At 47.9% G+C, this 57,671-nt stretch carries 54 protein-coding genes (2 of these 54 cut by a window edge); 19 read left to right on the plus strand and 35 right to left on the minus strand.

Translation table 11 applies throughout. The features are described 5' to 3' along the window. The 10 genes from dinB to bolA all read right to left on the minus strand — a co-directional run. Positions 1-164: the start of a DNA polymerase IV gene (gene dinB / locus ACED36_RS06250; protein WP_371732946.1), read on the minus strand. It extends 895 nt beyond the left edge of the window; only the first 164 of its 1,059 coding nucleotides appear in the window; its start codon is at positions 162-164; its stop codon lies beyond the left edge, outside the window. A 159-nt stretch (positions 165-323) separates the two neighbouring features. Then, on the minus strand, positions 324-545 hold the full coding sequence (gene nqrM / locus ACED36_RS06255) for a (Na+)-NQR maturation NqrM (protein ID WP_016959695.1): 222 nt from the start codon (positions 543-545) through the stop codon (positions 324-326). 10 nt (positions 546-555) lie between these two features. After that, positions 556-1,572, minus strand: a complete 1,017-nt coding sequence (locus ACED36_RS06260) for an FAD:protein FMN transferase (RefSeq protein WP_017004687.1) — start codon at positions 1,570-1,572, stop codon at positions 556-558. Between the two features lie 257 nt (positions 1,573-1,829). After that, a complete protein-coding gene (nqrF, locus tag ACED36_RS06265; protein WP_016959697.1) occupies positions 1,830-3,053 on the minus strand; it encodes an NADH:ubiquinone reductase (Na(+)-transporting) subunit F in 1,224 nt (407 codons plus the stop codon). A 31-nt stretch (positions 3,054-3,084) separates the two neighbouring features. Then, on the minus strand, positions 3,085-3,681 hold the full coding sequence (gene nqrE, locus ACED36_RS06270) for an NADH:ubiquinone reductase (Na(+)-transporting) subunit E (protein WP_016959698.1): 597 nt from the start codon (positions 3,679-3,681) through the stop codon (positions 3,085-3,087). 7 nt (positions 3,682-3,688) lie between these two features. Further along, on the minus strand, positions 3,689-4,321 hold the full coding sequence (locus tag ACED36_RS06275; protein WP_016959699.1) for an NADH:ubiquinone reductase (Na(+)-transporting) subunit D: 633 nt from the start codon (positions 4,319-4,321) through the stop codon (positions 3,689-3,691). Next, positions 4,314-5,105 carry a Na(+)-translocating NADH-quinone reductase subunit C gene (locus tag ACED36_RS06280; protein WP_016959700.1) on the minus strand — a complete coding sequence of 264 codons (792 nt, stop codon included), beginning with the start codon at positions 5,103-5,105 and terminating at the stop codon, positions 4,314-4,316. Before ACED36_RS06280 ends, ACED36_RS06275 begins: the two co-directional genes overlap by 8 nt. Next, positions 5,092-6,336: an NADH:ubiquinone reductase (Na(+)-transporting) subunit B gene (locus ACED36_RS06285; RefSeq protein ID WP_371732947.1), complete on the minus strand. Its 1,245-nt coding sequence runs from the start codon at positions 6,334-6,336 to the stop codon at positions 5,092-5,094. Before ACED36_RS06285 ends, ACED36_RS06280 begins: the two co-directional genes overlap by 14 nt. A 3-nt stretch (positions 6,337-6,339) precedes the next feature. After that, on the minus strand, positions 6,340-7,680 hold the full coding sequence (locus ACED36_RS06290) for a Na(+)-translocating NADH-quinone reductase subunit A (protein ID WP_035008722.1): 1,341 nt from the start codon (positions 7,678-7,680) through the stop codon (positions 6,340-6,342). 499 nt (positions 7,681-8,179) lie between these two features. Continuing rightward, entirely contained in the window at positions 8,180-8,503 is a 324-nt protein-coding gene (bolA, locus tag ACED36_RS06295; protein WP_371732948.1) for a transcriptional regulator BolA, read from the minus strand. Positions 8,504-8,629: 126 nt separating this feature from the next. On the opposite strand from bolA, the gene ACED36_RS06300 reads away from it, so the two are divergent. The 8 genes from ACED36_RS06300 (at position 8,630) to ACED36_RS06335 (ending at position 15,370) form a co-directional block, all read left to right on the plus strand. Continuing rightward, complete coding sequence (locus ACED36_RS06300; RefSeq protein WP_371732949.1) at positions 8,630-9,757, plus strand: methyltransferase; 1,128 nt, start codon at positions 8,630-8,632, stop codon at positions 9,755-9,757. A 27-nt stretch (positions 9,758-9,784) separates the two neighbouring features. After that, positions 9,785-10,357 carry a YajG family lipoprotein gene (locus ACED36_RS06305; protein ID WP_017004684.1) on the plus strand — a complete coding sequence of 191 codons (573 nt, stop codon included), beginning with the start codon at positions 9,785-9,787 and terminating at the stop codon, positions 10,355-10,357. Continuing rightward, positions 10,357-10,926 carry a peptidylprolyl isomerase gene (locus tag ACED36_RS06310; RefSeq protein WP_016959706.1) on the plus strand — a complete coding sequence of 190 codons (570 nt, stop codon included), beginning with the start codon at positions 10,357-10,359 and terminating at the stop codon, positions 10,924-10,926. Before ACED36_RS06305 ends, ACED36_RS06310 begins: the two co-directional genes overlap by 1 nt. A gap of 16 nt (positions 10,927-10,942) precedes the next feature. Then, complete coding sequence (locus ACED36_RS06315; protein ID WP_016959707.1) at positions 10,943-11,311, plus strand: hypothetical protein; 369 nt, start codon at positions 10,943-10,945, stop codon at positions 11,309-11,311. A 48-nt stretch (positions 11,312-11,359) separates the two neighbouring features. Further along, a complete protein-coding gene (locus ACED36_RS06320) occupies positions 11,360-12,754 on the plus strand; it encodes an MFS transporter (protein ID WP_016959708.1) in 1,395 nt (464 codons plus the stop codon). A 255-nt stretch (positions 12,755-13,009) separates the two neighbouring features. Next, positions 13,010-13,774 carry an outer membrane protein OmpK gene (locus ACED36_RS06325; RefSeq protein WP_016959709.1) on the plus strand — a complete coding sequence of 255 codons (765 nt, stop codon included), beginning with the start codon at positions 13,010-13,012 and terminating at the stop codon, positions 13,772-13,774. Between the two features lie 119 nt (positions 13,775-13,893). Then, positions 13,894-14,784, plus strand: coding sequence for a 2-dehydropantoate 2-reductase (locus ACED36_RS06330; RefSeq protein ID WP_016959710.1), 891 nt, complete (start codon positions 13,894-13,896; stop codon positions 14,782-14,784). Continuing rightward, positions 14,771-15,370 (plus strand): DJ-1 family glyoxalase III, encoded by a 600-nt coding sequence (locus ACED36_RS06335; protein ID WP_016959711.1) that lies wholly within the window; start codon positions 14,771-14,773, stop codon positions 15,368-15,370. Before ACED36_RS06330 ends, ACED36_RS06335 begins: the two co-directional genes overlap by 14 nt. A 92-nt stretch (positions 15,371-15,462) precedes the next feature. Here the strand turns inward: ACED36_RS06335 and thiI are convergent, their stop codons facing one another. The 3 genes from thiI to pomA form a co-directional block, all read right to left on the minus strand. Next, the gene (gene thiI, locus ACED36_RS06340) at positions 15,463-16,911 is read right to left on the minus strand and encodes a tRNA uracil 4-sulfurtransferase ThiI (protein ID WP_016959712.1); all 1,449 of its coding nucleotides are present in this window, start codon (positions 16,909-16,911) and stop codon (positions 15,463-15,465) included. Positions 16,912-17,040: 129 nt separating this feature from the next. Continuing rightward, on the minus strand, positions 17,041-17,970 hold the full coding sequence (locus ACED36_RS06345) for a flagellar motor protein MotB (RefSeq protein ID WP_016959713.1): 930 nt from the start codon (positions 17,968-17,970) through the stop codon (positions 17,041-17,043). 10 nt (positions 17,971-17,980) lie between these two features. After that, complete coding sequence (pomA, locus tag ACED36_RS06350; RefSeq protein ID WP_016959714.1) at positions 17,981-18,742, minus strand: flagellar motor protein PomA; 762 nt, start codon at positions 18,740-18,742, stop codon at positions 17,981-17,983. A 351-nt stretch (positions 18,743-19,093) separates the two neighbouring features. Between pomA and xseB the strand changes: the two genes are divergently transcribed. The 5 genes from xseB to ACED36_RS06375 all read left to right on the plus strand — a co-directional run bounded on the left by xseB (position 19,094) and on the right by ACED36_RS06375 (position 26,228). Further along, positions 19,094-19,339, plus strand: a complete 246-nt coding sequence (xseB, locus tag ACED36_RS06355) for an exodeoxyribonuclease VII small subunit (RefSeq protein ID WP_016959715.1) — start codon at positions 19,094-19,096, stop codon at positions 19,337-19,339. Then, positions 19,332-20,231: a (2E,6E)-farnesyl diphosphate synthase gene (ispA, locus tag ACED36_RS06360; protein ID WP_016959716.1), complete on the plus strand. Its 900-nt coding sequence runs from the start codon at positions 19,332-19,334 to the stop codon at positions 20,229-20,231. The genes xseB and ispA overlap by 8 nt, the downstream gene beginning before the upstream one ends. A 29-nt stretch (positions 20,232-20,260) precedes the next feature. Next, positions 20,261-22,123 carry a 1-deoxy-D-xylulose-5-phosphate synthase gene (gene dxs, locus ACED36_RS06365; protein WP_029486380.1) on the plus strand — a complete coding sequence of 621 codons (1,863 nt, stop codon included), beginning with the start codon at positions 20,261-20,263 and terminating at the stop codon, positions 22,121-22,123. Between the two features lie 191 nt (positions 22,124-22,314). Beyond that, positions 22,315-23,298 carry a substrate-binding domain-containing protein gene (locus tag ACED36_RS06370; RefSeq protein ID WP_016959718.1) on the plus strand — a complete coding sequence of 328 codons (984 nt, stop codon included), beginning with the start codon at positions 22,315-22,317 and terminating at the stop codon, positions 23,296-23,298. Next, positions 23,295-26,228: an EAL domain-containing protein gene (locus ACED36_RS06375; protein WP_371732950.1), complete on the plus strand. Its 2,934-nt coding sequence runs from the start codon at positions 23,295-23,297 to the stop codon at positions 26,226-26,228. The genes ACED36_RS06370 and ACED36_RS06375 overlap by 4 nt, the downstream gene beginning before the upstream one ends. Positions 26,229-26,300: 72 nt before the next feature. Here the strand turns inward: ACED36_RS06375 and pgpA are convergent, their stop codons facing one another. From pgpA to glyA, 9 genes are all read right to left on the minus strand, one after another. Continuing rightward, the gene (gene pgpA / locus ACED36_RS06380; protein ID WP_016959720.1) at positions 26,301-26,789 is read right to left on the minus strand and encodes a phosphatidylglycerophosphatase A; all 489 of its coding nucleotides are present in this window, start codon (positions 26,787-26,789) and stop codon (positions 26,301-26,303) included. 14 nt (positions 26,790-26,803) lie between these two features. Further along, a complete protein-coding gene (gene thiL, locus ACED36_RS06385; protein ID WP_016959721.1) occupies positions 26,804-27,775 on the minus strand; it encodes a thiamine-phosphate kinase in 972 nt (323 codons plus the stop codon). Between the two features lie 67 nt (positions 27,776-27,842). Then, on the minus strand, positions 27,843-28,316 hold the full coding sequence (gene nusB / locus ACED36_RS06390; RefSeq protein WP_371732996.1) for a transcription antitermination factor NusB: 474 nt from the start codon (positions 28,314-28,316) through the stop codon (positions 27,843-27,845). After that, positions 28,310-28,780 (minus strand): 6,7-dimethyl-8-ribityllumazine synthase, encoded by a 471-nt coding sequence (gene ribE / locus ACED36_RS06395; protein WP_016959723.1) that lies wholly within the window; start codon positions 28,778-28,780, stop codon positions 28,310-28,312. Before ribE ends, nusB begins: the two co-directional genes overlap by 7 nt. 212 nt (positions 28,781-28,992) lie before the next feature. Next, the gene (ribBA, locus tag ACED36_RS06400; RefSeq protein ID WP_016959724.1) at positions 28,993-30,102 is read right to left on the minus strand and encodes a bifunctional 3,4-dihydroxy-2-butanone-4-phosphate synthase/GTP cyclohydrolase II; all 1,110 of its coding nucleotides are present in this window, start codon (positions 30,100-30,102) and stop codon (positions 28,993-28,995) included. Positions 30,103-30,198: 96 nt separating this feature from the next. After that, positions 30,199-30,861, minus strand: a complete 663-nt coding sequence (locus ACED36_RS06405) for a riboflavin synthase (protein ID WP_017005857.1) — start codon at positions 30,859-30,861, stop codon at positions 30,199-30,201. A gap of 8 nt (positions 30,862-30,869) precedes the next feature. Next, positions 30,870-31,982: a bifunctional diaminohydroxyphosphoribosylaminopyrimidine deaminase/5-amino-6-(5-phosphoribosylamino)uracil reductase RibD gene (gene ribD / locus ACED36_RS06410; RefSeq protein ID WP_371732951.1), complete on the minus strand. Its 1,113-nt coding sequence runs from the start codon at positions 31,980-31,982 to the stop codon at positions 30,870-30,872. 8 nt (positions 31,983-31,990) lie between these two features. Beyond that, the gene (gene nrdR, locus ACED36_RS06415; protein ID WP_016959727.1) at positions 31,991-32,440 is read right to left on the minus strand and encodes a transcriptional regulator NrdR; all 450 of its coding nucleotides are present in this window, start codon (positions 32,438-32,440) and stop codon (positions 31,991-31,993) included. A 119-nt stretch (positions 32,441-32,559) separates the two neighbouring features. After that, entirely contained in the window at positions 32,560-33,810 is a 1,251-nt protein-coding gene (gene glyA, locus ACED36_RS06420) for a serine hydroxymethyltransferase (RefSeq protein ID WP_017004674.1), read from the minus strand. 531 nt (positions 33,811-34,341) lie between these two features. Between glyA and ACED36_RS06425 the strand changes: the two genes are divergently transcribed. Then, complete coding sequence (locus ACED36_RS06425) at positions 34,342-34,911, plus strand: YitT family protein (protein ID WP_371732997.1); 570 nt, start codon at positions 34,342-34,344, stop codon at positions 34,909-34,911. A 129-nt stretch (positions 34,912-35,040) separates the two neighbouring features. Here the strand turns inward: ACED36_RS06425 and glnB are convergent, their stop codons facing one another. The 3 genes from glnB to purL all read right to left on the minus strand — a co-directional run bounded on the left by glnB (position 35,041) and on the right by purL (position 39,971). Continuing rightward, positions 35,041-35,379 (minus strand): nitrogen regulatory protein P-II, encoded by a 339-nt coding sequence (gene glnB, locus ACED36_RS06430; RefSeq protein ID WP_016960918.1) that lies wholly within the window; start codon positions 35,377-35,379, stop codon positions 35,041-35,043. A 113-nt stretch (positions 35,380-35,492) separates the two neighbouring features. Then, positions 35,493-35,930 carry a GNAT family N-acetyltransferase gene (locus tag ACED36_RS06435; protein WP_017004673.1) on the minus strand — a complete coding sequence of 146 codons (438 nt, stop codon included), beginning with the start codon at positions 35,928-35,930 and terminating at the stop codon, positions 35,493-35,495. A 132-nt stretch (positions 35,931-36,062) separates the two neighbouring features. Beyond that, on the minus strand, positions 36,063-39,971 hold the full coding sequence (purL, locus tag ACED36_RS06440; protein WP_371732952.1) for a phosphoribosylformylglycinamidine synthase: 3,909 nt from the start codon (positions 39,969-39,971) through the stop codon (positions 36,063-36,065). 370 nt (positions 39,972-40,341) lie between these two features. Here purL and mltF point away from each other — a divergent pair, with 370 nt between their 5' ends. Together mltF and ACED36_RS06450 are read left to right on the plus strand one after the other, a co-directional pair. After that, complete coding sequence (gene mltF, locus ACED36_RS06445) at positions 40,342-41,823, plus strand: membrane-bound lytic murein transglycosylase MltF (protein ID WP_016960915.1); 1,482 nt, start codon at positions 40,342-40,344, stop codon at positions 41,821-41,823. A 109-nt stretch (positions 41,824-41,932) separates the two neighbouring features. Beyond that, on the plus strand, positions 41,933-42,094 hold the full coding sequence (locus tag ACED36_RS06450) for a hypothetical protein (RefSeq protein ID WP_016960914.1): 162 nt from the start codon (positions 41,933-41,935) through the stop codon (positions 42,092-42,094). 16 nt (positions 42,095-42,110) lie between these two features. Here the strand turns inward: ACED36_RS06450 and tadA are convergent, their stop codons facing one another. Both tadA and ACED36_RS06460 read right to left on the minus strand, forming a co-directional pair. Next, entirely contained in the window at positions 42,111-42,632 is a 522-nt protein-coding gene (tadA, locus tag ACED36_RS06455; RefSeq protein WP_017005861.1) for a tRNA adenosine(34) deaminase TadA, read from the minus strand. A gap of 4 nt (positions 42,633-42,636) precedes the next feature. After that, the gene (locus ACED36_RS06460) at positions 42,637-43,569 is read right to left on the minus strand and encodes a LysR family transcriptional regulator (RefSeq protein ID WP_371732953.1); all 933 of its coding nucleotides are present in this window, start codon (positions 43,567-43,569) and stop codon (positions 42,637-42,639) included. A gap of 171 nt (positions 43,570-43,740) precedes the next feature. On the opposite strand from ACED36_RS06460, the gene ACED36_RS06465 reads away from it, so the two are divergent. Next, positions 43,741-44,871, plus strand: a complete 1,131-nt coding sequence (locus ACED36_RS06465) for an S-(hydroxymethyl)glutathione dehydrogenase/class III alcohol dehydrogenase (RefSeq protein ID WP_371732954.1) — start codon at positions 43,741-43,743, stop codon at positions 44,869-44,871. 58 nt (positions 44,872-44,929) lie between these two features. Further along, positions 44,930-45,775, plus strand: a complete 846-nt coding sequence (fghA, locus tag ACED36_RS06470; RefSeq protein WP_016960910.1) for an S-formylglutathione hydrolase — start codon at positions 44,930-44,932, stop codon at positions 45,773-45,775. Between the two features lie 204 nt (positions 45,776-45,979). Here fghA and ACED36_RS06475 read toward each other — a convergent pair whose 3' ends face one another. The 3 genes from ACED36_RS06475 to guaB all read right to left on the minus strand — a co-directional run bounded on the left by ACED36_RS06475 (position 45,980) and on the right by guaB (position 51,023). Then, positions 45,980-47,539, minus strand: a complete 1,560-nt coding sequence (locus tag ACED36_RS06475; RefSeq protein WP_016960909.1) for an AbgT family transporter — start codon at positions 47,537-47,539, stop codon at positions 45,980-45,982. A 375-nt stretch (positions 47,540-47,914) separates the two neighbouring features. Then, positions 47,915-49,492, minus strand: coding sequence for a glutamine-hydrolyzing GMP synthase (gene guaA, locus ACED36_RS06480; RefSeq protein ID WP_371732955.1), 1,578 nt, complete (start codon positions 49,490-49,492; stop codon positions 47,915-47,917). A gap of 64 nt (positions 49,493-49,556) precedes the next feature. Next, positions 49,557-51,023: an IMP dehydrogenase gene (gene guaB / locus ACED36_RS06485; protein ID WP_016960907.1), complete on the minus strand. Its 1,467-nt coding sequence runs from the start codon at positions 51,021-51,023 to the stop codon at positions 49,557-49,559. A 163-nt stretch (positions 51,024-51,186) separates the two neighbouring features. On the opposite strand from guaB, the gene xseA reads away from it, so the two are divergent. Beyond that, a complete protein-coding gene (xseA, locus tag ACED36_RS06490; protein ID WP_371732956.1) occupies positions 51,187-52,515 on the plus strand; it encodes an exodeoxyribonuclease VII large subunit in 1,329 nt (442 codons plus the stop codon). Between the two features lie 29 nt (positions 52,516-52,544). On the opposite strand, the gene ACED36_RS06495 is transcribed toward xseA, so the two are convergent. The 5 genes from ACED36_RS06495 to hisS form a co-directional block, all read right to left on the minus strand. Then, a complete protein-coding gene (locus ACED36_RS06495) occupies positions 52,545-52,781 on the minus strand; it encodes a zinc ribbon domain-containing protein (RefSeq protein WP_371732957.1) in 237 nt (78 codons plus the stop codon). A 754-nt stretch (positions 52,782-53,535) separates the two neighbouring features. Then, the gene (gene der / locus ACED36_RS06500; RefSeq protein ID WP_017004668.1) at positions 53,536-55,032 is read right to left on the minus strand and encodes a ribosome biogenesis GTPase Der; all 1,497 of its coding nucleotides are present in this window, start codon (positions 55,030-55,032) and stop codon (positions 53,536-53,538) included. Between the two features lie 88 nt (positions 55,033-55,120). Further along, positions 55,121-56,281, minus strand: coding sequence for an outer membrane protein assembly factor BamB (bamB, locus tag ACED36_RS06505; protein WP_371732959.1), 1,161 nt, complete (start codon positions 56,279-56,281; stop codon positions 55,121-55,123). A gap of 9 nt (positions 56,282-56,290) precedes the next feature. Further along, entirely contained in the window at positions 56,291-56,896 is a 606-nt protein-coding gene (locus ACED36_RS06510) for a tetratricopeptide repeat protein (protein WP_017005869.1), read from the minus strand. A 13-nt stretch (positions 56,897-56,909) separates the two neighbouring features. Then, positions 56,910-57,671, minus strand: partial view of a histidine--tRNA ligase gene (hisS, locus tag ACED36_RS06515; RefSeq protein WP_017004665.1) — the 3' portion only. 507 nt of this gene lie beyond the right edge of the window; only the last 762 of its 1,269 coding nucleotides appear in the window; the start codon falls outside the window, past its right edge; it ends in the stop codon at positions 56,910-56,912.

Consider the following 57,671-nt stretch of genomic DNA (forward strand, 5'->3'; position numbering starts at 1 on the left):
GAGCGAACACCATATTTTCGTGCAAGGTAATTACAGGTCGATATCACACCTCTGCGCGTTTCTGAGCCGCCAATGGCAAGAGGAATATCCCGCAACTCAGGGCTATCACGCATCTCTACAGCGGCATAGAAACAGTCCATATCGATGTGCACAATTTTTTTCATGGATAGAGAGCCTGACAATCAGATACTGTATGTATACACAGCAACCGATGCGGTTGTCAATCTTCGAAGCAAAGGTGTTAGGGGCTTTGGAGGCAGGGAACTACCGATAAAAAAGGCCAGTCTGTGACTGGCCCTCATGAGTCAGATGATTCAAATAGATCAAATGATTTGATTCTTCTTCCACTCAGCTGCTTTGGCAGCACGCGCTTCGCGCTTTTGCCTTGCATCACAAGGTTCTGGACAGTCACATTCTTTTTCAATGCCAACAGAGCCCAGACCACCACAGCTTCCACTGATGGTTTTGCGTTGAATAATGTAGCCGATCGCCATGCCAGCAATCACTAGCAAGAAAACCGAAAACGTTATCAGATACTCAGACATCTCATTACCCTTAACGTGTTAGATATTGTTTAAATGCGTCCGATGCGATTTCTTTAAATCCATTATCGGTCTTTACAATGAAAAATGCTGGAATATTTTCACTGTTAGCCAGCGCAAGTGCATTTTCTGGCCCCATCACCATAAAGGCAGTGGAGAAGCCATCAGCCGTCATACATGATTTATCCAGCACAGTCACCGACACCAAACGATGATTGATCGGCTTGGCTGTTTTTGGATCAATGGTGTGTGAGTAACGTATGCCATCTTCTTCAAAATAATTGCGATAATCCCCTGACGTCGCAACGGCCATATCACCCGGCGCAATTATTTCTTGGACAGTTTGCTGTTCAGTGCTTGGTTTTTCAATCGCGATACGCCAAGGCACACCTTCGGCATTCACGCCATGAAGTTGAAGTTCACCACCAATCTCAACCAAGTAGTTTTTAATCCCTAACTCCGCCAAATAGTTAGCAACCACATCAACACCAAACCCCTTCGCAATCGACGATAAATCGACATAAAGATCAGGGTTGGTTTTCGTCAGAAAATGACCATCAACCTCGATAAATTCGATGCCGGTCATTGCTCTGCGTTCAGCCACTTGAACATCACTAGGCGCGCGATCAGGTCGTCCCTCAGGACCAAAGCCCCAGAGATTCACTAATGGCCCAACAGTAACATCCAGCGCACCCTCAGACAGCTTATTGAGACGAATGGCTTCAGCGACAACCAATGCGGTATCTGCCGACACAGAAAATGGCTCACTGCCTTTTTGCTGATTAAAGCGACTCAACTCGGAGTCCTTGCGGTACGTCGACATTTGGTCGTTCACCCGCTCCAAGCGAATATCGATCTCGGTCTGAATAACATCATGACTTGGCACGTCACCATCCGACATGTATTTCACCGAATAGTAGGTCCCCATAGTAGAACCTGTTAGATGAACTTGTTTTGGTGCTTGTTCACATCCTGTAAGCACAAGCAGGCTGCTTACAATAAGACCGAGAGACAACAGGAATTTTTTCATTACTTCATCCAGTTGGTTGAAATTAGACACACAGACCATGATTACGATGGGAGATTGAGGTCCGCTTAATACGAATCGCAGTATGTATTTGCGGTGAGATAGCAACGTATCTCAGTCGCAGAGACAGCCAATTGATGAGACGCGAAAATATCTACTGAGATTGGTATCTGTGTATTCATATCGATGTGTTCGTATCGATGTATATGCAAAATGGCTGACCCTAAGGCCAGCCATTTGTCTTTTCGACTTAGCGGTGTTTAGCCACCGAAATCATCAAGCAGGATGTTTTCGTCTTCAACACCAAGGTCTTTCAGCATGCCGATAACTGCCGCATTCATCATTGGAGGACCACACATGTAGAACTCACAATCTTCTGGGGCGTCGTGATCTTTAAGATAGTTCTCAAACAACACGTTATGGATAAAGCCAGTGTAGCCTTCCCAGTTATCTTCTGGCAGTGGATCAGAAAGCGCACAGTGCCAAACGAAGTTTTCGTTTTCAGCAGCTAGGCCGTCAAAATCTTCTACATAGAACATTTCACGCTTAGAGCGAGCACCGTACCAGAAAGACATCTTACGCGTAGAGTTCAGACGCTTGAGCTGGTCGAAAATGTGAGAACGCATTGGTGCCATACCTGCACCACCGCCCACAAATACCATTTCTGCATCAGTATCTTTCGCGAAGAACTCACCAAACGGTCCTGAAATCGTACACTTATCGCCTTCTTTCAACGACCAAATGTACGAAGACATAATGCCTGGCGCAACAGTTGGGTTGTTAGGTGGCGGCGTAGCAATACGCACGTTTAGCATGATAATGCCAAACTCTTCAGGGTAGTTCGCCATTGAATACGCACGAATGGTTTCTTCGTTAACCTTGGACTCGTAACGGAACAGGTTAAACTTCTCCCAGTCTTCACGATATTCTTTAGGAACATCGTAATCTGCGTACTTAACGTGGTGAGCAGGCGCTTCGATTTGGATGTAACCACCCGCACGGAAAGGCACTGACTCGCCATCTGGAATTTGCAGCTTCAGTTCTTTGATGAAGGTTGCTTTGTTATCGTTAGAGATAACTTCACATTCCCACTTTTTCACACCAAAAATTTCTTCTGGCAGCTCGATGTCCATGTCAGTTTTCATTGCTACCTGACAGGCCAAGCGCTCGCCTTCACGTGCTTCACCTTTGCTGATGTGATCAAGCTCAGTCGGCAGAATGTCACCGCCACCTGATTTGATCTTCACGCGGCACTGACCACAAGAGCCACCGCCACCACAAGCTGAAGAAACGAATACGCCAGCGCCCGCAAGAGCGGTCAGTAGCTTGCCACCTGGCTGTGTGGTAATTGCCAGATTTGAATCGCCATTTACAGAGATGATGATGTCACCTGAAGGTACCAGTTTTGATTTGGCGAACAAGATCACCAGAACCAATACCAGTACGATAAGAGTAAACATCACTACACCAAGAATAATGTCCATTGACTAATCCTTATATCGCGGTTTACCCGACTTACAGTTGAACACCAGAGAAAGACATAAAGCCCAACGCCATCAAACCTACGGTGATAAAGGTAATACCCAAACCACGTAAAGCAGGAGGAACATCAGAATACTTCATTTTTTCACGAATACCTGCCAGCGCAACAATCGCTAGCATCCAGCCGATCCCCGACCCTGCGCCGTATACCACTGATTCTGCGAAATTGTAGTCACGCTGAACCATGAAAGATACACCACCGAAAATCGCACAGTTAACTGTGATAAGCGGAAGGAAGATACCCAGTGCGTTGTAAAGTGGCGGGAAAAAGCGGTCTAGGACCATTTCCAGAATCTGAACCAACGCCGCGATAACACCGATGAAGGTGATAAAGTTCAGGAAGCTCAGATCAATGCCTGGTGCCAACGCGCCGTCTTTCAAAATCAGGTTATAAACCAGATTATTGACAGGAACAGCGATGGTCAGTACGACGATAACTGCGACACCTAGGCCAAACGATGTTTTTACTTTCTTGGAAACAGCCAAGAAAGTACACATACCTAGGAAGAATGACAGCGCCATGTTCTCGATGAAAATCGAACGAACCATAAGGCTAATGTAATGTTCCATTACGTCCTTACTCCTTCGCTTCTACTTGTTCAGGTTTGAACTCACGTATAACCCAGATCATAAAGCCGATCAGGAAGAACGCTGATGGAGCCAGCAACATCATACCGTTTGGCTGATACCAACCGCCTTCTGAAGTCAGAGGCAGAATAGACACACCAAACAATTTGCCAGAACCCAACAGTTCACGGAAGAAACCAACAGTGATCAGTACGAAGCCGTAGCCAAGACCATTACCAATGCCGTCAATAAATGATGGCAGTGGCGCAGACTTCATCGCATACGCTTCTGCACGTCCCATAACGATACAGTTGGTGATGATCAGGCCAACGAATACAGATAGCTGTTTAGAGATATCGTAAACGTACGCTTTCAAGATCTGGTCAACCACGATGACCAGCGATGCAATGATCGCCATCTGCACGATGATACGTACAGAGTTAGGAATGTGGTGACGAATAGCCGAAACAAACAAGTTAGAAAACGCGGTTACAAACGTAACAGCTATCGTCATAACAAATGCAGTTTCTAGCTTGGTGGTCACTGCCAATGCAGAACACACACCTAGAACCTGAAGGGCAATCGGGTTATTGCTAAGTATCGGCGCCCATAGATTCTCTTTCAGTTCTTTAGTATCAGCCATTGTTCAGCTCTCCCTTTTGAACCATCTTCAGGAACGGGCCAAAGCCATTGTTACCGAGCCAGAAGTCAAATGTGTGCTGAACACCGTTTGAAGTCAGTGTTGCACCCGACAATCCATCTACACCATGGATGTCACCCGGTTGTGCGCCACCTTTAACGATGCGAATTGCTGGCTGACCTTTGTCATCAAACAGCACTTTGCCTTCGAATTGTGAACGCCAGCGTGGGTTTTCAACTTCACCACCCAGTCCCGGAGTTTCGCCTTGCTGGTAGTATGTGATACCACCAACGGTGTTACCGTCAGTCTCAACAGCAACAAAAGCGTACATCATTGACCACAGACCATTACCGTGCATAGGAAGGATCACTTCGTCAGTCCCGCCTTGGTCATTCTTAACCAAGTAGACCTTCGCTAAATTAGCGCGACGACCAATCTTCGCCAAATCTTGCTCTGCAGCAAGCTTGACTGATTGAGAAGGATCCGACGCTGCAACGCGTTGGTCATAAGCTTCAGCTTCAGCTTCCGTACCCGTTAGCTCACCCGTTGAAAGATCAACAAGGCGAGGAACGATGAATTTTTCAAAAGCTTGGTTAACTTCGGTCTTGCTCGCTCCAACAGGAATACCAGCAACAGACAGGATGTTACGCTGAACATCGAGTACTGCATTTTCCTGCTGTAGTGGACGCAAAGACACCGCTGCAAAAGAAACCACGACTGAACAAACTAGGCTCAGCGCGACAACTACGGTCAGCGTTTTTTTAATGCTATCGTTATTGCTTGACACGAGCCAGTCTCCGTTTGATGTTACCCTGAACTACCAGGTTGTCGAACAGCGGGGCAAACAGGTTCGCAAACAGGATAGCCAGCATCATACCTTCTGGGTACGCTGGGTTAACCACACGAATCATCACTGCCATCGCACCAATCAGGATGCCATACCACCACTTCGCTTTATTGGTGAAAGACGCTGAAACTGGGTCGGTTGCCATGAACATCATACCGAATGCAAAGCCACCCAAAACCAAGTGCCAGTGCCAAGGCATGCTGAACATTGGGTTGGTGCTAGAGCCTGCAATATTGAATAGCGTTGCCGTTGCAACAAGACCAATCAACGTACCCAGAATGATGCGCCATGATGCAATTCGCATTGCAACAATCATTGCGCCACCAATCAAGATAGCCAGCGTCGATACTTCACCGATAGAACCAGGGATGTTACCGATGAAAGCATCCATCCAAGTGATCGTGCTACCAGAAACGTTGTTCACTAGTGCGCCTTGACCGCCTGCAGCCCATTGGCTAAGCGCCGTTGCACCAGAGAAGCCGTCAGCCGCAGTCCAAACCAAATCACCAGAGATTTGTGCAGGATAAGCGAAGAACAGGAATGCACGGCCAGCAAGAGCAGGGTTCAGGAAGTTACGACCGGTACCGCCAAAGATTTCTTTTGCAACAACAACACCAAAGGTAATACCTATAGCTGCTTGCCACAAAGGAAGTGTAGGCGGAACGATCAACGCAAACAGGATAGAAGTGACAAAGAAACCTTCGTTGACTTCATGCTTACGCACCATACAGAACAACACTTCCCAGAAACCACCGACGATAAATACCGTCGCGTAGATTGGTAGGAAGTAGGTTGCACCAAGCAACATTTTGCTTGCCCAACCTGCATCAGGAGACAGCGACCCCCCTAGCATTTCTGTTAACCAGTAATGCCAGTTACCACCCACAATGGCTGCAAATTGATCAGCGCTGTACATCGAGTTCAGTGCCATAACAGCCTGATTACCCGAGTTGTACATACCGAAGAACATTGCTGGGAATACAGCCAGCCATACCATGATCATAATGCGCTTCAGATCGATGCTGTCACGAACGTGAGCACCGCGCTTTGTCACTAGACCAGGGGTGTAAAAAAGTGTCGCTGCAGCTTCGTAAAGCGCAAACCATTTCTCGTGCTTACCGCCCGGTTCAAAATGCGGTTCGATATCTTCAAGAAATTTTTTCAGGCCCATCGGTTACCCTTCCTTCTCAATTTGATCAAGGCACTCACGTAGCATCGGGCCAAAATCGTATTTGCCAGGGCAAACAAATGTACACAGAGCAAGATCTTCAGGATCCAGTTCAAGTGCACCTAGCTGAGCCATGCTGTCCAGATCGCCTGCACAGATATCTCGTAGCAAAAGTGTTGGCTCGATGTCCAGTGGCATAACACGCTCATAGTTACCAATTGGCACCATTGAACGCTCACTACCATTAGTGGTAGTCGTCATGTTAAACAGCTGACCTTTAAAGAACTGACTCAAATACGCACGCGTAACTGAGAATTTGTTTTTACCTGGAGTGATCCAGCCAAACAGTTCTTTTTCACGGCCTTCGCGCAACGCACTTAATTGTAAGTGGAAACGACCAAGGTAACCGTGAACACCACCAGCTTGTGTTCCACTTAGTACGGAGCCAGAAATGAGACGGATTTCTCCAGGCATCAATTCGCTGTTTGTCAGCTCATTGATTGACGCACCGATTTGCGTACGGATAAGGCGTGGGTTGTTAACCACTGGACCTGCCAAAGCAATCACGCGGTCGGTATACAGCTCACCCTCAAGGAAAAGCTTACCGAACGCAATCACGTCTTGGTAGTTCAGGTGCCAAACCTGCAACTCTGCGCCAACAGGGCGGAGGAAGTGAATGTGAGTACCCACCAGACCAGCTGGGTGAGGGCCATTAAACACTTGCTCTTCAACGTTAGACTGCGAGCTACGTGGCAGGCTAGACTCACCTTTACACACGTAAACTTTGCCGTCTGTCAGACGCGAAAGAACATCCAAGCCTGCTACAAACGCTTCTTGCTGCTCATTAATGATCAGCTCAGGGTTTGCTGCGAGAGGGTTGGTATCCATTGCGGTGACGAACACAGCAGAAGGTTTCGCATCAACCGCAGGGTTTTTGCTAAATGGACGAGTACGAAGCGCAGTCCACAGACCCGACTCCACCAATTGGTCAACAACCATTTGGCGATCAAGACCTGCAATTTCAGAGGCTTCATATTTATTGAAAGTGACTTGCTCGTTGCCTTCGATTTCGATGACAACAGACTGAAGAACACGTTTTGCACCACGGTTAATCTCAACCACAGTACCCGCTGCAGGTGCAGTGAATTTAACGCCAACATTCTTTTTATCTTCAAAAAGAATCTGACCTTTTTTCACTACATCCCCAACACGAGCATGCATCGTTGGACGCATGCCAACGTACTCTTCGCCTAGCAAGGCGACTTTTGTGATGGCTGAGCCATCATTTATCACCTGAGCAGGAGTCCCTGAAATTGGGATATCCAAGCCCTTTTTTATTGTAATCATACGCACTTGCACTACATTAACGGGAAAAATTCTGTTATTGCGCAGTTGATACACGACTTTCTACTGTTTGGCGGGATGATACACATCCCAAGCCTTCGCAACTTCCTCATCACCAATCCGCAACAATTCCGCGGACGGGGTCAGTTTTCAAGCGATGGATTCTATCATCAACCAAAGATGCTATTCCACGGCAATCACCGTGATGCACCCTGAAATTTCAACAACTGAGCAAACTATCGCCAATTGAGAGTGATAAGTATGAGCCGGTGCACAAAATGTCATGCAAACGTAGTGTGTGAAAAGTGTTACAAAATCAACATAACTCACGAAAGCCTGTCTTAATGTTGAATTGATTAATACACTACATTTCTTAACAATCTGCTGACGACCATTGCCATACACTGAATCCAAAGCCGTTATGTTGAACAGCTGGAAATCTTAGTCGAACATATTACTGCGCAGTATTGGGTTGTTTGTTTAACAGCCCATCGCGATATTATTATTTGTTATCGTGTAAAGACCCACCACGACACGGTGGTGAGTTCGGTGAATGCCCATTCAAATCATGCCACTCACTCTCAGTATATGTATGAATTGCCAATGCATGGATATCATTTTTCAACTCATCCGCCAGTGTTTGGTTTACCGCACGATGCCTTGTGATTAAACGCTGCCCTTCAAAGTCACCACTAACAATTGTCACTTTGAAGTGACTTTCTGACCCAACAGGCACATTGTGCATATTACTTTCATTAAGCACTTCTAAAAAGATAGGCGAAAAAGCAGTGTTCAGTTTCTGCTCAATATTTTTTTGAACAATCATACGTCCCTCTTTTACATATTAGCTTTTTTCTGCATTGTCTTTCTTCGATCGCTGCAAGACAATTGCAGTATTCCTGTCATCTGCGACAATATACCTCATTCTCACAAGCGCTTCGCTGATACCCCCATGAAAACCACATTACAAATCGAAGGCATAGCGTTAGAACTGCGTCGCTATCCCCTTCAAAAAAACGAAACATTACAAGCTTGGGATGCTGCCGATGAATATCTCATCGAGCACATCGAAGCGACAGATTTGGAATCCGGTGCACATATTCTGATCATGAATGACGGATTCGGTGCGCTTAGCTGCTGGGCTTCACTGAAAGGTTACCAAGTCACTGCGGTTAATGATTCTTTGTTATCGCAACAAAGTATTCAACATAACCTGAATAAAAACGCGCTTTCTCATGTTCGGTGTTTGTCATCGCTGGATACACTGCCTGACGATGTCGATCTGGTTGTGATGAAGTTGCCAAAGAACAACCGCCTTTTGATTTGGCAGTTGCAGCAAATTGCACAACTTGAACGCGCCCAACTCACCACGATTACGGGCGCGAAAACCAAAGATATTCATACATCTACACTTAAACTTTTCGAAAAACACTTGGGGTCAACCCATACTTCTTTGGCAAAAAAGAAAGCGCGTTTAGTTTTCTGTAACAAAGAGAAGTCGTTGAATATATTGCCCCCAGCAACGACGTCATTTGATGTTCCGGACTACCAATTGTGTCTGGCAAATCATGCCAACGTGTTTTCTTCAGAAAGTTTGGATATTGCCGCCTATTTGATGCTTCAACACATGCCACATGACGAAAGCATCAAACACATTATTGACCTAGGGTGTGGAAACGGTGTTTTGGCGATTCAAGCGGCGAAGCTAAATCCTCAAGCACGCGTGACTGCCGTAGATGAAAGCCACATGGCAATCGCTTCTGCCTCGCTGAATTTAGCCACTCATGGTATTGAGCCGACAAGAACGCATTGCCTCGTCAATAACTGCCTTGATGACTTTGCACCTGAAAGCGCAGATGTCGTGATGTGTAATCCGCCGTTTCATCAACTACAAGCAGTGACGGATCACATTGCATGGCAAATGTTTTGTGACGCTCAGCGAGTTCTTGAACCCAAGGGCAGAATTGTGGTCATTGGTAATAGGCACCTCGGCTATCATACTAAATTGAAACGTCTTTTTGGCAATGCACAAGTCATTGCTTCCAACCGTAAGTTTGTTATTGTCGAAGCTTACAAATAGCCAGACTCTAAAGGGATGCGTTAACTCATGAAAAAACTTCTGCTTGTTTCCGGACTTGTCATCGGCTTGAGCGCCTGCTCTGCACCTCAAGAGCCTCAATTGACTGTCGCACCTCAACCTACAATTTCACCCGTACCCGTTGCTCAAAACAAATCTGTTGCGGTTGAAAGTCGTGATTTACGAACCGCGCAGTTTGTCGCGGTTGTAGATAATGGCCGTAAAAATGTGCAACCCATTCAATCCACATCAAATGTGCGTGTCGTTCTGGAAGATGCACTCACCCGACAGCTAAACTCTCAAGGCTATCGTGTTATTACCGAGGGCAAAGGAAAACTTCGCTTAGATCTGCTCGACGCATTGGTGAAAGTGGAGCACTCAGTGTTCTCACACGACATGATTACCAATGTGCAGATCCAACTGGTTGCAGAAACCGGTGAAAACAAATTTGTTAAGCGCTACACAGGTAAATCAACGTCTGAAGGCGCGACCAGTGCGTCAGTTGAAGATATGGAAATCGCACTTAACAGTCTGCTAGAAGCCGTGTTGCAAGACATTGCTCAAGACAAACAACTGATGACCTTTATGAACGAGAACTTTTAATGCGAGCTTTGTTTAAATCAATCGTTGTTGCGGCAACAATGACGTTGGCACTTCCTACACTGGCTGCCAATCCTATTGTTGATGTAGAAACCAACATGGGCAATTTCAAGCTGGAGCTTTATCCAGATAAAGCGCCCAAGTCCGTTGAGAATTTTTTACGTTATGTCGAAGATGGCAGTTACGTAGATACCCAGTTTCATCGCGTGATAAAGGGGTTTGTGGTTCAAGGTGGCGGCTATGATGCTTCTTTTAATCCGCGCCCGAGCACTTATGGTGAAGTGGTTAACGAATCAAAGAACGGATTGAACAATGACCGCGGCACCATTGCGATGGCGCGTAAATCCACGCCAGATTCAGCCACGCGACAGTTCTATATTAATCTACAAAATAACAGTAACTTGAATGGTTCTACCAACAAGTTTGGTTATACCGTTTTTGGTAAAGTGATCTCAGGTTTCAACGTTATCGAAAACATGGCGAACACGAAAACGGTCACAATCGCTCAAGCTGGCATGCGAGATGTTCCACAGCAACCTATACTAATTGAGAAAATTATCATTACCAATTAGTCGTAGGAATCAGGGAATGCTAAAACTCATTGCAGACAATCCCGAACCTGAAATAAATCAAGCACTCGCCGATGAGCATATTCACACTTATGCCCCGGCGTTTGCCGCTGAAGTCATCCGCTTCATTTTAAGGCAATCGCCTTATGATGAGCTGAAAGATATATGCCGTCAGCAGTTTATTGATTGGTGGAAGCTTTCGATGCCCAGCGGCTCACCAAAAGACAACTATGAATCTGTTTATTGGTACTTGTTGTACTTAATCGAGTCGAGACGAGAAGATGAATTACGTGGTAATCGCTTCGCCAATCGGCGCGTAAAAGAATGTGCTTGTTATTTGATGAACAAGGGAAAATTTCCTGATTACGCGCGTGGCATTCGCCCTTGAAGCACGGTAGCATGACGTTACTTATGTTACTCACAAGGACGTCACTACATGTCCCAAGCACCATCCCCTACTTGGCGAGAAACCGTTCACAGTTACCTTGACCGCCGACTCTTATGGGTTTTTCTTCTTGGCTGTGCAAGTGGCTTTCCTTGGCTTTTAATTGGGTCAAACATGTCGGGTTGGCTCAAGGATGCAGGTCTCACTCGAACAGCGATTGGTTTATTTGGCTCCATCTTTGTGGTTTATGCCATTAACTGGATGTGGGCGCCGCTCATTGACCGAATTAAACTTCCCTATCTTTACAATAAACTAGGTCAGCGTCGCAGTTGGATCGTGCTCATGCAATCGATCATGTTAGTGTGCACCTTATTTATTGCAAACACCGACCCTTCATTCAACTTGTGGCTCACCTCGGTGCTGGCGCTTACCATTGCCCTTGCATCATCGACTCAAGATATCGCCATTGATGCCTTTCGTATCGACAGCTTCAAGGAGCAGGAAAAGTCTAAAATGCCTCAAGCTGCTGCCATGGCCGTCATTGGATGGTGGACAGGCTACAGCCTCCCCGGTTATTTCGCTTTCATCAATGCTGATAGCATTGGTTGGAATGGTGTGTATTACGGGATGGCCGTCTTTATTGGACTATTAATCCTATTTACACTTTTCGTCGGGGAACCCGATTCTGAGCGTGAAGCATTGCAGGCAGAAGCCGAAGCGCGCTATGCAAAACGACTTAAACATGGCGAAAACAGAGTCTTGCTATGGTTGTCAGTCACCCTCGTTGAGCCTTTTGCGGAGTTCTTTCGCCGAAACGGCGTGAAAGTCGCATTAACCCTGCTGTTATTCGTTTTCCTGTTCAAAATTGGAGAAGCATTCCTTGGTCGAATGTCGATCGTTTTTTACAAAGAAGTCGGTTTCAGTAACGAACAAATTGGCCACTATTCCAAACTCATTGGCTGGGGCGCCATGGTGGTGTTCACCTTGATTGGTAGTGCTATCAACGTTCGTTTCGGCGTGGTGAAAGGGCTGCTGATTGGTGGTATTTCCATGGCAGCTAGCAATCTTATGTTTGCGCTCATGGCGCAAGTGGGTCCAAACGAAGATTTATTCCTCGCCACTATCATTGTGGATAACTTCACGAGTGCTTTTGCGACGATTGCATTTGTATCCTTCTTGACCTTCCTAACAGGACGCGCCTTTTCGGCCACACAGTATGCTCTGCTCGCATCGCTAGGCAACTTAGGTCGGACAACCCTGTCATCGTTTAGTGGTGCCACTGTCGATTGGATAGAAGGCTTTGAGTGGCTGCATGACATTACATGGCTCAATCCATGGTCATTCTTCTTTATCCTCACCACGGTCATGGTGTTACCAAGTCTCGCCATGATTATTGGGCTCAGACATCACTTCCAAGCACTTACTGACAAGCAAAACCTCACTTAAATGTGTTTAATCCGCGACGCCTGTCGCGGATTACCCCCCCTCAAACCTGTTGAATCCTTTATCCCTGTCATCTTTTGAAACACTTATCTCTCATGTAATCCATTTCAACGAGATCTAAATCACATTTAGCAAACGATTGCGATTTCATTGCATTTTCTTTTTTGAACTTTCCCATAGAATGGCGCTCGCAACGGCGAGGTCCAACCATTTGGTGTCTTTGCCACTCCAATCCTTACGATGTAAAGAGAGCTAACGATGCGTAAATCTGTAGTAGCACTGAGCGTTCTGGCAGCAGCAGCGGCTGTCCCTGCACAAGCGGAATACCTATTTGGTTTTGGTGGCATGTATGCTGACTACCAAGTTTGGGATCATGGTATTGGTAACGATAACGATAACTTCGGTGGCGACATTTCAGATCGTAACCAAGCTGTAGTCGGTATCGAAGGCGGCGCAGGCTTTACTTGGGGTCAAATCTACGGCTTCTACGACTACGAAGGTGTGGATCGTGGAACAGGTAACCGTGGTGCATCTGCAAAAGGTACTATCCACTACAACCTGACTGACTCAGGTGTAAGCCTTTACGCTCAGATTTACAACACTGACAAAGACGAAGACGGCCGCGGCGGTGCGCTTCACGAACAAAACCGTGTACTAGGTTTAGGTTACACTGGCCTTAACGGTGACGGTTGGGCATTTACGCCATTCATCGGTGTTCACGAAATCAACTCTGGTGACATTAAAGGCGCAAACGGCGGTATGGCTGGTTTCGTAGGTTTCTACAACACCAACATCGGCAGCCAGAACTTTACGTTCTCTTCTTGGGCTGAATACGAGTTTGGTCGCCAAGAAGCATACGCAGCAGTGCAAGGCGATGACTGGGGTCTAAACGGCTCTGTTAACGCAATGTGGAACATCAACCAAAACTGGTCAACGGGCGTACTTTACCGTTACACCGTAAACAAGTTGGCGCGTAAAGATTACCAAGACATCATGATCTACCGCGTACAATACAACTTCTAATTTATAGAAGTATAAAAGCGCTTCAAGAGGCAGCCTTCAGGCTGCCTTTTTTGTTTTCCATTCGATGAAAGAACCAATAATGGTATGCTGGTTTTCGAAACAGGAAAGAGGAATAAAAAATGCATTTCACGATTGTTGGCACCGGTGCAATCGGTTCGCTTTGGGGCTTAAAGCTACGACAAGCAGGCCACCAAGTGCACCTTCTCACTCGCCATCAAGAAGTCACGCTTGAGCGCGGTTTTGAGAAGGCTCAGCCAGTGTATTTTGCTGCCAACCAGCCAGATTTACTCAAAGACAGTGATTGCATAGTAATCTGCGTGAAAGCATTTCATGTCGAAGCCGCGATACACCGCATACTTCCTAACCTGCATCCTGATATGCCCGTGGTACTGATGCACAACGGCATGGGAACCACTGACACGGCGCTACGTTTAGTGAGCAACAATCCTTTGCTGTTTGCTACCACGTCTCACGGCAGCCTGATGTTGTCCTCTACCGAAGTTAAACATACGGGCATTGGTGAAACGCGAGTGGGTGGCATTAACGCACTTGGTAAGCGCTGCGGTTTTCTCACGGACGTATTAGATCACGCACTCTCCCCGTGTTGCTGGGATGAGCATATCCAGCAAGCGCTTTGGCACAAGCTCGCTATCAATTGTATGATCAATCCATTGAGCGCCATTGATCAAATACCGAATGGGGACCTGTTGCTTCCGTGTTATCAGGAGCAACTGCTTTTACTCAGCAAAGAAATTGCCCAAGTAATGAATACAGAAGGAATAGCGACCAGCGGTGACGACGTTCTTCACAAAACACTGGACGTTGCTCAAGCGACCGCAAGTAACTACTCGTCGATGAATCGCGATATCTTCCACCAGCGACGCTCAGAGATTGATTTCATTACGGGCTATTTAATCAAAAGAGCTGCATTACACGGTATCGCCACACCAAAAAATACGGCGCTCTACAAGGCTATCAAGAATTTGGAATCATCCTATGACAACACCTAGTGTATTGGTGTGCCTCGCTCCAGGCACGGAAGAAATTGAAGCCGTAGCTGTGATGGATATTATGGTACGAGCCGGTTTTAACGTCACTACCGCCAGTGCGGCAGAAGATGGAAATCTTACCGTGACTTGCTCACGCGGCGTAAAGATCCTTGCCGACGCACCATTAGTCAAAGTCGCTGACGAAGAGTACGACTGTATTGTGGTACCCGGTGGAGTCGAAGGCGCGACGTGTTTGGGCGAAAGCGCGTTGGTACTGGAAATGCTCCGTCAGCAGCACTGCGATCAAAAATGGGTAGCGGCTATCTGCGCAGCCCCTGCGTTAGTACTCGAGAAAAACGGCTTGTTCCCTGATGCACACAAAGCGTGTCACCCTGCGTTTATCGAACAGATTAACGAGGAAAAGAGGAACACTAAGCGTGTATTTACCGATCACGACCACAAACTGATCACCAGCCAAGGTCCGGGCACTGCGTTGGAATTTGCCGTTGAGATTGTGTTGGTATTGGCTGGAAAAGAAAAAGCGAAGGAAGTCACCGATCCTATGGTGATGATCCCGAGCCTTCACTATGACAAGAAGTTTGCGTAGTTAATCCAAGCCCTTACAATAAAACAAAAAGCCAGCATACATGCTGGCTTTGGTTTTCTCGACTCTATGAGATGCGCTTCCTAGGACCGGCTTTAAGGGCGATATACCTTCACATTCGCGTAGCCATTTTCTTGCAAATACAACGCTTGCAATCGGCTCATTACGCCTCGGTCACAGTAAAGCAAATAGGTCTTGCTCTGATCTAAATCGCCAAACTTGGTTGCCAATTTGAAGAAAGGAATGTGAGTGACTTCCACACCGTCAATCACCAATGGGTTACCATCTTCTTCATCAGGGCTGCGAATATCTAGCACCACTGCACCATGAGCAATTTCATCAACCAGTTCAACGTCTGGCGCTTTTTCTTTACTTTGCTTTTCAATCTCACGAATATCAATGGTACGTGCATCACGTACCACCTGATCGAGAATATCAAAGTTGAAGTTCGCTTCTTCAATATCTAGCTTCGCTTTCTCGGCCTTGATCGTTGGCTTACGAGAAATCACACCACAGTACTCTGGCATGGTTTTAGCAAAATCTTCAGTACCGATATGGCGCGCCATATTGATGATGTCTTCTTTGTCCCAGTTGATCAAAGGACGCAGGATTAATGTGTCGGTCACGTTGTCGATATGACGAAGGTTGGTCAGCGTCTGGCTAGAGACCTGCCCTAATGCTTCACCTGTCACCAACGCTTGAATACCGTTTCGCTCAGCCATCATCGATGCAGCACGCATAAACATACGTTTTAGTACTACACCCATCTGACCATCTTCAACCTTTTCCAAGATCTCAGCCACAACAGGTTCAAAATCGATAGAGACAAATTTCACCTTTGCAGAAGAACCAAATTTCTCCCACAAGTAATAAGCCGTTTGTCGAACACCAATTTCGTGTGCCGCACCACCAAGATTAAAGAAGCAGTAATGCACCTTACTGCCGCGCTTAATGTGAAGATAGCTCGAAACGCCTGAATCAAAGCCACCCGAGATCAAACTCAGCACTTCTTCTTGTGTACCTAGCGGGAAGCCGCCCAAGCCTTTAAAGCGCTCGCGCACAACGTTGACATTTTCTCTATCCACATCAAGGTGAACGGTGATGTCAGGGTTCTTTAATCGGACACTCGCAGATTCAACATCTTGATTCAACCCACCCCCCACGTAGCGCTCTACCTCAGTAGAGGTAAATGGATGATTACCACGACGCTTAGCGCGCACACAGAATGATTTACCTTCCAGTTGGTGGCTTACTGTTGCAGCGACGATCTCATAGATGTTGTGCAAATCAGTGAATGGCGTTTGTTCAACTTCCAGCACATGGTGAATACCTGGCGTATTCGTGAGGACTGAAAGTGCAATATCACGATCAGAAGCATTTTTCAGCGAAACCTCGATATGGTCACGACGGTTGAATACCGCCACAGCATCTGACTTTCGCTTAAGAATAGTTCTGATGTTCGATTCCAGAATTTTCGTGAAGCGCTTCCGTACAGATTCACTTTTAACCATCACCTCAGGGTGAATTTTTACGATAAATTTCATATCAGGTTTCGCTACAGCTTCTTTAAAGGCGCGGATTATACATCAAGCATAACGTATTCGAAATAACCGACTAAAACGAAAAAGGCAGTGCCTTCGCACTGCCTTAGTAACATAAGCGCATCGATGCGCTTAATTTTCCTGAATAGGTTGCACAGGCGTATCTGCTGAAATTTCATCAGATTCTCGTGGCTTACCTTGCATAACAGCAATTTCCACACGGCGGTTTTGTGAGCGATTCTCTGGCGTATCATTCGCCACACGAGGCGTCGTACCCGCCATCCCTTCTACTCGCATTCGCATCGGGTCAAACCCGTCTACTTTTTCCATCTCCTGAGCCACCGACACAGCGCGCTGCGCGGACAAATCCCAGTTGGAACGGTAGAGCTCTGAATCCAACGGCGTATCATCGGTATGGCCGGAAACTCGGACAATACCGGGCACATCTTTGACCAAACCAGCAATTTGTCGCACCAATGGCCTAAACTTCGGCTGTAAGAACGCGGAGCCCGCAGGGAAAGCACCATTTTCACGAATACGAATAATCAGCTGCTGGCCAAGGTTTTCAACCTCAACAGCCCCTTCTTCTACTTCCCGCTCTAATGCCTGCACGACCATTTGCGCGGTACTGGACATCTGTTCGGTGTCTTGTTCTTGCTCTTGCATCGACGCTTCAGTCGCGGTTGAACCACCATCTAGTTTGGCGGACTCACGTTGAGAGCCACCCGCTCTGTCAGATTCACCATCCTGAAAATCCAATGACCGCTGTGTCATGTCGATGGTCTGCTGCATAATCACTTCAATGGGTGTCGGCTCAGGGCGACCAGGGCGAAATTCTTGCGCAATCACACTGGTACCTTTGGGTATGTCTTTCACTTCAAGAAGATTTTGCACACCAAACGCAAATTTCATTGAGCCCGCGATTTGCTTGAACTTCAGTACGTCCATTTCCGAAAACGAAAGGAGCAGTACGAAAAAGCACATCAATAGCGACATCAAATCCGCGAACGTACCCATCCAAGCTGGTAGGCCTGGGGGGGGACATTTGCATTCTTCTTCCATACCAGACTCCTTATGCGTCTACGTCAACGGCGCGTTTTTTCTCGTTGAGGTAGTTTTTCAGGTAGCCATCGATAACGCGTGGGTTTTGACCATCTTGTATCGCAAGCAAACCGTCCATAATTAAACGACGATTCAGCTTTTCCTGATCTTTGCGTAAACGCAGTTTGTCCGCGATAGGGATCGCGATCATATTCGCGAGCATCGCACCATAAAGTGTTGTAAGAAGTGCTACCGCCATTGCGGGACCGATCGCCTTGGGATCATCCATGTTTGAAAGCATGGCGACCAGACCAACCAGTGTGCCGATCATCCCCATCGCTGGTGCAACGTCAGCGAGCGCACTATAAAATTGAGCCCCTCCATCATGGCGTTCATCCGTCATGAGGATATCTTTTTGCAGTGTCATCTTAACAACTTCAGCATCGTGACCATCCACCAGCATGTCGACACCTTTCTTCATAAAAGAGTTAGTCACTTCCATCTCTTCTAATGCAAGAAAACCGCCTTTACGTGCTGCGTCTGCCATTTCAACTATTTTGGCAATCAGATCTTCTGGGTCATCAGCTTTGAACATAAAAGCCTTGCCCGCAATTTTGAAAGCACCGAAGAACTGCCCCATTGGGTATTTCATCATCACAACGAAAAGACTACCGCCAAATACAATCAGCGCAGACGGGACGTCGGCAAACATACTCAAAGTACCACCGAGTAGCATCGCCATTATGATGAAGGCAAAGGCGCCAATAAGTCCTATGAGTGTCGCCAGATCCACAGAACGATCCCCTTAATTTTCGACAAAAGAGTGAATGTTGAAGTATGAATAACGCTATTCGCTGACCAAGTTATCGGCAGCAACAAAAATAGATTTAGCGCGTATTAATGATTTTATACCCAACTCGTCTCAAGATGCAGATTTCGTTCGCAACTTTAAGCTCAATCTCCAGTATTAAGCAAAAACCCTCGCAGAACGAGAGTAAATCGGTCTTTCTTTCTCTTCATTTTTCGCTCACGCAACGAATTCACCTTGAAATCCCTTTTAGATACACAGAAATTCGTTCAAGAGTTTGACCCCTATCAGGCACTGAGTTAACTTCTCCGCCATTCCCTACTATCTAGGATTATCATGGCGACCAAGAAACCAGAAAACATGACCTATGAGGAAACCCTCAAGGAACTAGATACGATTGTTAATGGCCTAGAAAATGGCGAACTGCCGTTAGATGTGGCACTAAAACAATTCGAACGCGGTATTTCGCTCGCCCGACAAGGTCAAAAAACCTTGTCGGATGCAGAGCAACGCGTCGAAATCCTTCTTGCACAAGACGACAATACCCCTTTAGAGCCCTTTGAAGACGCGCGCGATGAGTAACAACGATTTAAAATCCACTCTTCTTCATTATCAACAACGCAATAATGAGCAATTAGGGCTTTGGATTGATGCGCTAGGTAACACTGACCAATCTTTAATTAAGGCCATGAAGTACGGCACATTAATGGGAGGGAAGCGCGTTCGCCCTTACCTCACCTACGTCACTGGCCAGTTGTTTGGCATGGCTGACGATGCGTTAGATACGCCTGCTGCTGCCGTTGAATGTATACACGCCTATTCACTGATCCACGATGATTTGCCCGCCATGGATGACGACAGTCTGCGTCGCGGCCAAGCGACCTGCCATATTGCCTTTGATGAAGCCAATGCGATTCTTGCTGGCGATGCACTGCAAACCTTGGCGTTCAGTATTTTGGCAGACGGCAAGCTTTCGACTGAAGGTGACACTTACCGCATTCATATGGTCAAAGAACTGGCAACCGCTTCGGGTGCCATGGGCATGTGTCTTGGTCAAGCGCTCGACTTGGCGGCAGAAGGGAGGCAGGTCGATTTAACTGCTTTAGAAACTATTCATCGCAACAAAACGGGGGCTCTGATACGCTGTGCAGTCAGATTGGGCGCTTACGCCGCTGGTAATAAAGGGGTTGCCTGTCTTACACAACTTGATACCTTTTCAAATGCCATCGGCCTTGCCTTTCAAGTGCAAGATGACATTCTGGATATCATCAGTGACACAGAGACGCTCGGTAAGCCTCAGGGGTCAGATCTAGCGGCAGAGAAAAGTACTTACCCTGCTCTTCTTGGTCTTGAAGGCGCGCAAGAAAAAGCCGCGCTTTTGTATCAGGAAGCACTACAGGCTCTGCATGCGATCCCCTACAATACAGAGCAATTGGAGCTGTTCGCCCGGTACATCATCGAGCGAAATAATTAAAAGCAATGACGTTGCGCCAAAACGAATTTATGACTCTCAATATCGCAAAATACCCAACGCTCGCGCTGGCGAATACGCCCGATGAATTGCGGACTCTTCCGCGTGACATTCTGCCTACGCTATGTGATGAGCTAAGAACTTATCTATTGAACTCCGTCAGCCACTCAAGCGGACATTTTGCGTCTGGCTTGGGCACAGTTGAACTGACGGTGGCGCTTCATTTCGTCTATAACACACCGTTTGATCATTTGATTTGGGATGTTGGCCATCAAGCCTACCCACACAAGATCCTAACTGGTCGCCGTGAACAGATGCCAACCATTCGTCAAAAGGGCGGGTTACACCCTTTCCCATGGCGTGAAGAAAGTGAATACGACGTTCTTTCTGTCGGCCACAGCTCCACCTCTATCAGCGCCGCATTAGGCCTTGCCATTGCTGCAGCCAAAGAAGGCCGTGAGCGAAAAGTGGTGAGCGTGATTGGTGACGGTGCAATTACCGCAGGTATGGCATTTGAAGCCATGAACCACGCCGGTGATGTTCATCCTGACATGCTGGTTGTCCTCAATGACAATGAGATGTCGATTTCTGAAAATGTCGGTGCACTCAATAATCATTTAGCCCAATTGCTATCTGGTAACTTCTATACCTCTATCCGTGAAGGCGGAAAGAAGGTGCTTTCTGGTGCGCCGCCAATCAAAGAACTGGTTCGTCGTGCAGAAGAACACCTCAAAGGCATGGTAGTACCAGGCACCTTGTTCGAAGAACTCGGCTTTAACTACATTGGCCCCGTTGATGGGCACGATGTGGAAGAGTTGGTTAAAACGTTGAAAAATATGCGTGGACTGAAGGGCCCGCAGTTCCTTCACGTGATGACCAAAAAAGGCAAAGGCTACGCGCCCGCGGAAAAAGATCCGATTGGTTATCACGCTGTGCCTAAGTTCAACCCAGCTGACAACAAACTGCCCAAAGCCCAAGCCTCAGGCCCAACGTTTTCCAAAATCTTTGGGGATTGGTTGTGCGACATGGCCGCAGAAGATGAAAAGCTACTTGCTATCACGCCAGCGATGCGCGAAGGCTCAGGCATGGTGCGTTTTTCGAAAGAATTCCCAGATCGCTACTTTGACGTCGCGATTGCCGAACAACATGCCGTTACCTTAGGCACAGGCATGGCCATTGGTGGCTATCACCCCGTTGTTGCCATTTACTCGACCTTCTTACAGCGTGGTTATGATCAGCTGATCCACGACGTTGCCACCATGAACTTGCCTGTGATGTTTGCTATCGATCGCGGCGGATTGGTCGGTGCTGATGGTCAAACTCACCAAGGTGCGTTTGATCTGAGCTTTATGCGCTGCATTCCTAACATGGTGATCATGGCACCAAGCGACGAAAACGAGTGTCGCCAGATGCTATACACGGGACATAAGCACAATGGTCCTACCGCCGTGCGTTACCCACGTGGCACAGGCTGTGGCGCAACCGTCGAAACATCCATGACCCAATTCCCGATTGGCAAAGGTGTGCTTCGCCGCCAGGGTGAAAAGGTGGCGATACTGAGTTTTGGCACCATGCTACCCTCAGCCCTGGCAGCGGCAGAAAATCTCAATGCAACCGTGGCAGACATGCGCTTTGTGAAGCCATTGGATGAAGCCATGATCGACGAACTTGTCTCAACGCACGATGTGTTGGTGACGGTTGAAGAAAATGCCATAGCTGGTGGTGCTGGCTCTGGTGTGGTGGAATATTTGATGAAGTCTCGCCAAATCAAGCCTGTGTTGCAAATTGGCTTGCCCGATACCTTTATACATCAAGGTACTCAGCAAGAGCTTCACGAAGAACTGGAACTTGACGGAAAAGGTATCGAGGCACAAATTCGCCGCTACCTCGAATAGTATTTCAACCTCGCAATGGTTCAACATACCCATCCCAAAAAACGGCGCTCAGGCGCCGTTTTCATATCTGCGTTCTTATAATATTTTGATCGTCGCAAACTCTAAGCGAAGTCTCATTTTTAAAACTACACTTAGTGAATATAAGTAAGTGCTTTTTATCAATTATTTATCACTAGGTGCGATAAAAAACCATGATGGCGATGAAAAGAATCCGTCAATGTTTCACCGTTATTATCTTGATGGCATTGTCTTCGCAGCATGCTGTTGCGGCCAACGATTCCCCTAAAAAAATCGCGTATATCGTCTCAGACAGTCGCATCCCTTTTTGGGATATCCTCCTTCACGGCATCGACAGCAGCGCACAACCTTTAAACTATCACGTTATTATCTATAGCGCTGAAAACTCCAAGCAAAAAGAATTGCAAAACACGATAGCCGCCATTCGAGACAAGGTCAGTGGCATCATTTTGTCTCCGGTTAATTCCTCAAGTGCTGTCACTGTGCTCAAACTCGCCAATCAGGCCAATATCCCCGTTGTGATTGCCGATGTCGGTTCTGATAGCAACGACTTCATCAGCTACATTTCGTCAGACAACTTCACAGGCGCACTTGAGCTCGGACAAATGCTGGTCAACACAATGAAAGCAAAAGGATGGCGCAACGGAAGCATCGGCATCATTGCGATTCCACAAAAACGAGAAAATGGCCGCGCACGAACCCGTGGATTTTTGGAAGCCATAACAACAGCGGGTTACAAGTCAGCAAACATTCACCAGCTGCGTGATTTTTCCTATAAAGAAACCTATGACTTTGCCGCGTCACTGATTAAAGCGAACCCAAACATGAGAGCTATTTGGCTTCAAACCTCCCAACAATACCAAGCCGCAATAGATGCGATTACAGAGGCACAAAAGCAAAATGAAATCTTGTTGATCTGTTTTGATGCTGAGCCCGAACTTACCAAAATGATCGCCAGTGGTCGTTTGGTGGGTGCGGGGATGCAGCAACCCTTTTTGATGGGAGAGCAGGCATTAGAAACACTAGATAAACATTTGAATGGAGAATCTGTAAAAAAGACAATTTCATTGCCCGTACTCTCCGTGTCGCAATCCAATCTCTCTTTGTTATTGCCTGACATTCAGCGAAATGTGCTAGGACAAGACATTCAACTATGAATAAATCGACAGATAGTAAGCCATCACTTTTTACGCATCTCATACTCGTTGTCTGCCTCGTTGTGATTGGTACATTTACGCTGTCCGCTCTTATCACTTACAACAATCAACGTGATGAACTCTTGGCAGACCTCGAGGGCAGTGCCCAAGAAAGTCTTTTGCGGTTAACCAGCACTCTAGCACCTTACTTATCGTCCTATTCGATCAACGAATATGAAAAACTCATTTATGCAGAAGCAAAACTCAAGAAATTTCATGCCGTTGTTATTGAAGATTACAAGATGGGAGGTATTGTCGGTGAGTCAGCCTACATTACTGGCTACGTGAAGACAGAAGGCAAACAATTTCAACCCTACCAACAAGGTATGCCACTCAACGACAATGCTGAAGCTAGCCTCTTTAGTGTCTCTGCACCTATCCTTTCCAAGCAGAATGAAAATCTCGGAAAAGTTACCCTCCATGTAAGCAATGACGTCATCCAAGATGAGTTACATTATCAATTAACACACACCATATTGACCAGTATTACCATTGCGACATTGCTTCTTACCGTATTGCTCTATTTTGCCAAACGCCTTTTCATTGGACCCATAGAGCAAATTGCTCAAGCTATCGCTGCGCAAGATGACAGTGGTATTCCACTCTCTCATGTTCCCGAATTTGGCAACCAAGAATTCTCATCACTCAGCCAAACCATGAATAACATGCTAGATGTCATTCGTTGCTCTCACCACTCGTTGCGACTGGAGCACTCTCGCTTACTAAATGTCATTGATGGGACTCGTACCGGCACGTGGGAGTGGAACGTCGAAACGGGGCATATTGACTACAATGGCGCGTGGCAAGGCATATTGGGCTGGGACATATCCGCACTCAATGGCCCACCTAATTTGGACTGGAAAGCGTTTATTCACCCCGAAGACAAAGTCGAGTCTGATACCCTTTTGGAAAAGCTGTTTAATAAAGAAATTGAATACTACGACTGTGAGGTCAAGCTACAACATCGCTCTGGATTCTGGATTAACGCTTTGGGGCGCGCAAATGTTGTTGAGTGGGATAAAAATGGACATCCACTAAAAATACTCGGCACACATCAAGATATTACCGCTCATAAAAAAGCCGAGGAAAAATTGCGATTAGCCGCAAAGGTGTTCACCCACACTCGGGAAGGGATCATCATTGCAGACAGTCAATCACGCATCATTGAGGTCAATGACGCTTTCACTCGCATTACTGGCTATTCCATTGACGAGGTTCGAGGTGAAAAGCCAAGCATTCTTCACTCAGGTCACCAAGATGCCGAGTTTTACAAGAAGATGTGGCAATCATTGACGGAGAAAGGCCATTGGAGCGGAGAACTTTGGAATCGCCGTAAAAATGGCGAGATATACCCAGAACTGCTTACCATCAGTTGCGTATTCGGCGAAGACAATAAGCCCATGAATTATGTCGCTGTTTTTTCAGATATAACGTCATACAAAGAACACGAGCATAAACTAAAACAAATTGCTCATTTTGATACGCTCACTGAGTTACCCAATCGATTTTTGTTAGGCGATCGCTTAAAAAGTGCCATGAAACATGCAAAACGCAATGAGCAATATGTGGCGATCATTTTTCTTGACCTTGACGGATTCAAGTCAGTGAATGATACCTACGGGCACGAAGTTGGCGACATACTCCTTCAAGAAATCGCAAAGAGAATGCAACGTTCAATGCGCGATAGCGACACAATAGCCCGTATTGGTGGCGATGAATTTGTCGCAGTTTTAACGGGGCTTACCTCACCAGAGGACTGCCCTCCTTTGCTTCCAAGACTCGTTGCCGCAACCTCTGGCCCCGTCAATGCCAATGGCAATTTGGTTCAATTATCCGCAAGTTTTGGTATCACCCTCTTTCCACAAGCAGAGGACGTTGATGCGGACACGCTTCTCCGTCAAGCCGACTACGCCATGTATCAAGCTAAATTGAATGGTAAACACCGTTATCATTTCTTCGACGCAGAGCTTGAACAAGCACTTAAAAATCAAAATGAGCATTTACGTTCAATTGGCTATGGCCTAAGAAAAAAAGAATTTTACCTGTGCTACCAACCAAAAGTGAGCTTTCGGAATGGCGAGATTATTGGATTAGAGGCCTTGATTCGCTGGCAGCACCCCACTCGGGGCAAGCTCATGCCCAATGATTTCATCTCATCCATAGAGAATCACAGTCTGATTGTCGAGGTGGGTGACTGGGTATTGGAAGCCACACTTCAACAACTAACGGAATGGCAAAAAAAAGGATTTGTCACACAAGTTAGCGTTAACATCGCCCCACACCAACTGATGCGGCCTGACTTTATGGATAAGTTAATATTGCTACTGGCGCGCTTCCCTCACATTCATCCCAATCAGTTACAATTAGAAATTCTTGAAACCAGCGCGTTGGAAGATATTGTTGTCGTATCACAGATCATCACGCGGTGTCAGTCCATGGGAATTTCATTTGCGATTGATGATTTTGGCACAGGTTACGCTTCGCTGACCTATCTCAAAAAGCTGCCTGCAGAAACACTCAAAATAGATCAAAGCTTTGTGCATGACATGCTGGATAACAACGATAATTTAGCGATTTTAGAAGGCATTATCACCCTGGCTAACACCTTTGGAAGAAAGGTTCTGGCTGAAGGCGTAGAGAAAAGAGAACAGGTACAACTGCTACTCTGGTTGGGTTGTGAATTCGGACAAGGCTTTGGCATTTCGCGCCCTATGCGCGCTGAAAATGTACTCGCTTGGACCAAGGAATGGAGACTCGACCCCACGTGGCATCAAAGCCCTAAGATCAAAGATGAACTTTGCCCACTCATAGACTCTGTCGTCATAAATCGCGCGCGCACCGAGCGTATGCAATCGTACCTGACAAAAAGAACCATCGGTAATACGAAATAACGGATGATATAAAAAACGGCGCTATCGCGCCGTTTTTCCGAGGTGTATTGAGGTCTAGCCATCACTTGGTTCTTACCACCAGCCCAGATAAGCGTGTCCTAACCACAGTATCACCATCGACATCAAACCAGCCACAATATCGTCGAGCATGATGCCGAAACCACCGTGAACTTTTTTATCCAACCAGCTAATAGGCCAAGGTTTGACCATGTCAAAGAAACGGAAGATCACAAAACCGGCCAAGATCGTCTGCCAATCCATTACCGGCACCAACAACATGGTAATCCAAAAGCCAATAAACTCATCCCACACAATACTGCCGTGGTCATGAACCCCCATGTCTTTTGACGTGCGGCCGCAAAGATAAATACCTATTGCGCTACCCAGAACAATCGCAACAGGGAGCAATGTCGTGGACAATGAAACAATCAATAAATAAACAGGTATGGCAGCCAAGGTGCCCATCGTGCCAGGGATCAAAGGAGAGAGGCCGGAGCCAAAGCCTGTCGCAAGAAGATGTACAGGGTTTGATAAGCGAATTTTACTGATCGGATTATTCATTTTTTTCTACAACCTTACGCTGAAAAATGGTCCCAACCAGAGAGAGACCAATCAACTTGTTTTCCCTCCCACATGACGTTCAAACCTTCACCATGACGGATCTGACCAATACAAGTAATTGGTGTGTTGGTATGGGTAAGTGCCGCATCCAACGCGCCACGATGACTCTCAGGCACAGTAAAGCAAAGTTCGTATTCTTCGCCGCTGCATAATGCCAACTTCGCGGCGGCCTCACGACTGCCAGCATACTGTAACAGTTCGTCAGATAACGGCAATTGATCAGCATTGACCACGGCAGAGACGTCACTGGCTTTGAGAATGTGCTTAAGATCAGCAATCAGTCCATCGGAAATATCCAGCGCTGAAGAGGCTATATCACGAAGTGATTGTCCCGCTAACACTCTGGGTGTCGAATAGTAGTGGCGATGCAGTAGCGTGTTTTCTATGTCATTTGAAGGGGTGTTATCACGCAAGATAACATCTAGCCCAGCCGCGCTATCACCTAGCGTTCCGGTGACATACAACCAATCACCTGCGCTTGCACCATGGCGACAAATTGCTTTGCCTGATGGGATAAAGCCTTGCAGCGTAATGGTAATGCTCAGTGGGCCTTTGGTGGTGTCTCCACCAATAAGTTGGACGTGATAATATTCTGCGAGTTTGTAAAAACCGTCACAAAAGCTTTTGAGCCAGACTTCGTCTGATGAAGGCATTGTGAGTGCCAAAGAACACCATGCAGGTATTGCGCCCATCGCAGCGAGGTCACTTAGATTCGACGCCAGCGCTTTGTGTGCCACTTTCATAGGGTCAGCATCAAGGAGAAAGTGATTGCCAGCCACCAGCGTGTCTGTCGTCACCACGAGCTGACTGCTTTCTGGCATGGTCATCACTGCAGCATCATCACCGATGCCCAGCACAACGTCTTTTCTTGAGACAGGCTGTGCTTTGAAGTAACGGTTTATTAAATCGAATTCGTTACCAGCCATCATTCCTTTCCAAGCAAACGAGAATAAGAAAAAGGCCAGCGAGGCTGGCCTTGTCATTACTTTTTATTTATTTCTTTCGCAGAGTCGGTACTGCTTTATCCAGCACCCCGTTCACGAATTTGTGGCTGTCTTCGGCGCCGAAACGCTTCGCCAACTCAATCGCTTCGTTGATAACCACTTTGTAAGGAACATCTTGGCGCTTGCACAGTTCATACATAGCAAGACGCAGCAGTGCGTGCTCCATCTCATCCAGATCTTGGATCGGGCGAGACAAGTACGGACGCATTTTGCTGTCCATTTCTTGGTAGTTCAAGACTACGCCCGAGAACAAATCACGGAAGTACTCAACGTCTGTGTCTGGTTGACGAAGACGTGGCTCATCAGCCTGGTGTTCTTCTTCTTCGTAGTTATCTGCCGCGAGAAACTGTGCTTCAATATCAGCAACGTTGCCTTTGGTCAATTGCCAAGAATAAATGGCTTGTAGTGCAAAATGACGCGCATTGCGTCGTGCGGCTGGTTTCACGATAACCCCCGTTAGGATTCGATTTGGGACAGGACATTTACCATTTCAAGCGCGCTCAGTGCAGCCTCTGCCCCTTTATTACCAGCCTTGGTACCCGCGCGTTCGATGGCTTGTTCGATGGTATCTACGGTTAGCACGCCGAAAGCAACTGGAGTATCAAACTCTAGTGCTACTTGTGCCAAACCTTTGTTACATTCTCCGGCCACATAGTCAAAATGTGGCGTACCGCCTCGGATCACAGATCCTAGCGCGATAATTGCGTCGTAACGACCGCTTTTTGCAACACGTTGCGCCACTAATGGCAGCTCGTAAGCACCAGGACAACGTACTACAGTAATATTTTCTTCGCTAACTTGGCCCTGACGCTTCAGCGCATCAATAGCACCGTCCAGCAGACTTTCGTTAATGAAGCTGTTGAAACGAGATATAACGATAGCAACTTGAGCATTTGGTGCTGCGAATGCACCTTCGATTACCTTCATGGGCCTTCCTGTGACTTTTTTATCCGGATTAGAAACCGCGGGATTCTAACACACTTTTCTGCAAAGCATCCAGCGCTTATCCCTCTTGGCTCACGCCCTGCAAGGAGGAGGACAGGAGCGGGAGCAAGCGGATGAAATCTGTTTAACATGACTAAAAAACGCAGCGGTTGCTGCGTTTTTCTCTGTACGTTTATTGGCGGTGTATAGCCAGCTTAGTCACAAACGTACTCTACCACTTTCAAGCCAAACCCTGATAATGCATGGTAACGCTTGTTGGCCGAAGAAAGCAGGCGCATTTCGGTCACCCCTAAATCTGCCAAGATTTGCGAGCCCACACCGACACGACGACTGGTGCCTTGCCATTTTGCTGACGCTGGCTGGTCGCCGTTATCTTGCGCTTCAAAAGTACGTACTTTATTGATAATAGCGTCAGAGGTCGATTCTTTACCCAAGATCACCAAAACACCGCCATCGGCGTTAATACGTTTCATGGCATCAGTCAGTGACCAACTTCTTTCCGCTGAACGATCGGAATGGAGCAGATCAGTGAATGTGTCTTGAAGATGTACACGCACCAACGTTGGCTGATTAGACACTTCGCCTTTGAGCAGCGCGTAGTGTACTTGATTATCAATGGTGTCACGGTAAGTAATCAGGTCAAACTCACCATATTCCGTCGGCAATTTACACTTTGCCACACGTTCAATGGTGGTTTCATTGTTATTTCGATATTCAATCAGGTCCGCAATAGTGCCAAGCTTGATGTCATGCTTCTCGCCAAACACTTCTAAATCAGGACGACGCGCCATGGTGCCATCTTCATTAAGGATTTCGACGATAACTGCGGCTGGAGAGCACCCTGCCAAACGCGCCAAATCACAGCCAGCTTCAGTATGACCCGCACGGGTCAACACACCACCATCTTGAGCCATCAACGGGAAAATATGTCCTGGCTGAACCAAGTCAGCCGCAACCGCATTAGGTGCAACAGCGGCATCGACGGTACGCGCTCGGTCGGCCGCAGAGATCCCCGTGGTGACACCTTCAGCCGCTTCAATAGACACCGTAAAGGCCGTGGAAAACTGTGCATTGTTGTCGCTAACCATCAAGGGCAAGCCAAGACGCTGGCAGCGCTCTTTCGTCATGGTCAAACAAATCAACCCTCGGCCGTACATCGCCATAAAGTTAATCGCTTCCGGTGAGATTTTTTCGGCGGCGATAATCAGGTCGCCTTCGTTCTCACGATCTTCGTCATCCATTAAGATGACCATTTTTCCATGACGAATATCGTCAATGATTTCTGCAGCGCTACTGATCGGCATTGTTCTGTCCCTGTTACTGTCAGTGCACATCGGCACGGTATTATTTGTCTACGCGAGTTAGCCCTGAGAGCTAACGACGTTATTTATCTAAGCGAGTTATCTAATAAAACCAGATTCAGCAAGTTTTGCCATGGTAAGCCCACCCGTACCTGCTTGTTGAGCGGCACGATCACCCATCATCAGGCGCTCTAAATAGCGTGCGATAACATCAACTTCAAGGTTAATCTGCTGACCGACGCGTAACACTTCAATGGTCGTTTCAAGCGCAGTGTGAGGCACAATGGTCAGCTTGAAGCGATTGCCATCGACATCATTAATGGTAAGACTAATACCATCAATGGTCACCGAGCCTTTTTCTGCCAAATATTTGGCAAGACTTGCTGGGGCTTCCAACCAAAATTCGATAGCACGGCCTGATTGCGTGCGAGATACCACGGAGGCCAAGCCATCAACATGACCCGACACCATGTGACCGCCAAATCGCGTGGTAGGTAGCATGGCTTTTTCAAGGTTCACGACCTGACCCGCTTGATACGTCGTAAATGCGGTGCGCTGAAGCGTTTCCATCGAAAGGTCAGCAACATAGCCATTACCCGTTAATTGCACGACGGTCAGGCAAACACCATTGGTCGCGATACTGTCACCCAATTTCACATCCGATAAATCCAGATTGCCGCTTTCTACGGTCAGTGAAATGTCTTTGCCTTTTGGTGTGATTTTTCCGATGCGACCAACCGCTTCGATAATTCCTGTAAACATACGATTCTTTACTGCTTTTTCATACGAAGACGCACGTCATTACCCATTTGGCAAACATGCTTCAATTCAAAAGAGGGCACTTGATCCATCGCGGTCAAACCGCCGAAATTCGCCAGTGCGCGACCATCTTGCCCGATCAGTTTAGGTGCTTGATAGAGAATAAGCTCATCGACAAGGCCCGCGTTTAGCAGACTACCCGCCAATGTAGCACCCGCTTCCACCCAAAGATGATTAATGCCTTTTGCGGCAAGCGCTCGCAATGCGACATTCAAATCCAGCCCATGTTCATCTTTGGGAACACAAATCACATCAACATTTTCATGCGGATACGACACGTCAGTCGACGCCGTCAACATGATGATCTCACCCTCAAGGGTGAACAAATGCGCGTCCGGTTTAACCTTGCCATGCGTATCGAGAATAACGCGTACAGGTTGACGCAACGAACCGACATCATAGTCAGCTTGAATGCCCTTCGGCAGTTGCGCCCAACGAACATTCAGGGAAGGATTGTCATCCAGTACTGTCTGACTAGTCGAAAGCACAGCACCTGATTGGGCGCGAAAAACCTGCACATCGGCTCGCGCTTCGGGTCCGGTGATCCATTGGCTCTTTCCGTTTGACAATGCCGTTCGACCGTCAAGGCTCGCCGCCAGCTTTAGCTGTACATACGGCAATCCTGTTTTCATCATCTTGATGAAACCCGCATTCAGCGCTTCAGCTTGCATTTGCATCAAACCAACATCCACTTGAATGCCAGCGTCTCGCATGCGCTGAACACCGCGCCCTGCGACTTTCGGATTGGGGTCAACCATGGCGCAAACCACTCGGCTGACACCAGCAGCAATTAATGCGTCGGCACATGGCGGCGTTCTACCATGGTGCGAGCAGGGCTCCAGCGTGACATAGGCTGTCGCGCCTTTTGCTTTTTCACCTGCGCTGCGCAAAGCATGCACTTCAGCGTGCGGCTCGCCAGCGCGAAAATGAAAACCGTCACCAACAATGTCATCATCTTGCGTGATCACACAGCCAACATTGGGGTTCGGTGCAGTGGTAAAGATGCCGCGTTTCGCCAAATCAATGGCGCGCAGCATCATGTCTGAATCAAAAATAGAAAACATGTGATCGCTTACTTTTCCAGACGAGCAATTTCTTCGCCGAAGTCTCTGATGTCTTCAAAGCTATGGTACACAGACGCAAAACGGATATAAGCCACTTTATCGAGCTCTTTCAGCGCTTCCATCACCAAATTCCCTACCATGGTTGACGACACTTCGCGTTCACCGGTGGCTCGAATCGTTGATTTTATGGTGTTGATGGCCTTTTCGATATCGTCCGTGCTGACAGGACGTTTTTCCAGTGCTCGCTGAATACCACCGCGCAGCTTATCTTCGTCAAAAGGTTCTCTATTGCCATTGGTTTTGATGATACGCGGCATCACCAGTTCTGCTGTTTCAAACGTCGTATAACGTTCGCTACACGCCAAACACTGACGACGGCGACGCACCTGATGGCCGTCTGCGACCAATCGTGAATCAATGACTTTGGTGTCATTCGCACCACAAAATGGACAGTGCATCTCGCCTCCTCAAACAATTGACCAACAGTGTACCCGATTTAATCGCAAGGGTAAGCGGTGTTAAAGGAATTTCGGGCACAAAAAAAGCACCCGAAGGTGCTTTTTCAATCAGTCATAACTTACGCGTAAACAGGAAGGCGTTTGCAGATTTCCAACACTTTCGCTTTTGTCGCTTCAATCACTTGCTGATCGTTGATGTTATCCAACACATCACACATCCAGTTTGCCAATTCTTTAGCATCACTTTCTGTAAAGCCACGACGCGTGATCGCAGGCGTACCAACACGGATACCAGAAGTCACAAACGGGCTACGTGGGTCGTTAGGCACACTGTTTTTGTTCACAGTAATGTTCGCAGCCCCCAAAGCAGCGTCGGCTTCTTTACCGGTGATGTCTTTGTCAATGAGGTCAACCAATAGCAGGTGGTTTTCAGTGCTGTTAGAGACGATTTTATAACCGCGCTCTTGGAACTGACCAACCATGGCTTTTGCATTAGCAACAACACGATGTTGATACGCTTTGAACTCAGGCTCCATCGCTTCTTTGAATGCGACCGCTTTTGCTGCGATAACATGCATCAATGGGCCACCCTGACCACCAGGGAATACTGCTGAGTTCAGCTTCTTGTACATGTCTTCGCCTGCGTTAGACAGGATAAGACCGCCGCGAGGACCGGCCAACGTTTTGTGCGTTGTGGTGGTCACAACATGTGCGTGTGGGATGGGTGTTGGGTAAGCGTCAGCTGCGATCAAACCCGCAACGTGTGCCATATCAACAAACAGGTAAGCACCCGCCTTGTCCGCGATTTCACGCATACGCGCCCAATCTACGATTTGTGAGTAAGCAGAAAAACCACCGATGATCATCTTAGGTTTGTGCTCAAGCGCCAGCGCTTCCATTTCGTCGTAGTTGATTTGACCCGCTTCGTCGATACCGTAAGGGATCACATTATAGTGCTTACCAGAGAAGTTTACTGGTGAACCGTGAGTCAAGTGACCGCCGTGTGCCAAGCTCATGCCCAGAACCGTATCGCCTGGGTTCAGCAGAGCCATGTACACAGCGCTGTTTGCTTGAGAACCCGAGTGTGGCTGTACGTTTGCGTATTCTGCGCCAAACAACTCACAAGCACGATCAATCGCCAATGCTTCTGCTTTGTCTACATATTCACAACCGCCGTAGTAACGCTTGCCTGGGTAGCCTTCTGCGTACTTGTTGGTTAGCTGGGAACCCTGCGCTTCCATAACACGAGGACTGGTGTAGTTTTCTGACGCGATGAGCTCAATGTGCTCTTCCTGACGTGCTGTCTCTTCTTGGATCGCGGTAAATAGTTCCGGATCGTAATCAGCAATATTCATGTCACGCTTTAGCATCTGTATCTCCTGACTCAGATTGTTCCCTAGGCTAACGAATGTAACCAAGCTGACCGAATGACTCGTTGAAACAAAGCATCAGGTCAACCTGGTTAATACCTCACAATGGATAGATGACTGTCAATTCAACAACGTCAGTATCCGCGTAGACGCAAACGTTTTAGTCATGACCATCCTATCGCTGCGATTCTACAAAATTTGTTGCGCAACAGGTAGTAGCAATCACATTTTTTTTGTATCAATAAACATGGTCATTTTTCATTCTAGTCATGAATTGAATTCATTTTGACCAAAACAACCGTGTGTAAACCTTTGATCTTTACAGTGCGTAACAAGGCGCTGACACTTGTGAGGCGCCAAATTTGCCCGTCCTCTTTTCTACGTATTGCATAGTCTTTAAGATGCCCTGCTTTTTGATTTATTTTGCATGTCGTTGCGTCATTTTCGCATTCATTCACGACACGTGAATTAGCCGTTTTCTAAGGAGTTGAAACGTTGATCCCACAGCCCAAACATACCACCATTGAAGATATGATCGCCATTTTGTCTGGCACTTTTCTTGTCGCCCAAGGTGTGTACTTTCTTCAGCAAGCAGGGCTACTCACAGGTGGAACAACAGGTCTTGCCCTGCTTGTTACGCAATTCGTCGATCTGTCTTTTGGTACGCTGTACTTTTTATTCAACATCCCTTTTTACATCATGGGCTGGCGACGATTTGGCACTCAATTCGCTTTACGCAGTGTGTTCGCGGGCGGTATGGTCTCGCTGATTGTTGATCATATCTCTCATGTATTTACCATCGGCTGGCTGTCACCGCTCTATTGCGGCTTGATTGGTGGGTTATTGATGGGTGTCGGCATGCTGATGATCTTTCGTCACAATGCGAGCTTGGGCGGGTTCAATGTTCTGGCGCTTATTTGTCAGGATAAATTCGGCATTCGTGCCGGTAATGTACAAATGGCCATTGATCTCGGCATTCTATTGGCATCATTCTTCTTTGTTTCGCCGTGGCTGCTGGCCTGTTCGGTGCTGGGCGCGGTTGTGCTGAACCTTGTGCTCACCATGAACCACAGGCCTGATCGCTACGTCGTGTGCTATTGACTGAACGGCCTCAAATAGGCTCTAGAATAGAAAAGACCGCCAAGCTGGCGGTCTTTTTGTTTGTCTCGCGAGCATTGCGCTAACGCGCAAAGATACAGAAGTACAGAAGTACAGAAGTACAGAAGTAGATTAAATCGCTTCTTCGTCTTCTTCACCGGTACGGATACGCACCACGCGCTCCACTTCAGTGACAAAGATTTTACCGTCGCCAATCTTGCCCGTTTGTGCGGTTTCAACAATCGTGTCGACGCACCGATCTGCTGCATCATCCGATACAACGATTTCTAATTTCACTTTTGGCAGAAAATCCACCATGTATTCAGCACCACGATACAGCTCAGTGTGGCCTTTTTGACGACCAAAACCTTTTACTTCCGAGACGGTCATACCCGTGATGCCGACTTCCGCCAATGCTTCACGTACATCGTCCAGTTTGAACGGTTTAATAATCGCTTCAATTTTTTTCATTTCGCATTCCCTTTAAATACCCGCTTTAAGCTTTAGCCAAGCGTTAGCGCCAATGTATTAATTGTAACCCCACTGCGAAGGCTTCGCGCAGCTTTCACAAAAAAATGAGTGGGTTAAACCAGTGATTTCTTCCATTGTGTGGTTTTGGCTTCTTCACAAGCAAATGGCGGTTGATAACCAGAATGGGCTAACAATGCCTGCATGGGCTTACGACCAATCACAGCGCCACAGTCCACTTTTAATTCATGAGTCACGGTCGCGGCGTACGCTTCTAATGCATTCAACAGCGCCTTACCAATACCCTGAAGGCGAGAAGCCTCGTCCACTTCAAGAAGCGTAATAGTCGCATCACTTACCATGATGCCGTTGTGGCGCTTTTCATGCTGTAACACGGCCACAGCAACAGGCACACCGTCTTTCTCTGCCACCAGCATGGGTAACTCCAGGTCGTTTGACGGAACCACCAATGACAACAAAGAAGGAAAACGGGCTTGAAGGGTGTCAGGGGCTTGCCCTGTCGGAATTAGCGTTAAGTTGATTGCACTATCCATTGCTCTTCTCTCCATGTTTTGCCGAAACACTTTACCCTCTCGCCAATACTGGACGCAATCAGATAAAAAAGCCGCCACCCGAAGGTAGCGGCTTGTGTCACAAGTTTTGCATATTTTGCTCGTTGGATACTGCTAACCCAAAGTCACACGTGCGTTGCGGAACATACGCATCCATGCACTGTCTTCACCCCAGTTGTCTGGGTGCCAAGAGTTAGCGACGGTACGGAACACTCGCTCTGGGTGAGGCATCATGATCGTTACACGACCGTCAGTGGTGGTTAACCCTGTGATACCGTTTGGCGAACCATTCGGGTTTGATGGGTAGCTTTCCGTCACTTTACCGAAGTTATCCAAATAACGCAGTGCAATGGTGCCTGATTGCTCAATAGCAGCAAGATGCTGGGCATCACGCACTTCCACACGACCTTCACCGTGAGAAACGGCAATCGGCATACGAGAACCGGCCATGCCACCAAGGAACAAGGATGGGTTTTCCTGCACTTCTACCAGACTGAATCGCGCTTCAAAGCGCTCAGATTCGTTGCGAACAAAACGTGGCCACAAATCCGCACCTGGGATCAGCTCATGCAAGTTAGACAGCATCTGACAACCATTACATACGCCCAGCGAGAAAGAATCACCGCGTTGGAAGAAGCGCGCGAATTGGTCGCGTGCATCATCGTTGAACAAAATCGACTTCGCCCAACCTTCACCCGCGCCCAGCACGTCACCGTACGAGAAACCGCCACAGGCAACCAGACCGTTAAAGCCGTCCAATGACACCTTGCCGCCAAGAATATCGCTCATGTGAACGTCTTTGGCATCAAAACCTGCACGGTCAAACGCGGCGGCCATTTCGACATGAGAGTTAACGCCTTGCTCACGTAAAATCGCCATTTGAGGGCGCGCGCCTGTCGCAATAAACGGCGCGGCAATGTCTTCTTTCACATCAAACGTCAGTGCCGCAGACAAACCTGGGTCGGTCACGTCTTTCTTGGCATCAAATTCTTGTTGTGCGCACGTTGGGTTGTCACGCATTGCTTGCATCTGGTACGTAGTTTCCGCCCATACAGCGCGAAGTTCCGTACGATTTTGTTCTAGCAACAGTGCATCACCGTTCCAAATACGCACCGTATCGTCTTCGATAACCGTACCAATAACGTGAGTGCAATTTTCCAAACCATGCGCAGACAGCGTTGAAAGTACGGAATCTAATTCATCCGTGCGGACTTGAACGACTGCGCCCAACTCTTCGTTGAACAATGCAGCCAGTTCGTCATCACACTCTTCATTGGCAGACAAGGTATTGATGTCTACTTCCACGCCGGTGTGGCCCGCAAACGCCATCTCCGTCAAGGTGACATACAAGCCACCATCACCGCGATCATGGTAAGCCAACAGCTTCTCGTCACGCACCAAAGATTGCATGGCAAGGAAGAAGCCTTTAAGCAGCTCCGGGCTATCAACGTCAGCAGGCTTGTCACCCAATTGTTTGTAAACTTGCGCCAGTGCCGTAGCACCTAGGCGGTTTTGACCCTGACCAAGATCAACCAGCACCAGTGCACTATCACCTTTATCAGTGCGAAGCTGAGGCGTCACCGTTTTACGCACATCGTTCACACGGCCAAAGGCTGTGATCACCAGAGACAATGGAGAGGTATTTTCTTTCTGCTCACCATCTTGTTCCCAACGGGTCTTCATCGACATGGAGTCTTTGCCGACTGGAATCGTCAAATCAAGCGCGGGACACAGCTCTTCACCAATCGCTTTCACGGCTTCATAAAGACCCGCGTCTTCGCCTGGGTGACCTGCTGCAGCCATCCAGTTTGCAGACAGATTAATGCGTTTCAAATCGCCAATATCCGCACACGCGATATTGGTCAGCGCTTCCGCGACCGCCAAGCGTGCAGAAGCGGCGAAATCAAGCAAGGCCACTGGCGTACGCTCACCCATCGACATGGCTTCACCATGGTAGGTGTCGTAACTTGCTGCCGTGACAGCACAGTTCGCCACAGGTACCTGCCATGGGCCAACCATCTGGTCACGTGCAACCAAACCTGTGACCGTGCGATCACCAATGGTGATCAGGAAGGTTTTCTCTGCAACCGAAGGCAAGCGCAGTACGCGCTGTGACGCTTCTTCGACAGAGATGCCTGCACGTTCAACCGCTTTGCCTTCCACTTTTTGTGTTTGCACGTCACGGTGCATTTTAGGGGGTTTGCCCAGCAAAACATCCAACGGCATATCAATTGGCGTATTATCGAAATGGCTGTCTTCCAGCTCAAGATGACGCGCTTCGGTGGCTTCACCGACAACCGCATATGGCGCACGTTCACGCTGACAAATCGCATCAAATACGCCCATGTTTTCTGGCGCTATCGCCATCACATAACGTTCTTGTGATTCGTTACACCAAATTTCTAACGGGCTCATGCCCGGCTCGTCGTTTGGCACGTTACGCAATTGGAATTTACCACCACGCTCGCCATCATCCACAAGCTCAGGCAAGGCATTAGAAATACCGCCCGCACCCACATCATGGATAAACGCAATTGGGTTGTCGTCACCCAACTGCCAACAACGGTCAATCACTTCCTGACAACGACGTTCCATTTCTGGGTTTTCACGCTGCACAGAAGCAAAATCCAGATCTTCCGCTGACTGGCCAGAGGCCATTGAAGACGCTGCGCCACCACCCAAACCAATGTTCATGGCTGGGCCACCAAGTACAATAAGCTTGGCGCCGACTGGAATTTCTTTTTTCTGAACATGCCCATCGCGAATGTTACCCATACCACCAGCAATCATGATCGGCTTGTGGTAACCACGGACTTCTTCACCGTTGTGCGAGGTGACTTTTTCTTCGTAGGTGCGGAAATAACCCAATAGGTTAGGACGACCAAATTCGTTGTTAAATGCCGCGCCACCTAATGGGCCTTCTAGCATAATGTCCAACGCATTCACGATACGGCTAGGCTTGCCGAAATCTGTTTCCCAAGGTTGTTCAAAACCTGGGATACGCAAGTTGGACACGGAGAAACCGACCAAGCCTGCTTTTGGCTTACCACCGATACCAGTCGCGCCTTCATCGCGAATTTCACCACCTGACCCCGTCGCTGCGCCAGGCCAAGGTGAAATAGCGGTTGGGTGGTTATGTGTTTCCACCTTCATCAGAATATGTGTCGCTTCCTGATGGTAATCATACTGACGTGATTCAGGGTTCGGGAAAAAACGTCCTACGCTTGAGCCTTCCATAACAGCAGCGTTATCTTTGTACGCAGATAACACATAGTCGTTGTTATGCTCGTAGGTGTTCTTGATCATCTTGAACAGGCTCTTGTCCTGATCCACACCGTCAATAGTCCAATCAGCATTGAATATTTTATGGCGACAATGCTCTGAGTTTGCCTGAGCAAACATCATCAGTTCGATATCGTTAGGGTTGCGACCCAGCTTGGTAAAGCTTTCCACCAAATAATCGATTTCATCGTCAGCCAAAGCAAGACCCAACTCCACGTTGGCCACTTCCAAGGCTTCACGACCCGCAGAAAGGATATCTACCGCTTTCATCGGTGCTGGCGTTGCTGCTGCAAAGAGTGCTGACGCCGCATCCATATCAGCAAATACCACTTCCATCATTCGGTCATGGAGCAAACCGGCCAACACTTTATGTTGGTCAACAGACAGTTCAGATGCCAATTCAACATAATAGGCCGTGCCACGCTCAAGGCGTTTAATCGCATTTAGACCGCAGTTGTGCGCGATGTCAGTCGCTTTTGAAGACCAAGGAGAAATCGTGCCAGGACGAGGGGTTACAAGAATAAGGGTGCCCGTAGGCGCGTGCTCAGCAATCGTTGGCCCATAAGTGAGCAGACGATTCAGCTTTTGCTTCTCATCGGCACTCAAGGGAGTACTGATATCAGCAAAGTGGATATACTCGGCATAGAGGCCAGTCACAGGCAAGTCATTCGCCTGACAGCTTTCTATCAGTTTATTGACTCGGAATTCGGACAGAGCGGGGGAACCACGCAAAATTTCCATGTGCGTACGTCTCTCGGTTAGCGGTGAATTAAAGTGATATTGGCCTAACCCCATGAGTTTTATGTCGTAACATAAATGGGAAAGCTACGTCGATATCACTTCTGTTCTTGCTGCTAGGGTATCTCCTAGTGTTCGGGGCGCTATTATAGGGTAAAAATGTGGGCGACGTAACACTTGACGCAACCGTTTGCGCAACTTTTTTTCCTCGACGATGACTGTCATTATTCTGCGTCTAAACTAAGGTACCCATCCAGCTTCACTTTATGCGGGATGCCACCTTTGATATAACAGTCGGTAATCAATAAAGAGTGAGCATAACTTTTTGAACGCGAATGCTATAAAACGAATCTATCAACTGCTTGTTGGCACAATGTTAGTGCTGTTTCTTTCCGGTTGTGAATGGAAATACGATGACAGAACTGAACTAGACAAAATTCGTGACAGTGGCGTACTTCGCGTAGGGACACTGAACAATCAACTTTCCTATTACATTGGCCCAGACGGCCCAACAGGGCTCGACTTAGAACTTGCCTCGCAATTCGCACAAAGTCTTGGTGTGAAACTGGAAATGCAGCCTGCTTACACCCTTTCAGGTCTCTTTCCAGCGTTAGAGCGTGGCGACGTCGATATCATTGCTGCTGGACTAACGATTACCAAAGATCGCCTTGACCATTTTCGCCCAGGTCCTGCTTACTATTATGTCAGCCAGCAATTGGTCTACAAAAAGGGTCACTGGCGTCCGCGAAACCTGTCAGAGCTGAACAAAGATGGTGCACGCATTGCCGTGGTTGAAGATTCCAGTCATGCCTTGACACTGCAAGCCATACAACGTGAATTTCCAGAAATGATCTGGGAAAGTGTTAAAGACACCGATGACGACGAATTGCTGAAACAAGTGGCTGATGGCCAATTGGACTTCACCATTGCTGATTCCGTCGACATTGCGTTAATTCAGCGCATTCACCCCGCTATTACTGTTGCATTGGAGCTGACAGAAGACGAACCCGTCGCTTGGTTCATGAAGAAATCACAAGATGACAGCGTTTACGCTTTGATGATTGAGTTCTTCGGCAAAAAAACACAAAGCGGTGAATTAGCAGCGCTAGAAGAAAAGTACTTTGGCCATGTCGACAGTTTTGATTACGTCGATACTCGCGCCTTTTTGCGCGCTATTGACAGTAAACTGCCGAAGTGGGAGCCGCTATTTAAAAAATACGCGGATCAGTTTGATTGGCGAATGCTGGCTGCACTGTCCTATCAAGAATCACACTGGAATCCACGCGCTGTTTCACCCACCGGTGTTCGCGGCATGATGATGCTGACGTTACCCACGGCAAAATCAGTCGGTGTGAAAAACCGTCTTGATCCGGAGCAAAGCATTCGTGGCGGCGCTGAATATCTCTATAAAATGCTGCAACGAGTACCAGACAGCGTCAACGAAAATGAAAAAATCTGGTACGCACTGGCATCCTATAACATCGGATTTGGCCACATGATGGATGCGCGTCGATTGACGAAATCACAAGGCGGCAACCCTGATTCATGGGCTGATGTGAAACAGCGCTTACCATTGCTTGCTAAACGCCAGTACCACAAACAAACGCGTTATGGTTACGCCCGAGGTTATGAAGCCTTGAGTTACGTTGAAAACATTCGCCGTTATTATCAAAGTATTGTTGGCTATGAGCAGGATAAAGCGCAGGCAATTGGTGCAGACCTTACGGATAATCTTGATGGATTGCAGACGATCAATATTGAGACTTCGCCCGATGAGGTGGAAGCATTAACACAAACCGATGTGATTGAGCCTGTCTCAGAAGAGAGCCCAGCAAAAGAAGCCAATGACAAATAGGGGATCCCTCTTGTCATAGTGTGTTCACAATGGCAGGTTATAACCTAGGTGTCAGAGACAACAAAAACGCAGCACTGGCTGCGTTTTTGTCTAAATAGGAACTGAAAATATGTTTGCTAACAAACGAAAAACGCAGTCCACTTTTGCACGTAACTCAAGCTCAGCATCAAACCGACGTAAGCGCATGCGCAACGTTAACCTGAAAAAAGTATTGTGGCGTCAACGCACCTTTGCCATTCGAGAATTTGCCATGATGGACGAGAGTTTCTAATTCGGCAAAGCGTCGCTTACTCTGGGTCTTGCGCTGAGTCGTTAATGCGCTTACGTGCATCTCTATCGGCTTTTTTCTCCGCGCGACGACGACGGAAAAAGGCTTGTAACTGCGCCCGACACTCCTCTTCCATCACCCCACCTTGATAAGCAACATGGTGGTTAACACCGTCGTAGCTCAGTAAGTTCATCACACTTCCCGCCGCGCCTGTTTTGTAATCCGGCGCCCCATACACGACCCTTCCAACGCGACTATGCACCATCGCACTCGCACACATTGGGCACGGTTCTAAAGTCACATACAACACAGCGTCTAACAGTCTGTAGTTTTGTAGCACCTTACCCGCTTGACGAAGAGCCATCATTTCAGCATGCGCCGTGGCATCATGTTGACCGATAAGACGGTTCCACCCCTCACCAATCACTTCGCCGTTAAGCACCACGAGTGCACCAACTGGCACCTCACCTTCGGCTTCCGCTTTGGCAGCTAATGTCATCGCATGCTGCATAAATTGCTGATCTAATTCGTTTTGAGTCACTGTGCTATCTGCCTGAGGATGTTGCAGCGCGCAGTATATCATTCTGTGTAGCGGTTGATCTCGCTCCGTGTGCTAAACCGTCAGCCAAAAAATCCACCAGCAATTTCACCCGTAATGATTGCAAGCGACGATGAGGAAACAACGCCCATATCCCCTCTTCCATATCTTGATACGCATTCAGCACGCGAACCAACTCGCCCGATGCCAACGCTTCATCAATATAATAATCAGGCAATTGAACCAGCCCCATCCCGCGCTTGGCGGCATCAACCAAGCCCACACCACTGTTGCAGCGCAGGCTGCCCTTAACGCGCACCGTGCACTCTTTGCCACTCTCACGAAAACGCCAGTAATCATGCTGTCCGCGCAGGCAATTAAAATGCGGTAGTTCCGACAAGGTATGAGGTGTGCCAAATTTAGAGAGAAATTCTGGCGCACCACAGACAATTAATTTACGGGTTGCAAGACGCTTACATACCATGGAGGAATCCGTCAGTCGCCCCAATCGCAGTGCAAAGTCACAGCCAGAGTCAATCAAATCAAGCGGCGTATTGGTCAGGTCGATATCAACATGGATTTCAGGGTACCTGTCCATAAAATCGAGGATCAACGGCATGACCACCTTTTCCCCGTAAGTGACAGGCGCGGTCAGTTTGATATGACCATTAGGGGTTTCTTGCAATTGTGTCACGGCACTTTCCGCTTCTTTTAGCGCATCAGCGACCATACGACAGTGCTGGTAATAGACATCACCTTCTTCAGTCGTCGACACTCGGCGAGTCGTTCGATAGAACAATCGCGTATTTAGCCTTTCTTCCAGCATGGCGACTTGCCGGCTTACGTGTGCCGTCGAAATACCCAGCCTTTTTGCCGCCTTGGTAAAACTTGCTGTTTCAACCACTGCCAGAAATTCAGAAACACCCTGCCAATTCGCCATTGTTACACACCAGTAAAAGTTAATTGCTAGGATTATGGATTATCAATACCAACGAAACAATTAGACTAGGTAATGAAAGTGGGGTTGTCACACAATTGGACACATGATCCCTTCAAATTTGACCTACGGTTAGTCGAGAAGGACTGATCACATGCATAGAGGACAGAGTCAATGGCGGAACAATTTATTAAATCTCGCGCAGCAGTCGCTTGGGAAGCAGGCAAACCGCTAAGCATAGAAGAAGTTGATGTCATGCTACCTAAAGCCGGTGAGGTATTGGTACGTATCGTTGCAACAGGCGTATGCCACACAGACGCATTCACTCTGTCAGGCGATGATCCAGAAGGTATTTTCCCTGCGATCCTGGGACATGAAGGTGGCGGTATCGTCGAGCAAATCGGTGAAGGCGTAACCAGTGTTAAGGTTGGTGATCATGTGATCCCGCTTTACACGCCAGAATGTGGCGAATGTAAATTCTGCCTATCCGGTAAAACCAACCTGTGTCAGAAAATTCGCGAAACCCAGGGCAAAGGGCTAATGCCAGACGGTACCACGCGTTTTTACAAAGATGGCCAGCCGATTTACCACTATATGGGTTGTTCAACGTTTTCTGAGTACACCGTGTTACCCGAAATCTCACTAGCCAAAGTGAACAAAGACGCCCCTCTCGAAGAAGTCTGCTTGTTAGGCTGTGGCGTAACAACAGGCATGGGCGCGGTACTTAACACTGCGAAAGTACAAAAAGGCGATACCGTTGCTATCTTCGGCCTGGGTGGTATTGGCCTATCTGCCATCATCGGCGCTGCGATGGCGGGCGCTAGCCGCATCATTGGTATCGACTTGAACGAAAGCAAGTTCGAACTGGCAACCAAGCTAGGCGCAACCGATTGCATCAACCCAAGTAAGTTCGATCGGCCAATCCAAGATGTGATCGTGGAAATGACCGACGGTGGCGTCGATTTCTCGTTCGAATGTATTGGTAACGTCAACGTGATGCGTTCAGCCCTCGAGTGCTGTCACAAAGGTTGGGGCGAGTCGGTGATCATCGGCGTGGCAGGCGCAGGCCAAGAAATTTCAACACGCCCATTCCAATTGGTGACAGGCCGCGTATGGCGTGGCTCTGCATTCGGTGGCGTTAAAGGCCGTTCAGAACTGCCTGAAATTGTTGATCGCTACCTCGCTGGCGAGTTCAAGCTTGATGACTTTATTACCCATACCATGGGCTTGGAAGGCGTTAACGAGGCGTTTGACCTGATGCACGAAGGTAAGAGTATTCGTTCTGTCATCCACTTCGACAAGTAGCCCTTTACGGTGACAACAACGTGGGCGCACTCATGGTGCGCCCACACTGGAGCCCAACATGAGTCTTGAAAATACCAGCAGCAATCGCAGCTTTGGCGGTTGGCACAAGCAATACACACACACTTCTCGCACTGTGCACTGCAACATGCGATTCGCCATCTATCTTCCGCCGCAAGCTTCTGAATCAAACAAAGTGCCCGTGCTCTATTGGCTATCAGGCTTAACCTGCTCAGATGAAAACTTCATGCAAAAAGCGGGCGCGCACAAGTTGGCGGCAGAATTAGGCATCGCGATTGTCACCGCTGACACCAGCCCGCGTGGCGACAATATTCCTGATGATCCCGATGGCGCGTATGATTTTGGCGTCGGCGCTGGGTTTTATTTGAACGCTACCGAAGCACCGTGGAATCGTTATTACTACATGTACGATTACGTGGTGAAAGAACTGCCTGCGGTGATTGAAGGCCATTTCCCCGTCAGCGACGTGAAAGCTATCTCAGGCCACAGCATGGGCGGACATGGGGCACTAACCATTGCACTGAAAAACAGTGATGCCTATCGCTCGGTATCTGCATTCAGCCCTATCGTTAATCCATCAGTCGTGCCTTGGGGACAGAAAGCCTTTACCAATTATTTAGGTGACGATACGTCGACGTGGCTGGAATATGATGCATGCGCTCTGATCAAAACCGCGGAGAAACACGTGCCAATGTTGGTTGACCAAGGGGATGGCGATCAGTTTTTGCATGATCAGTTAAAACCGGGCCATCTGCTGCAAGCAGCCGAAGAAGCGGGTTACCCGTTAGAGCTTCGCATGCAGGAAGGTTATGACCACAGCTATTACTTTATTGCCAGTTTCATTGATGATCATCTTCGCTTTCACGCACAGCACCTCAAAGGCTGAATATCTAGCTAGCATTTGAAAACAAAAAACCGGCCGAGGCCGGTTTTTTTTATCTGACGGGGCAACTAACGGTATCCATTAGAAGCCCAGTGGAATGTTGAAGTTAACCAACACCATCAACATTGCGGTCTATTCCCTGACGAAAACAGCCGCCTATAACGTCATACCAATCAGAAAAAGCGAAGTCGCTTATTGCTCACTCGGCTACAACTGATAGGTGTACGGTGCTTGAATACCCAATGGAATACCCAATGCCCAGTATGCCAGCAAGAAAAGACTCCAGCCGATCAACATAGCAATCGAGTAAGGCATCATCATTGAAGCCAAGGTACCAATACCAGTGTTCTTCACGTAACGCTGACAGTAAACCACCACTAATGGGAAGAAGACCATCAACGGAGAAATGATGTTAGAGACAGAGTCACCGACACGATAACCTGCTTGTGAAAGCTCAGGGGAAATACCCAATGCCATCAACATCGGCACAAGGATTGGACCAATCAACGCCCACTTCGCAGAAGCAGAACCAATCAACAGGTTCACACACGCCGTCAGTAAGATCATGCCAATAATTGTCATTTGACCTGGCATGTTAAGTGCTTTTAGAAGCTCTGCGCCTTCTAACGCCAACAATGTACCAATGTTTGATTGGCTGAATGCGGCAAGGAACTGCGCACAGAAGAATGACATGACCAAGTAGCTACCCATGGTAGACATGGTCTGGCTCATTGCCACAATGATGTCGCCTTGCTTCTTGAACGTCCCTGCTACGCGGCCATATACCACACCAGGAATGACGAAAAGAATAAAGATCAGCGGTACAATTGACTTCATCAACGGTGCAGAGAATGCAGTTAACTCACCTTCTGGTGAACGCAGTGCTGATGTTTCAGGAATAAGCGCAAAAACTAGTAGCGCAATACCCGCCAGCATCGCAAAGCTTGCGCGATTGAACGCCTTGCTTTCAATGTCGGTGAAGCTACCCAGATCAGGGGCTTTCTCGGCATCGTCATCAATAGGCAATTTGCTTAGACGCGGCTCGATGATTTTTTCAGTCACATACCAACCGATTGCCACGATCAAAATCGAAGACAAGCCGGTGAAGTAAATGTTTGCCAGTGGATTGACCAAGTAATCTTTATCAAGTACTTGTGCCGCTGATTGAGTAAAGCCGGCAAGAAGCGGGTCGATACCAGAAGGAATGAAGTTCGCAGAGAAACCGCCTGATACACCAGCAAATGCCGCCGCAATACCCACAAGAGGATGGCGACCTGCCGCGTGGAAGATGATGCCACCCAGCGGGATAACCAGAACGTAGCCCGCATCTGCTGCGGTGTGCGAAACGATAGCCACCAAGATCAATGCTGGCGTCAGCAATTTCTTCGGTGTCACGTTCAGCATTTTCTTCAGGCCGGTGGTGATAAAACCTGAAGCATCCGCAACACCAACACCCAACATCGCCACCAGCACGATACCCATAGGGGCAAAGCTAGTGAAGGTGGTGACCATGTTAGCGAGGAAGTTAGCTAGCGCAGTGCCAGTCAACAAGTTATTAATTTCTACAGTCTGGCCGGAGATTGGGTGTATCAGGCCAAAATCAACCTGAGAAAGAACGGCAGACAGACCCCATACGATTAATAACCCGTAAAAGAACAGTAATGCTGGATCAGGGATTTTGTTCCCTGCTTTCTCAATCCCATTGAGAAACTTGTCCATTGCGCTCATCGGCGCGTCTGGAATGTTGTCCATAGCATGGTTACTCATGTAAAGCTCCATGGTTAATTGTGTGTGTTTGCATCGTGTATTCTGAATCTTTCGATTCAGACGACGTCATCATTATTCAGCAGCATAAAATACATACTTAATTCTTTTTTGGCAGGGGTAAATATCAATTTAACTCACAAAAAAAGAAGATTGATTCAATATTCACACAACAAATAAACACAATGGATACAAGGTGAATCCTGAGCGGCAACAATTCCAAAGAAATCGTTACTTCAGAACGAAAGAAAGAGTATTAGGCAAGGTTAGGGCACGCAGCGTCACGGTATTGAGAGCGCATGACAGAAAGTTAGACACAAAAAAGGCACGCAATGCGTGCCTTTCATCTTTCTCTTTCATCTTTTAATCAAAGAGGAATTATTCCCACTCGATCGTTGCAGGTGGCTTACCAGAAATGTCATAAACCACACGGCTGATGCCGTCGACTTCATTGATGATACGGTTTGATACCTTACCCAAGAAATCGTAAGGCAGATGCGCCCAATGTGCAGTCATGAAATCGATGGTTTCAACAGCACGCAAAGAAACAACCCAATCGTATTTACGGCCATCGCCCATTACGCCCACTGAGCGCACAGGTAGGAATACCGTGAAGGCTTGAGACACTTTGTTATACAAGTCTGCGTTATGCAATTCCTCAATGAAGATAGCATCAGCACGACGAAGCAAATCACAGTACTCTTTTTTCACTTCACCCAACACGCGAACACCAAGGCCTGGACCTGGGAACGGGTGGCGGTAAAGCATGTTGTAAGGCAGGCCAAGCTCAAGACCAATCTTACGCACTTCATCCTTGAACAGTTCTTTAAGCGGCTCAACCAATCCCATTTCCATGTCGTCTGGCAGACCGCCAACGTTATGGTGAGATTTGATCACGTGTGCTTTACCCGTCTTCGATGCGGCAGATTCGATCACGTCAGGGTAGATAGTGCCTTGCGCCAGCCACTTCGCGTTGTCCAACTTCTTCGATTCTTCATCGAATACATCAATAAACACGTGGCCAATTTTCTTACGCTTAGCTTCTGGATCAGCAATGCCTTCAAGTGCAGAAAGGAAGCGTTGCTCCGCTTTCACATGAACGATGTTCAATCCGAAATGATCGCCAAACATGTCCATAACTTGCTCGCCTTCATTAAGACGTAGCAGACCATTATCAACAAATACGCACGTTAACTTGTCACCGATCGCGCGGTGAATAAGCATAGCAACAACAGAAGAATCCACACCGCCTGACAGGCCTAGGATCACTTCGTCATCACCCACTTGCTCTTTGATGCTTTCAATGGCGTTTTCAATGATCGATGCTGACGTCCAAAGACGCTCACAACCACAAATGTCGAGAACGAAACGCTCAAGCATGCGGTGACCTTGACGAGTATGTGTCACTTCTGGGTGGAATTGCACACCATAGAAACGCTTCTCTTCATTGGCCATTGCCGCGAATGGGCAAGTATCGGTTGACGCCACTTTCACGAAGTCAGCTGGGATCTCGACCACTTTGTCACCGTGGCTCATCCATACATCAAGAATGCCTAAGCCTTCTTCGTTGATAGAATCTTCGATACCTTCAAACAGGCTACCCGCATTGTCGAGAGTGACTTTTGCGTAGCCGAATTCGCGTTCCGTTGATCCTGAAACTTTACCGCCAAGTTGCGCGGACATGGTTTGCATGCCGTAGCACACACCCAAAACAGGCACACCAGCGGTGAACACATATTCCGGTGCACGAGGAGAACCCGCTTCCGTCACACTTTCAGGGCCACCAGAAAGGATGATGCCATCTGGGTTGAAGTCACGAATATCCTGCTCATCGACGTCCCAGCCCCACAATTCGCAATACACACCGATTTCACGGATACGACGCGCAATAAGCTGCGTGTACTGTGAGCCGAAGTCGAGGATCAGAATACGTTGGTCGTGAATATTTTTAGTCATTTCAGCTTGTCTCAAAATGTCAGCGATTCAAGGGGCAACGCCCCTTGGTATTTGTAAAAAAGGATTACTGCCCAGTACGGTAGTTTGGCGCTTCTTTCGTGATCGTCACATCATGTGCGTGCGATTCAGTCATGCCTGCACCTGTGATGCGAACGAATTCTGCTTTTGTGCGCAGAGCATCAACCGTTGCAGAACCCGTTAGGCCCATGCACGAGCGCAAACCACCCATTTGCTGGTGAATAATTTCTTTCAGACGGCCTTTGTAAGCCACGCGGCCTTCAATGCCTTCAGGTACAAGCTTGTCGGCAGCGTTATCTGTCTGGAAGTAGCGGTCAGATGACCCTTTAGACATGGCACCCAATGAGCCCATGCCACGGTAAGACTTGTAAGAGCGGCCTTGATACAGCTCAACTTCACCCGGAGACTCTTCAGTACCCGCTAGCATTGAGCCAACCATTACACACGATGCACCAGCGACAATCGCCTTACACATGTCACCAGAGAAACGAATACCGCCGTCAGCAACGACAGGGATGCCGTATTGGTCAGCCACTTCAACTGCGTCAGAAATCGCAGTGATTTGTGGCACACCCACACCGGTCACGATGCGCGTAGTACAAATTGAACCCGGGCCGATACCGACTTTTACTGCGTTGACGCCCGCTTCGATCAGCGCTTTTGCACCAGAACCGGTTGCGACGTTACCGCCAATGATTTGCAGATCAGGGAATGCCGCACGTGTTTCACGAATACGCTGAAGAACACCTTCAGAATGACCGTGAGAAGAATCGATAAGCAACACGTCAACACCGGCTTCAACCAGTGCCGCAACGCGTTCTTCGTTGCCAGCACCCGCGCCAACAGCTGCACCGACACGTAGACGGCCTTTTTCGTCTTTACACGCGTTGGGTTTGCGTTCTGCTTTTTGGAAATCTTTTGCTGTGATCATACCGCTGAGATGGTGGTCATCATTCACAACCAACACTTTCTCAACACGGAATTGTTGCATCAGCTTTTGCACTTCTTCAGGGCTTGCGCCTTCTTTCACTGTTGCCAGACGATCTTTTGGTGTCATCACATCAGCCACTTTCAGGCTAAGGTCGATAACAAAGCGAACATCACGGCCAGTGATGATACCAACAAGCTCATTGCTCTCAGTCACCACAGGGAAACCTGCAAAGCCATTACGCTCAGTCAGCATTTTCACATCTGCAATGGTTTGATTTGGGGTAACAGTGACTGGGTTGGAGACCACACCTGCTTCGAAAATTTTCACCAAGCGAACTTGTTCTGCTTGTTGTTCGATAGTCATGTTTTTGTGGATGAATCCGATACCGCCTTCTTGAGCTAACGCAATCGCGAGACGGGCTTCTGTCACTGTGTCCATCGCCGCTGAGATCAGAGGGATATTCAGAGAAATAGTTTTCGTCAGTTGAGTACGTAAGTCGGCAGTGTTTGGAAGAACTGTGGAGTGTGCTGGAACCAGCAATACATCATCAAAAGTTAGTGCTTCTTTAGCTATTCGTAACATTGCAATATCTCACGCCAAAAGTAAATACGGGGGACTAAATATTGCCGCAGCATTATACTGATGACGCAAACGTTTGGCTATAGATTTTAACGAAAACGTTTGGCATTCATTTTTTGCCCCAGTACCATGACGAAAACCCGCTGATATTGAAGGCTAACTGGTGATGACAAGCCCTAACGAAAACATTTTCACCGTCTCTCGTTTGAACGCCGAAGTTCGTCTTCTGCTCGAGAACGAAATGGGCATCGTCTGGCTGGTTGGCGAAGTATCAAATCTTACCGTTCCTGTGTCTGGCCACTGGTATTTCACCCTCAAAGACAGCCGTGCTCAGGTGAAATGTGCCATGTTCAAAGGCAACAATCGCCGTGTGACCTTTAAGCCAGCCAACGGCAATCAAGTACTGGTTCGCGCCAGATTGTCCTTGTATGAACCGCGCGGCGACTACCAAATCATTGTTGAAAGCATGCAGCCGGAAGGAGATGGCATGCTTCAGCAGCAATTTGAGAAGCTGAAAATGCAACTGGCGGCGGAAGGTCTGTTTGCAGCCAGTACCAAAAAAACATTACCCGAACAGCCAAGACGCGTCGGGATCATCACCTCAAAAACTGGCGCAGCCCTTCACGATATTTTGCATGTATTAAAGCGCCGGGACCCAAGTCTGCCCGTGGTGATATACCCTACTCAAGTTCAGGGAAAAGACGCGGCGATCCAAATAGCGCAAGCGATTGGCCGAGCCAACAGTCGTGACGAGTGTGATGTGCTTATTGTGGGACGCGGTGGCGGTTCGTTAGAGGACTTGTGGTGTTTCAACGAAGAAATAGTGGCGCGCACCATTGCAGCAAGCAGCATTCCTATTGTCAGTGCCGTGGGTCATGAAGTCGATGTAACCATCGCCGACTTTGTTGCGGACATGCGCGCACCCACGCCTTCTGCTGCGGCTGAATTGGTGAGCAGAGATACCTCAGTACGAGCCCAACAGTTTTCGCAACGCAGTGATCGGCTGGCACATGTGTTCAGTCGACACCTATCACGCAGCCAGGAGCGCCTCACACGCCTGCAACACCGATTGGCAATGCAACACCCCCAAGCTCGTCTGCAACAGCAAGCACAGCAGTTTGACGAGCTCGAACGTCGTCTCTACCAATCCATGCGAACCAAACTGCAAACTGATGCGCAGCGCCTAGATAGAGCGAGTCAGCGATTAGAGCGTTTCTCGCCAGCGAACCAACTGCCAGGACTCAGCACGCAATTAGGATACACACAGCAGCGCTTAACTGACGCCATGCACCGTCAGTTACGCCAACATCAGCATGAATTAGCCCTAAAAATGGAAACCTTGGACGCAGTCAGCCCGCTCGCCACACTGGCTCGAGGATATTCGATCACTCGAGGCAAGAATAACAAAGTGATCCGGTCTGACCGTGACGTGAAATCCGGCGATCAGATCACCACAGTATTATCGAGCGGCGAGATCCAATCCACAGTGATCTAGGATCGCGTCAAAGCACGTCTAGAACGGTGTCATTGCGACGCCGTTTTTTGTGTCTCAAATACAATTCTCGCGCTCGAGCGAGACTTCAACTCATTGCACTGATTGCAGAAATAATTCGTCGCACCACACGCCTGCAGCTTTTCTAATTGCACGTCGCAGGTTTGACAATACCCCTGTTTTATAAAGACTTTATCGCAAGGTCCACAGCGATACGTGCCCTGTTCCCAACGCAGTACCACACCACACTCTGGGCAGTTATTTTCCATACATCATTCCCCTTAGCTGTCCAAGTCGCACTTTTATACGCCCATATTTTCTGTATTCGTTTTACGCGCTATTCTAACTTAACGCTGAGATCTAACAGAACAGCCTCTCGCTGGATCCTATCAAGATCGTCTGATCGAGGTGTTTATGGGATCCGATCAGCGATCTACCCCTAAAAGAATATTTATCAATACAACTCCCGAAAGCATAAGTTACATGTTCTGCATTTGGATTTTAAGCGATATAAAATTCCAATAAACTTAAAAATTATCAAATTTATCAGTATTTAGTAAATACAAGTTGCTTTAGTAGCCGAGTAAAAAATCACCTTAGTGCCCTAGAACGATATTTCTCGCTTTCATGCCCCCGTAAATGTGACAAAGATCTATATTAGGCTGCAAAATAAGCAACAGATCACACATCAATAGTGTCAGATCATGCGAGTTTTAATCAAATAGACGCTAATGAATGGCGATACTATCCACAGATTATCGGAAGAATATCGCCAATGTATAAATTACATGAACTGTCATTCAATCTTCATCGTTTCGGCTAATAGTAATCGGACTAAACTTTACGCAGGAAAAATCAACAAGAGCAAGGAAGAGATTGCACTCAGTCGTTACGCGACTAATACCTAAGCAACCACAGGGTGCTTGTTCAGCAAGAATGACTGAATACTTGTTCCGGTTGGTATGAATGACAGGCATAAAAAAACCGACCACTAAGGTCGGCTTTCTTCTTTTCACAGTATGATTACTTCTTACCGCGATGTTTTACCATATCCATCAGTCGCTTACGTTGGCGAGACTGAGAGATAGTCAGGTTTTCTTTCTTGCCTTCAAATGGGTTTTCGCTGTTTTGGAACTGAATGCGAATTGGTGTACCCATGATTTTCAGTGATTTGCGGTAGTAGTTCATCAGGTAACGTTTGTACGCAGCGGGCAGCTCACGCACTTGGTTACCATGAATAACAATGATTGGTGGATTGTAACCGCCTGCGTGCGCATATTTCAGCTTCACACGACGTCCACGGATCATTGGTGGCTGGTGATCATCTTGCGCCATACTCATGATTCGAGTCAGCATTGAAGTGCTAATACGCTTAGTCGCAGACTCATACGCTTCTTGAATTGACTCAAACAAGTGACCAACACCGGTTCCATGCAATGCAGAAATAAAGTGAATACGGGCGAAATCAACAAAGCCAAGACGACGATCAAGTTCTGACTTCACGCGGTCTTTCACATCATTGTCCAGACCATCCCATTTGTTCACGGCGATCACGATTGAACGGCCAGCGTTCAACGCAAAGCCCAACAAGCTTAGGTCTTGGTCTGAAATGTTTTCACGCGCATCAATCACCAATAACACAACGTTGGCATCTTCAATGGCTTTCAGCGTTTGAATAACAGAGAACTTCTCTACTTTTTCGTTCACACGCTTACGACGGCGAACACCGGCTGTATCAATGATCACGTATTCACGGCCATCACGCTCCATCGGAATGTAGATGGAATCACGTGTGGTACCAGGCATATCGAATACCACGACACGGTCTTCGCCAAGAATACGGTTAGTCAGTGTCGATTTACCCACGTTTGGACGACCAATGATACTGAACTTGATCGGACGATTACGCAGACGCTCTAGCGCCGATTCCGCATCTTCCTCAGTCAGCTCTTTGTCTTCGTCTTCAAAGTCTTGCTCGCCAGTTAAATCAACCAAGCCTTCCTCGTCAGCTTCTTGTTCAGCCAGCGATTCTGCAAAAGGTTTTAATGCACGGTCAATCAGACCAAGTACACCACGTCCATGCGCCGCAGCGATTTGGAACATGTTGCTCATGCCTAACTGCCAGAATTCCGCACTGGCAGCATCAGCATCAATACCGTCGACTTTGTTCACCACAAGGAAGGTTGTCTTTTCACGGCTGCGAAGATGCTGCGCAATCGCTTCATCTGCAACCGTCAGGCCTGCGCGGCCATCAACCATGAACAACACGACATCCGCTTCTTCAATCGCCGCCAGTGACTGCTCAGCCATTTTGGTTTCAACACCTTCTTCGGTACCGTCGATACCACCAGTGTCCACCACAATGAACTCATGCTCACCCAGCATGGCTTTTCCGTATTTACGATCCCTGGTCAAACCCGGAAAATCGGCCACCAGCGCATCGCGCGTCCTTGTCAGCCGGTTAAAGAGTGTCGACTTCCCCACATTTGGACGCCCAACAAGGGCTACTACAGGAATCATACTGACCTCTTAAAATCTCATATTCATTAATAACAGCGGCTCCTGAACCTTAGGGTCCAGGAGCCGAATAATTTATAAACGCTTGATGTTACTGCGTTTGCTTTTTACTAATACGACCATCGCGCGTGATAACAATATACGCGTCATCCGCTTTTATTGGCGCTACCGCAATGCCGCTGTCATCCAGTTGTTGTTGAGCAACAAATTCACCCGTTGTTGGGTCAAGCCAATGCAGATAACCTTCCGCATCTCCCACCACAACATAACCAGAAATGGCGACTGGAGCTGTTAGCTGGCGATATTCAAGATCGCGATTTTGCCAAAGCTCTGTACCACTGCGTGCATCAACGGCGACAACATGGTCTTTATCGGTGACAAGGAACAAATAGCTGCCCACCACCAAGAAATCCGTTGTTGAACTGTAGGTGCGCTTCCATGCTGGTCTTCCTGAACGCAAATCGATTGCCACTAGCTGACCATTGTAACCAACGGCGTAAAGTAGCGAACCTGAAATCACCGGCGTCGCATCAACATCGACCAAACGATCGATTTCTGTTGCACCTTTAGGGCTTGCCACAGTTTGCTGCCAAATGATGTTACCGTTTTCGATGAAAGCGGCACCTAAGCGACCATTTGCCATTCCCCAGAACACACCACCAGAGATAGCAACCGGTGAGCTATCACCACGTAACGTCAGATTGGGAACATCGGTAGAAATACGCCAGCGCTCTTCACCGGATTCAGCATCAAAGGCTGCCAATTCACCGCGACTCGTATTTACCACAATCAGGCTTTCGTCCGCTAGTGGTTTCGACAAGATTTCACCACCCGCGTTAATACGCCAAACCAGATCTCCGGTTTCTTCATCCAGTGCAATCAGTTCACCTGTTTCGGTGCCCAGATACAACTTACTGTACGATGCCGTAATACCACCGGAGATTAACGCAGGCTTTTCTGCACTTAAGTTAACCGCCCACAGCGTTTTTCCTGTTTCACCGTCAATGGCTTTTACTTCACCACCACGATCCGCTGCATACACTTTGCCATATTCGTAAGCTGGGGTGAGGTTACTATAATAGCGCCCAACACCATCACCGACGTTAGATGACCAAAATGACTCGGGCGTAAAGGTATTCTCAACCACAGGCACAGGTGCCATGACAATCGAATCTTCTTCACCGGCACAACCAATAAGCAGTGTTCCAAGCAAGGCTACTGCACTAACACGTTTCCATCCCTTGCGCATCATACTCAAACCTTACTGAGGCAGGTTGTCCAGTTTCATTTGAACAACAGGATTAGACGCGGCGGCAATGGATGCTGCGTACGCTGAACGCGCCGCATTAGTATCGCCTTTACGCAATTCAATATCACCACGAAGCTCTTCAACCTGTGGTTTCCAGCTGTCGCCAGTCACACCATCTAGCTCTTTTAACGCAGCATCAAAGTTACCTTGCTGTGCTTCAATACGTGCTAGACGCACAGTTGCCGTTGCTTTCAAGGCATCATCTTTTGCGGTTTTAACCGAACGTAGTTGCTCCGCCGCTTTAGCCAAATCGCCAGCTTCCACAAAGGACTTCGCCAATTGCAGCTCCACTAACGCCGTGTAAGCACCGTCATGAGACTGAAGAAATGCTGTTGCTTTCTCTTGGGCTTCAGCATCACCCGCGGCCAACGCACCGACCACTTGCATGTAAGCTTCTGATGCCTGTTCACGGCTCGTTTCTTGCTCTGACTGGTAATAGCGCCATCCATAAAGACCGCCCAAACCAATCACTGCGCCGAGGAGAATGGCTTTGCCATTTTCCCGCCACCACGACTTAATTGCTTCGACTTGCTGTTCTTCTGTGGTGTAGACGTCCACGATTTGTCCTCTCTTAAACTAGTTGAGCCAGTTTTTCGGCTACATCATCCTGAGTAATGGTCAGCTGCTCGCCACCTTTAAGATCTTTATAAGTCACGACTTTGTTTGCCACTTCATCTTCACCGAGTACCAGTGCGACCGATGCGCCCACTTTATCCGCACGTTTAAATTGCTTCTTAAAGTTGCCACCACCGAAGTGAGTCATAACACGAAGACCCGGTACGCGTTCACGTAGGAGCTCCGCCAATTGCATACCTGCAGCTAATGTACCTTCACCCGCAGTGACCATGTAAACATCAACAGCAGGTCGGGTTTCATGTAGCTCCAGTGTTTCCATCAGTAGTACCAGACGCTCGACACCCATAGCAAAACCAACGGCTGGCGTTGCTTTACCACCCAGCTGTTCCACTAAGCCATCATAACGACCGCCACCACACACGGTACCCTGAGAGCCTAAGCTTTCAGTGATCCACTCGAAAACGGTACGGTTGTAGTAATCAAGACCGCGAACCAATTTCTCGTTAACTGTGTATTGGATGCCTGCAGCGTCCAACAGTTCACACAGACCTGCAAAATGTTGTTTTGATTCATCATCTAGGTACGCAGATAGCTTAGGTGCATCCGTCAGTACCGCTTGAATTTCTGGATTTTTAGAATCGAGAACACGCAATGGATTGGTGTGCATACGACGTTTGCAATCTTCATCCAAAACCGCCTCATGTTGCATCAAGAAGTCGACCAGCGCTTCACGGTAATCTGCACGCGCTTCTGGCGA

Origin of the sequence: Enterovibrio sp. FF113, assembly GCF_041439165.1 — a bacterium.
GTDB lineage: Bacteria > Pseudomonadota > Gammaproteobacteria > Enterobacterales > Vibrionaceae > Enterovibrio > Enterovibrio norvegicus_A.

What these genes read in the sequence shown, in the direction of transcription:
- ACED36_RS06335 (WP_016959711.1), top strand. Translation starts at nt 14,771, where the DNA reads ATGACAACACCTAGTGTATTGGTGTGCCTCGCTCCAGGCACGGAAGAA.
- ACED36_RS06495 (WP_371732957.1), bottom strand. Translation starts at nt 52,781, where the DNA reads ATGGAAAATAACTGCCCAGAGTGTGGTGTGGTACTGCGTTGGGAACAG.
- nqrE (WP_016959698.1), bottom strand. Translation starts at nt 3,681, where the DNA reads ATGGAACATTACATTAGCCTTATGGTTCGTTCGATTTTCATCGAGAAC.
- ACED36_RS06315 (WP_016959707.1), top strand. Translation starts at nt 10,943, where the DNA reads ATGCTAAAACTCATTGCAGACAATCCCGAACCTGAAATAAATCAAGCA.
- thiI (WP_016959712.1), bottom strand. Translation starts at nt 16,911, where the DNA reads ATGAAATTTATCGTAAAAATTCACCCTGAGGTGATGGTTAAAAGTGAA.
- ACED36_RS06375 (WP_371732950.1), top strand. Translation starts at nt 23,295, where the DNA reads ATGAATAAATCGACAGATAGTAAGCCATCACTTTTTACGCATCTCATA.
- nqrF (WP_016959697.1), bottom strand. Translation starts at nt 3,053, where the DNA reads ATGGACATTATTCTTGGTGTAGTGATGTTTACTCTTATCGTACTGGTA.
- der (WP_017004668.1), bottom strand. Translation starts at nt 55,032, where the DNA reads ATGATTCCTGTAGTAGCCCTTGTTGGGCGTCCAAATGTGGGGAAGTCG.
- ribBA (WP_016959724.1), bottom strand. Translation starts at nt 30,102, where the DNA reads ATGCCGATCAGTAGCGCTGCAGAAATCATTGACGATATTCGTCATGGA.
- ACED36_RS06475 (WP_016960909.1), bottom strand. Translation starts at nt 47,539, where the DNA reads ATGAGTAACCATGCTATGGACAACATTCCAGACGCGCCGATGAGCGCA.
- ACED36_RS06425 (WP_371732997.1), top strand. Translation starts at nt 34,342, where the DNA reads ATGATCGCCATTTTGTCTGGCACTTTTCTTGTCGCCCAAGGTGTGTAC.
- ACED36_RS06330 (WP_016959710.1), top strand. Translation starts at nt 13,894, where the DNA reads ATGCATTTCACGATTGTTGGCACCGGTGCAATCGGTTCGCTTTGGGGC.
- ACED36_RS06275 (WP_016959699.1), bottom strand. Translation starts at nt 4,321, where the DNA reads ATGGCTGATACTAAAGAACTGAAAGAGAATCTATGGGCGCCGATACTT.
- ribE (WP_016959723.1), bottom strand. Translation starts at nt 28,780, where the DNA reads ATGAAGGTAATCGAAGGTGCATTCGCAGCACCAAATGCTCAAGTTGCT.
- ispA (WP_016959716.1), top strand. Translation starts at nt 19,332, where the DNA reads ATGAGTAACAACGATTTAAAATCCACTCTTCTTCATTATCAACAACGC.
- ribD (WP_371732951.1), bottom strand. Translation starts at nt 31,982, where the DNA reads ATGTTTTCTATTTTTGATTCAGACATGATGCTGCGCGCCATTGATTTG.
- pgpA (WP_016959720.1), bottom strand. Translation starts at nt 26,789, where the DNA reads ATGAATAATCCGATCAGTAAAATTCGCTTATCAAACCCTGTACATCTT.
- ACED36_RS06260 (WP_017004687.1), bottom strand. Translation starts at nt 1,572, where the DNA reads ATGAAAAAATTCCTGTTGTCTCTCGGTCTTATTGTAAGCAGCCTGCTT.
- fghA (WP_016960910.1), top strand. Translation starts at nt 44,930, where the DNA reads ATGAGTCTTGAAAATACCAGCAGCAATCGCAGCTTTGGCGGTTGGCAC.
- bolA (WP_371732948.1), bottom strand. Translation starts at nt 8,503, where the DNA reads ATGATTGTTCAAAAAAATATTGAGCAGAAACTGAACACTGCTTTTTCG.
- purL (WP_371732952.1), bottom strand. Translation starts at nt 39,971, where the DNA reads ATGGAAATTTTGCGTGGTTCCCCCGCTCTGTCCGAATTCCGAGTCAAT.
- ACED36_RS06460 (WP_371732953.1), bottom strand. Translation starts at nt 43,569, where the DNA reads ATGGCGAATTGGCAGGGTGTTTCTGAATTTCTGGCAGTGGTTGAAACA.
- mltF (WP_016960915.1), top strand. Translation starts at nt 40,342, where the DNA reads ATGTTAGTGCTGTTTCTTTCCGGTTGTGAATGGAAATACGATGACAGA.
- xseA (WP_371732956.1), top strand. Translation starts at nt 51,187, where the DNA reads ATGACAAGCCCTAACGAAAACATTTTCACCGTCTCTCGTTTGAACGCC.
- bamB (WP_371732959.1), bottom strand. Translation starts at nt 56,281, where the DNA reads ATGATGCGCAAGGGATGGAAACGTGTTAGTGCAGTAGCCTTGCTTGGA.
- ACED36_RS06345 (WP_016959713.1), bottom strand. Translation starts at nt 17,970, where the DNA reads ATGGAAGAAGAATGCAAATGTCCCCCCCCAGGCCTACCAGCTTGGATG.
- ACED36_RS06370 (WP_016959718.1), top strand. Translation starts at nt 22,315, where the DNA reads ATGATGGCGATGAAAAGAATCCGTCAATGTTTCACCGTTATTATCTTG.
- ACED36_RS06405 (WP_017005857.1), bottom strand. Translation starts at nt 30,861, where the DNA reads ATGTTTACAGGAATTATCGAAGCGGTTGGTCGCATCGGAAAAATCACA.
- ACED36_RS06290 (WP_035008722.1), bottom strand. Translation starts at nt 7,680, where the DNA reads ATGATTACAATAAAAAAGGGCTTGGATATCCCAATTTCAGGGACTCCT.
- ACED36_RS06325 (WP_016959709.1), top strand. Translation starts at nt 13,010, where the DNA reads ATGCGTAAATCTGTAGTAGCACTGAGCGTTCTGGCAGCAGCAGCGGCT.
- thiL (WP_016959721.1), bottom strand. Translation starts at nt 27,775, where the DNA reads ATGGCTGGTAACGAATTCGATTTAATAAACCGTTACTTCAAAGCACAG.
- nqrM (WP_016959695.1), bottom strand. Translation starts at nt 545, where the DNA reads ATGTCTGAGTATCTGATAACGTTTTCGGTTTTCTTGCTAGTGATTGCT.
- ACED36_RS06435 (WP_017004673.1), bottom strand. Translation starts at nt 35,930, where the DNA reads ATGGATAGTGCAATCAACTTAACGCTAATTCCGACAGGGCAAGCCCCT.
- ACED36_RS06450 (WP_016960914.1), top strand. Translation starts at nt 41,933, where the DNA reads ATGTTTGCTAACAAACGAAAAACGCAGTCCACTTTTGCACGTAACTCA.
- nrdR (WP_016959727.1), bottom strand. Translation starts at nt 32,440, where the DNA reads ATGCACTGTCCATTTTGTGGTGCGAATGACACCAAAGTCATTGATTCA.
- ACED36_RS06320 (WP_016959708.1), top strand. Translation starts at nt 11,360, where the DNA reads ATGTCCCAAGCACCATCCCCTACTTGGCGAGAAACCGTTCACAGTTAC.
- guaA (WP_371732955.1), bottom strand. Translation starts at nt 49,492, where the DNA reads ATGACTAAAAATATTCACGACCAACGTATTCTGATCCTCGACTTCGGC.
- ACED36_RS06310 (WP_016959706.1), top strand. Translation starts at nt 10,357, where the DNA reads ATGCGAGCTTTGTTTAAATCAATCGTTGTTGCGGCAACAATGACGTTG.
- ACED36_RS06305 (WP_017004684.1), top strand. Translation starts at nt 9,785, where the DNA reads ATGAAAAAACTTCTGCTTGTTTCCGGACTTGTCATCGGCTTGAGCGCC.
- glnB (WP_016960918.1), bottom strand. Translation starts at nt 35,379, where the DNA reads ATGAAAAAAATTGAAGCGATTATTAAACCGTTCAAACTGGACGATGTA.
- ACED36_RS06285 (WP_371732947.1), bottom strand. Translation starts at nt 6,336, where the DNA reads ATGGGCCTGAAAAAATTTCTTGAAGATATCGAACCGCATTTTGAACCG.
- glyA (WP_017004674.1), bottom strand. Translation starts at nt 33,810, where the DNA reads ATGCTAAAGCGTGACATGAATATTGCTGATTACGATCCGGAACTATTT.
- dxs (WP_029486380.1), top strand. Translation starts at nt 20,261, where the DNA reads ATGACTCTCAATATCGCAAAATACCCAACGCTCGCGCTGGCGAATACG.
- ACED36_RS06300 (WP_371732949.1), top strand. Translation starts at nt 8,630, where the DNA reads ATGAAAACCACATTACAAATCGAAGGCATAGCGTTAGAACTGCGTCGC.
- xseB (WP_016959715.1), top strand. Translation starts at nt 19,094, where the DNA reads ATGGCGACCAAGAAACCAGAAAACATGACCTATGAGGAAACCCTCAAG.
- ACED36_RS06465 (WP_371732954.1), top strand. Translation starts at nt 43,741, where the DNA reads ATGGCGGAACAATTTATTAAATCTCGCGCAGCAGTCGCTTGGGAAGCA.
- guaB (WP_016960907.1), bottom strand. Translation starts at nt 51,023, where the DNA reads ATGTTACGAATAGCTAAAGAAGCACTAACTTTTGATGATGTATTGCTG.